Annotated in this window: 49 protein-coding genes and 1 pseudogene (2 of these 50 running past the window's edge); 16 read left to right on the forward strand and 34 right to left on the reverse strand. The window is 64.7% G+C overall.

Going from position 1 to position 57,671, the window contains the following annotated elements; genetic code table 11:
* The 3 genes from WFK36_RS15500 to WFK36_RS15510 form a co-directional block, all read right to left on the reverse strand.
* Positions 1-421, reverse strand: partial view of a Fic family protein gene (locus WFK36_RS15500; RefSeq protein WP_336792747.1) — the 5' portion only. Its footprint begins 233 nt before the window's first position; only the first 421 of its 654 coding nucleotides appear in the window; the start codon lies at positions 419-421; the stop codon falls past the left edge of the window.
* 140 nt (positions 422-561) lie between these two features.
* Entirely contained in the window at positions 562-909 is a 348-nt protein-coding gene (locus tag WFK36_RS15505; RefSeq protein WP_336792749.1) for a hypothetical protein, read from the reverse strand.
* The gene (locus tag WFK36_RS15510; RefSeq protein ID WP_336792750.1) at positions 906-3,359 is read right to left on the reverse strand and encodes an AAA family ATPase; all 2,454 of its coding nucleotides are present in this window, start codon (positions 3,357-3,359) and stop codon (positions 906-908) included. The genes WFK36_RS15505 and WFK36_RS15510 overlap by 4 nt, the downstream gene beginning before the upstream one ends.
* Positions 3,360-5,545: 2,186 nt before the next feature.
* Here WFK36_RS15510 and WFK36_RS15515 point away from each other — a divergent pair.
* The 5 genes from WFK36_RS15515 to WFK36_RS15535 all read left to right on the forward strand — a co-directional run bounded on the left by WFK36_RS15515 (position 5,546) and on the right by WFK36_RS15535 (position 16,131).
* The gene (locus tag WFK36_RS15515; protein ID WP_336792751.1) at positions 5,546-7,456 is read left to right on the forward strand and encodes an HsdM family class I SAM-dependent methyltransferase; all 1,911 of its coding nucleotides are present in this window, start codon (positions 5,546-5,548) and stop codon (positions 7,454-7,456) included.
* Positions 7,457-7,547: 91 nt separating this feature from the next.
* Positions 7,548-9,524, forward strand: a complete 1,977-nt coding sequence (locus WFK36_RS15520; protein ID WP_336792752.1) for a type I restriction-modification system subunit M — start codon at positions 7,548-7,550, stop codon at positions 9,522-9,524.
* Positions 9,521-10,741 carry a restriction endonuclease subunit S gene (locus tag WFK36_RS15525; protein WP_336792754.1) on the forward strand — a complete coding sequence of 407 codons (1,221 nt, stop codon included), beginning with the start codon at positions 9,521-9,523 and terminating at the stop codon, positions 10,739-10,741. Before WFK36_RS15520 ends, WFK36_RS15525 begins: the two co-directional genes overlap by 4 nt.
* A gap of 2 nt (positions 10,742-10,743) precedes the next feature.
* Positions 10,744-13,860 (forward strand): type I restriction endonuclease subunit R, encoded by a 3,117-nt coding sequence (locus WFK36_RS15530; RefSeq protein ID WP_336792756.1) that lies wholly within the window; start codon positions 10,744-10,746, stop codon positions 13,858-13,860.
* A 216-nt stretch (positions 13,861-14,076) separates the two neighbouring features.
* The gene (locus WFK36_RS15535; protein WP_336792758.1) at positions 14,077-16,131 is read left to right on the forward strand and encodes a hypothetical protein; all 2,055 of its coding nucleotides are present in this window, start codon (positions 14,077-14,079) and stop codon (positions 16,129-16,131) included.
* Positions 16,132-16,203: 72 nt separating this feature from the next.
* Here the strand turns inward: WFK36_RS15535 and WFK36_RS15540 are convergent.
* Positions 16,204-17,072: pseudogene (locus WFK36_RS15540) on the reverse strand (ISL3 family transposase); the annotation flags it as partial.
* Positions 17,073-17,364: 292 nt separating this feature from the next.
* On the opposite strand from WFK36_RS15540, the gene WFK36_RS15545 reads away from it, so the two are divergent.
* A complete protein-coding gene (locus WFK36_RS15545) occupies positions 17,365-18,636 on the forward strand; it encodes a hypothetical protein (RefSeq protein WP_336792759.1) in 1,272 nt (423 codons plus the stop codon).
* A gap of 908 nt (positions 18,637-19,544) precedes the next feature.
* On the opposite strand, the gene WFK36_RS15550 is transcribed toward WFK36_RS15545, so the two are convergent.
* Positions 19,545-20,711 (reverse strand): serine/threonine-protein kinase, encoded by a 1,167-nt coding sequence (locus WFK36_RS15550; RefSeq protein ID WP_336792760.1) that lies wholly within the window; start codon positions 20,709-20,711, stop codon positions 19,545-19,547.
* A 218-nt stretch (positions 20,712-20,929) separates the two neighbouring features.
* On the opposite strand from WFK36_RS15550, the gene WFK36_RS15555 reads away from it, so the two are divergent.
* Positions 20,930-21,397 carry a hypothetical protein gene (locus tag WFK36_RS15555; protein WP_336792761.1) on the forward strand — a complete coding sequence of 156 codons (468 nt, stop codon included), beginning with the start codon at positions 20,930-20,932 and terminating at the stop codon, positions 21,395-21,397.
* 190 nt (positions 21,398-21,587) lie between these two features.
* Here the strand turns inward: WFK36_RS15555 and WFK36_RS15560 are convergent, their stop codons facing one another.
* A complete protein-coding gene (locus WFK36_RS15560; RefSeq protein WP_336792762.1) occupies positions 21,588-22,121 on the reverse strand; it encodes a hypothetical protein in 534 nt (177 codons plus the stop codon).
* A 100-nt stretch (positions 22,122-22,221) separates the two neighbouring features.
* Here WFK36_RS15560 and WFK36_RS15565 point away from each other — a divergent pair, with 100 nt between their 5' ends.
* Entirely contained in the window at positions 22,222-22,854 is a 633-nt protein-coding gene (locus WFK36_RS15565) for a hypothetical protein (RefSeq protein WP_336792764.1), read from the forward strand.
* Here WFK36_RS15565 and WFK36_RS15570 read toward each other — a convergent pair.
* Positions 22,811-23,269 carry a carboxymuconolactone decarboxylase family protein gene (locus WFK36_RS15570; RefSeq protein WP_336792765.1) on the reverse strand — a complete coding sequence of 153 codons (459 nt, stop codon included), beginning with the start codon at positions 23,267-23,269 and terminating at the stop codon, positions 22,811-22,813. The genes WFK36_RS15565 and WFK36_RS15570 overlap by 44 nt on opposite strands.
* Before the next feature lie 103 nt (positions 23,270-23,372).
* Between WFK36_RS15570 and WFK36_RS15575 the strand changes: the two genes are divergently transcribed.
* The 4 genes from WFK36_RS15575 (at position 23,373) to WFK36_RS15590 (ending at position 26,342) form a co-directional block, all read left to right on the forward strand.
* Positions 23,373-24,230, forward strand: coding sequence for a sigma-70 family RNA polymerase sigma factor (locus WFK36_RS15575; protein WP_336792767.1), 858 nt, complete (start codon positions 23,373-23,375; stop codon positions 24,228-24,230).
* A 199-nt stretch (positions 24,231-24,429) separates the two neighbouring features.
* Positions 24,430-24,987, forward strand: coding sequence for a biotin transporter BioY (locus tag WFK36_RS15580; protein WP_340410335.1), 558 nt, complete (start codon positions 24,430-24,432; stop codon positions 24,985-24,987).
* Complete coding sequence (locus tag WFK36_RS15585; protein ID WP_336792769.1) at positions 24,980-25,666, forward strand: energy-coupling factor ABC transporter ATP-binding protein; 687 nt, start codon at positions 24,980-24,982, stop codon at positions 25,664-25,666. The genes WFK36_RS15580 and WFK36_RS15585 overlap by 8 nt, the downstream gene beginning before the upstream one ends.
* 79 nt (positions 25,667-25,745) lie before the next feature.
* Complete coding sequence (locus WFK36_RS15590) at positions 25,746-26,342, forward strand: energy-coupling factor transporter transmembrane component T family protein (RefSeq protein WP_336792770.1); 597 nt, start codon at positions 25,746-25,748, stop codon at positions 26,340-26,342.
* Between the two features lie 37 nt (positions 26,343-26,379).
* On the opposite strand, the gene WFK36_RS15595 is transcribed toward WFK36_RS15590, so the two are convergent.
* From WFK36_RS15595 to guaB, 5 genes are all read right to left on the reverse strand, one after another.
* Positions 26,380-26,718, reverse strand: coding sequence for a DUF1801 domain-containing protein (locus WFK36_RS15595; RefSeq protein ID WP_336792771.1), 339 nt, complete (start codon positions 26,716-26,718; stop codon positions 26,380-26,382).
* Between the two features lie 12 nt (positions 26,719-26,730).
* A complete protein-coding gene (locus tag WFK36_RS15600) occupies positions 26,731-28,461 on the reverse strand; it encodes a GMC family oxidoreductase (protein ID WP_336792772.1) in 1,731 nt (576 codons plus the stop codon).
* Positions 28,462-28,511: 50 nt separating this feature from the next.
* Complete coding sequence (locus WFK36_RS15605) at positions 28,512-28,802, reverse strand: DUF4287 domain-containing protein (RefSeq protein ID WP_336792773.1); 291 nt, start codon at positions 28,800-28,802, stop codon at positions 28,512-28,514.
* A 183-nt stretch (positions 28,803-28,985) separates the two neighbouring features.
* Entirely contained in the window at positions 28,986-30,149 is a 1,164-nt protein-coding gene (locus WFK36_RS15610) for a GuaB3 family IMP dehydrogenase-related protein (RefSeq protein WP_008382073.1), read from the reverse strand.
* A gap of 33 nt (positions 30,150-30,182) precedes the next feature.
* The gene (guaB, locus tag WFK36_RS15615) at positions 30,183-31,694 is read right to left on the reverse strand and encodes an IMP dehydrogenase (protein WP_008382074.1); all 1,512 of its coding nucleotides are present in this window, start codon (positions 31,692-31,694) and stop codon (positions 30,183-30,185) included.
* 65 nt (positions 31,695-31,759) lie between these two features.
* Here guaB and WFK36_RS15620 point away from each other — a divergent pair, with 65 nt between their 5' ends.
* On the forward strand, positions 31,760-32,149 hold the full coding sequence (locus WFK36_RS15620) for a DUF5319 domain-containing protein (protein WP_008382075.1): 390 nt from the start codon (positions 31,760-31,762) through the stop codon (positions 32,147-32,149).
* A 138-nt stretch (positions 32,150-32,287) separates the two neighbouring features.
* Here WFK36_RS15620 and WFK36_RS15625 read toward each other — a convergent pair whose 3' ends face one another.
* The 3 genes from WFK36_RS15625 to WFK36_RS15635 form a co-directional block, all read right to left on the reverse strand.
* A complete protein-coding gene (locus tag WFK36_RS15625; RefSeq protein WP_336792775.1) occupies positions 32,288-33,100 on the reverse strand; it encodes an anti-sigma-D factor RsdA in 813 nt (270 codons plus the stop codon).
* Positions 33,097-33,672: a sigma-70 family RNA polymerase sigma factor gene (locus WFK36_RS15630; RefSeq protein WP_336792776.1), complete on the reverse strand. Its 576-nt coding sequence runs from the start codon at positions 33,670-33,672 to the stop codon at positions 33,097-33,099. Before WFK36_RS15630 ends, WFK36_RS15625 begins: the two co-directional genes overlap by 4 nt.
* 121 nt (positions 33,673-33,793) lie before the next feature.
* Positions 33,794-34,732, reverse strand: coding sequence for a hypothetical protein (locus WFK36_RS15635; RefSeq protein ID WP_336792777.1), 939 nt, complete (start codon positions 34,730-34,732; stop codon positions 33,794-33,796).
* Between the two features lie 346 nt (positions 34,733-35,078).
* Here WFK36_RS15635 and WFK36_RS15640 point away from each other — a divergent pair, with 346 nt between their 5' ends.
* Positions 35,079-35,417, forward strand: a complete 339-nt coding sequence (locus tag WFK36_RS15640) for a WhiB family transcriptional regulator (protein ID WP_075051935.1) — start codon at positions 35,079-35,081, stop codon at positions 35,415-35,417.
* 75 nt (positions 35,418-35,492) lie between these two features.
* Here WFK36_RS15640 and groES read toward each other — a convergent pair whose 3' ends face one another.
* The 18 genes from groES to eccCa all read right to left on the reverse strand — a co-directional run bounded on the left by groES (position 35,493) and on the right by eccCa (position 54,705).
* Positions 35,493-35,789 (reverse strand): co-chaperone GroES, encoded by a 297-nt coding sequence (gene groES, locus WFK36_RS15645; protein WP_008379778.1) that lies wholly within the window; start codon positions 35,787-35,789, stop codon positions 35,493-35,495.
* A gap of 159 nt (positions 35,790-35,948) precedes the next feature.
* Positions 35,949-36,977 (reverse strand): tRNA (adenosine(37)-N6)-threonylcarbamoyltransferase complex transferase subunit TsaD, encoded by a 1,029-nt coding sequence (tsaD, locus tag WFK36_RS15650; RefSeq protein WP_336792779.1) that lies wholly within the window; start codon positions 36,975-36,977, stop codon positions 35,949-35,951.
* Positions 36,974-37,471, reverse strand: coding sequence for a ribosomal protein S18-alanine N-acetyltransferase (gene rimI / locus WFK36_RS15655; protein WP_336792781.1), 498 nt, complete (start codon positions 37,469-37,471; stop codon positions 36,974-36,976). Before rimI ends, tsaD begins: the two co-directional genes overlap by 4 nt.
* Complete coding sequence (tsaB, locus tag WFK36_RS15660) at positions 37,464-38,159, reverse strand: tRNA (adenosine(37)-N6)-threonylcarbamoyltransferase complex dimerization subunit type 1 TsaB (RefSeq protein WP_008379774.1); 696 nt, start codon at positions 38,157-38,159, stop codon at positions 37,464-37,466. The genes rimI and tsaB overlap by 8 nt, the downstream gene beginning before the upstream one ends.
* Positions 38,156-38,647: a tRNA (adenosine(37)-N6)-threonylcarbamoyltransferase complex ATPase subunit type 1 TsaE gene (tsaE, locus tag WFK36_RS15665; RefSeq protein WP_336792783.1), complete on the reverse strand. Its 492-nt coding sequence runs from the start codon at positions 38,645-38,647 to the stop codon at positions 38,156-38,158. Before tsaE ends, tsaB begins: the two co-directional genes overlap by 4 nt.
* Positions 38,644-39,837, reverse strand: a complete 1,194-nt coding sequence (locus WFK36_RS15670; RefSeq protein ID WP_336792785.1) for an alpha/beta fold hydrolase — start codon at positions 39,835-39,837, stop codon at positions 38,644-38,646. The genes tsaE and WFK36_RS15670 overlap by 4 nt, the downstream gene beginning before the upstream one ends.
* 1 nt (position 39,838) lies before the next feature.
* Positions 39,839-40,999 carry an alanine racemase gene (gene alr / locus WFK36_RS15675; protein WP_336792786.1) on the reverse strand — a complete coding sequence of 387 codons (1,161 nt, stop codon included), beginning with the start codon at positions 40,997-40,999 and terminating at the stop codon, positions 39,839-39,841.
* Positions 40,996-42,468, reverse strand: a complete 1,473-nt coding sequence (locus WFK36_RS15680) for an NAD(P)H-hydrate dehydratase (protein WP_336792787.1) — start codon at positions 42,466-42,468, stop codon at positions 40,996-40,998. The genes alr and WFK36_RS15680 overlap by 4 nt, the downstream gene beginning before the upstream one ends.
* A gap of 11 nt (positions 42,469-42,479) precedes the next feature.
* Complete coding sequence (gene glmS, locus WFK36_RS15685) at positions 42,480-44,342, reverse strand: glutamine--fructose-6-phosphate transaminase (isomerizing) (RefSeq protein WP_008379764.1); 1,863 nt, start codon at positions 44,340-44,342, stop codon at positions 42,480-42,482.
* Positions 44,343-44,522: 180 nt separating this feature from the next.
* A complete protein-coding gene (locus WFK36_RS15690) occupies positions 44,523-45,422 on the reverse strand; it encodes a poly(ethylene terephthalate) hydrolase family protein (RefSeq protein WP_336792789.1) in 900 nt (299 codons plus the stop codon).
* Between the two features lie 191 nt (positions 45,423-45,613).
* On the reverse strand, positions 45,614-46,162 hold the full coding sequence (locus WFK36_RS15695) for a hypothetical protein (RefSeq protein WP_336792790.1): 549 nt from the start codon (positions 46,160-46,162) through the stop codon (positions 45,614-45,616).
* Positions 46,159-46,440 (reverse strand): hypothetical protein, encoded by a 282-nt coding sequence (locus WFK36_RS15700; RefSeq protein ID WP_336792792.1) that lies wholly within the window; start codon positions 46,438-46,440, stop codon positions 46,159-46,161. The genes WFK36_RS15695 and WFK36_RS15700 overlap by 4 nt, the downstream gene beginning before the upstream one ends.
* A gap of 178 nt (positions 46,441-46,618) precedes the next feature.
* The gene (gene glmM, locus WFK36_RS15705; RefSeq protein WP_336792793.1) at positions 46,619-47,947 is read right to left on the reverse strand and encodes a phosphoglucosamine mutase; all 1,329 of its coding nucleotides are present in this window, start codon (positions 47,945-47,947) and stop codon (positions 46,619-46,621) included.
* 8 nt (positions 47,948-47,955) lie between these two features.
* Positions 47,956-48,474 (reverse strand): 30S ribosomal protein S9, encoded by a 519-nt coding sequence (gene rpsI, locus WFK36_RS15710; protein ID WP_008379756.1) that lies wholly within the window; start codon positions 48,472-48,474, stop codon positions 47,956-47,958.
* Positions 48,471-48,914 carry a 50S ribosomal protein L13 gene (gene rplM / locus WFK36_RS15715; protein ID WP_008379755.1) on the reverse strand — a complete coding sequence of 148 codons (444 nt, stop codon included), beginning with the start codon at positions 48,912-48,914 and terminating at the stop codon, positions 48,471-48,473. Before rplM ends, rpsI begins: the two co-directional genes overlap by 4 nt.
* 147 nt (positions 48,915-49,061) lie before the next feature.
* The gene (locus WFK36_RS15720; RefSeq protein WP_336792794.1) at positions 49,062-49,595 is read right to left on the reverse strand and encodes a YceI family protein; all 534 of its coding nucleotides are present in this window, start codon (positions 49,593-49,595) and stop codon (positions 49,062-49,064) included.
* Between the two features lie 134 nt (positions 49,596-49,729).
* The gene (locus tag WFK36_RS15725) at positions 49,730-50,836 is read right to left on the reverse strand and encodes a type VII secretion-associated protein (RefSeq protein ID WP_336792795.1); all 1,107 of its coding nucleotides are present in this window, start codon (positions 50,834-50,836) and stop codon (positions 49,730-49,732) included.
* A complete protein-coding gene (gene eccCa / locus WFK36_RS15730) occupies positions 50,833-54,705 on the reverse strand; it encodes a type VII secretion protein EccCa (protein WP_336792796.1) in 3,873 nt (1,290 codons plus the stop codon). Before eccCa ends, WFK36_RS15725 begins: the two co-directional genes overlap by 4 nt.
* 112 nt (positions 54,706-54,817) lie before the next feature.
* Here eccCa and eccD point away from each other — a divergent pair, with 112 nt between their 5' ends.
* Together eccD and mycP are read left to right on the forward strand one after the other, a co-directional pair.
* A complete protein-coding gene (gene eccD, locus WFK36_RS15735) occupies positions 54,818-56,272 on the forward strand; it encodes a type VII secretion integral membrane protein EccD (protein WP_336792797.1) in 1,455 nt (484 codons plus the stop codon).
* 1 nt (position 56,273) lies between these two features.
* Positions 56,274-57,533, forward strand: a complete 1,260-nt coding sequence (gene mycP, locus WFK36_RS15740; protein ID WP_336792799.1) for a type VII secretion-associated serine protease mycosin — start codon at positions 56,274-56,276, stop codon at positions 57,531-57,533.
* On the opposite strand, the gene kstD is transcribed toward mycP, so the two are convergent.
* Positions 57,487-57,671, reverse strand: partial view of a 3-oxosteroid 1-dehydrogenase gene (gene kstD / locus WFK36_RS15745; protein ID WP_052005411.1) — the final stretch only. It continues 1,525 nt past the right edge of the window; the window shows 185 of its 1,710 coding nt (coding positions 1,526-1,710); its start codon lies off the right edge, out of view — the gene reads right to left on this strand; the stop codon is at positions 57,487-57,489. The two genes, mycP and kstD, sit on opposite strands and share 47 nt — an antisense overlap.

The following is a 57,671-nucleotide window of genomic DNA, read 5'->3' on the forward strand; positions in this document are numbered from 1 at the left end:
GGACGAACAGGTTCACGGCTTGGTTCCGAACGTCCGAACTTCCAGTGACGCGATCGACGAGAGCCTGCAGATCGGCATCCGACAGTGCGTCGGGCTCATGCCGTCCGTGTACGGTCGCCACTCCAATCCGCTGCTCGCGCGTCCGGAGTCGCCCCGGATGGAGTGCACCACTTCGGGTGATCGTTGCGTTGACGGCCTTCACGAACTCAGCATCGACTGTGGCCCCTCGATGGTCGATGATGAACTGCGCGGCGTCGCGGAGATCTTGCAGGAGCGCGAGATCGGCGCGCGACGCGACTCCTTCGAGACTCCCGTTGGCGAGGAAGTTCTCGGTGTCGAGGCGTCCCGTCGCCAAACCGTCGAACACCTTGCCTGACGAGTACACGACTGCGGCGAGGTCTTTGATAGTGAGCTCAGTCATTACCGTTGACCCTCCCCGTCGTTCGCGATCAGAAGTGAATGCGAGTACGTGCGAACCATACCGCCGACGTCTGACAGATCGCTCAGCCGTAGACCCATAGCAGTAGGTAGGACACGTCTAACACCCATCCGCTCCATACCTCACGCGCACTCCGCCACCGACACGCAGAGCGCCGACACCTCGACAACAGTCGGCGAGAGCTCGTACGCATGCTGGTGACAGCACTCGCTGAGCCGGTTCCAGGCATAGGCGATCGTCGGACCGAAGTCAGTTTCGTCCAGCGACTTCAACACTGCGAGCTTGGACGCCATCTTCGCGTTCGGACAGGCGGCCCCTAGTTCAGCGCACCGAGCGTCGACCAGCCATTCGACAGCTTGGCGCGCAACGAATGCGGCCAAGCGCGCGGCATTGCCGGACTCGGGGATCACTCGCCCCGACAGCAACGCGTCGGCGTACCCGAGCGCAGCTGTGGCCTCGACGCTCCTCATTTCGACCCCAGGAGATCTCGCAGCGTCTTCCGTAGATCACGTACGTCGTCGAGCCCGAGAATTCCGCCCTCGTGAACTCCAACGGTGCAGATGCCCATCACGTTGTTCCGGTGGGGATGACTATGAGGGCTCTGCCATCCACCCAACGACTCCTTCGGGTCGCGACCCAGCGATACTGCGACGCACGCCTTCGTCCCGATGAGCTTGGCCCAGTCTTCCTCGGCTTTCGCGTACGCGATTCCTGCGCGGGTGCACTCGTGGAAGTAGCGCTGTTTCGCTGCACTCTCGACTGCGAGGCGGAACAGGCCCGGCCCGGCCGCGTTCTTGACGTGAGCAGGAACGCCTTCGTCGCGGATCAGCGAGTACGCGTCGGCCGCATACCGGTCAGCGGTGACCTCGGCGCGTTTGACCGAGATCTTGGACCCGGGCTCACGGCTGACTTCCAACAGGGTCGCGTCGACAGACAGCCGCCGGATCGCGGTGGGCAGACGGTCGTCGTGCGAGAACACAACCACCTGTCTCGTCTTCGCGATCTCCTGCAGCACCGCGAGGAACCCATCGATCTTCGCTGGGTCCATCGCCTGAATCGGGTCGTCGAGGAACAGGAATCCGAATGGACTGTCCCCCACCGTCGCCCGAGGGATGAACAGTGCAAGCGCCAGTGCATGCAGCTCGCCTTGGCTCATCACCGAGAGGACACCGGTGTCCTCACCGTCGACGCTGCCGGTCAGTGCGACGCGGCGCTGGGTGCCTGTGCCGAGCAGTTCGATCGCGCCGAGGTCGACGTCGCTCTCCTGTTTGAGCCGTGACCAGATGTCCCGAGCCGAGTCGACGATCGGCTGCATCCGCTGGTCACGGAGCTGCGCACCATGGTCGTTCAGCCATTTCTTGGCGTCGTTCAGGTTGTCGAGTGCATTGTCGTGGACACGAGCCGCCTTCTCGGCGGACAGCCACGTGGCGATCTCTTCCACCAGCGGCGCCCATGCGTCGGTCAGTTCGTCTGCTCGCCGTGCGGCCGCGACAGTCAGTGCCTCGTGCGCAGCAACGACTCGCGGCCATTCCGTCGCCACATGCTCGGCGACAGCACTCTGCTCAGGCAGTTCACGAAGGCGAGCGACGGCCGCACGGTAGGCGTCCACCTCGACGAGTTCCGAACCGTCGAGTGAGACGTCGGGCAATCCGGCTACCAGCTCGGACACGTGTCGGCTAGCTGCCTTCCACCCGTCGATGATGTCGGCGTGCGCTTCGACGGCCCGCGCATTGTCCTCAATCGTCGCCGCTACCCACTGCTGCCACTCGGCAGGCAACGGAGTCTCGCACACCGGGCAGTCCGCGGCTTCTGCCTCCGTCACGTAACGCTGTGCGTCGCGGAGCAGGGTCGTCCGCGTGGACAGCAGTTCGAGGGCCGTTTCCGCTGCGCCGAGCTTTTGTTCCAGCGCTGACCGATAGTCGTTGACCACTCCGTCGACGACAGCCTGATCCACGAGGACCGAATCAGCGCACGCCTTCAGTTCCTGAATCAGCCGCTGCTGCGGCGATTCTGCACCGGCGATCTCCTTCTCCACCACGTCGAGCTTGTACGGCTTGCTCGCCAGCGCCTTGTTGACCGTTCCGGCCCGGGGGTCGTCGGCTGCAGCGAGTGCCTTGCGCAGCGCGAGCCGCAGCGCATTCGCACGCTTGCGTTCATCACCGATCTCCTTGATCACCGAACTGATCCGTGCGGTCGCATCGGTGATCTCATCCAGCCCGAGGATCTTGTTGAGCGCGTCGTACAGTGCCGACTGCCGTTCCTCGAACAGGCCGCCGATCTCGTCGTAGCTGAGGATCGGGCGGTACAGCTCCGCTGGGCGATCCCATCCGAGGGACGTCACCGGCTGATTCTCTCCGCCGGCAATGCGAGCCCAGGTTGTCGCATCATCGAGACCGCCGACTTCATCCCAGCGTGCCGCGATCAGCACCCGCTGTGCATCGCCTTCGCCCTCAGGCTGTTGGACTACCTCTACGCCGATCCGACACGGGCTGCCGTGGTGGAGGTTCCGCCACGCGTCCTGCCACACCTTCGACTTCTTGTTCTCCCACCGATAGCTTCGGCCCGTCACCGCGTACTCGAAAGCCTCCGCAAAGCTCGACTTGCCTGATCCGTTGCGTCCACTGACGACCGTCAAACCAGGACGAGGGTCAAGGACCAACGACGCCTGCGGGCCGACGCCGCGGAACCCTTCGACGGTGATTGCCCGAACGTATGCGAGTGCCGGGTCGGGCCGCTCGGCCCCAGCCTTTGAAGGACGCTCTCGCGACGCCGCTCCGCCGATCTGCGCGCGCAAATCACCATCGCTCGACATCGCGGCGAGAACCGTGAACGCGACCTCATCGGGAGTGCTGGTCTGCTCGATCAGATCCCACACCTCGTCGACGGTCGCAGTGCTCGTCAACTTTGCGTCACTCGACATATTTCGCCCCTCTCCACGGATGACTCATCCACGACAACTGGCGTAACCATGCCATGAGGGTCCGACATCCTGAGGGCCGCTTCCCATCTGTGACGGCGGACGTCAAAGACGTGTCACCCGATCGTCCGACCACGAAAAGGCGTCGTAGCGGGCATCTATGGTTCACGCATGGTCCGCCCGAGGCGATAGCCAAACTCCCTCAATCAGGCGCACGGACTCCGATGCGCGAACCAGCCCAGAAAGGCGGGGACGTTGCCCAACGCTCTTCGACGCGTACGCTGCCCGCGTCCTGCCTCACAACCTCCACGTAGTTCGCCTGCTCAGCGCCGGCATCGGCCAGTCGTGTAGCGATGGAAGAAGCAATCGAGGTCGTCTCAGGACGGTCGATCAAACCCGGCAGAGCGAGTCGGACGGGCCGCTACGTCTGCCCAGAGTGCACGCATCTTGTTCACCCAGTCGATCGCGGCAAGTCGATGTACGTCGCGCACTATCCCGCGGCCCCTCGCACCTGCCCGCTGCTGTCTACCGGGCTCGACCGGCGGCAAATAGAAGCGATGGCCCGCGCGGTTCTACAGATGCAGATTGTGATGGTCGATGGCCTGCCTCAGTTGCTCTATCTGGAATCGAAGAACACGCAACCCCGTTCAGTCAACGCCGACACCGCAGCCGCCAATTCGCGTCGTCGGATGCTCACTGGCTCCCGCCAAAGTCGCGGACACGACGGGATCGACCTGCCTAAGCTTGTCGGGCACCATCGTCTTCAAACAGCACCTCGGCGGCCGGTTCCACGGCAACGATCAACGGACCACTCCGGTGTGCTGGGGCGACAATCTGATCGTCCTCCTCCAGGAGTCAATCGACCCACCGGAATCAGCAAACGGCTGCCGCCAGTGCGCATGCTCAGCAAAGCATGGGTTGCGGTGCAGGTTCACTTGCCAACTGTCGCGACCGCAGAGTTCCGTCGCTGGCTGGCAATCGCAGCGATCCCTATCGAGTCGCAGACCACGCGCGCTCGCCTGATGACGCCATCGTACGGCTATGTGGGCGATGCGACGCGTTTCCCGCGGGGAGTACCGGTTTCGGTTTTGACCGGTGACTCGGCAGCGAACATCACCTCTACGACGGTCCGACCAGTTGAACCAACGATACTAATACGTTCGGACGAATATATGGCGACTCCGCCGCGCCATCAACAGCCCGATCCCTTGCTTGAGTTAACAAACCGAAGCTCGTCGAGACGCCAATAACGCCATTTCAGAGGCCCGATATTCCTCTAGGCCGGGCTACCCAGAGTCGCTCTACGCAGCCAACGCAAAGAATCAGGATTCGATAGTTGTTAACGCGTCCCATGCTGTTACCCGTTGACAACGCGGGTGCGGAGTGGTTGCCTTAGATCAACAGCCACAACGAAGGGACCACCAAATGTCCGAGGACGCCTCCCGTAGCGCGAATCTCCCGAATGCCAGGCGGTCGAGCGCCCGACATCTAACCGTTGCCCCAGTCCGCACTCCGGCACGCTTTGGGGATCAACGCGCCGTTCACTTCATCGACATCGAGAACATGTGTGGGACAGCAAGTTTCAAGATCTTCGAGGCGCAGGCAGCGATGGGCGCTTACCATCGCGCGATCGGAATCGCAGTGGGCGACCATGTGATCATCGGAGCTTCGCACCACAACCTGGTTGCGGCGGGATACGCATGGCCAGGCGCTCGCCTACTGGCTCCCCAGTCAGGCCCGAACGGTGCCGATAGAGCCCTTCGCCATGCGATGCGTACTGAGAGTTTCGGCGAACGGTTCGCTGCGGCATACCTCGGATCAGGCGACGGCGGATTCGCCGAGGACCTTGCCTACCTGGCCAGCTGTGGAATGGCGACTCATGTCATATCGCGAAGTAACCAACTCTCGCGCAGGCTGCGCCTCGCGGCACAGTTCACAACGATCATTCCCACCAAATGAAAGACCATCCAATGGATAGCCCCCAGATCCGAGCCACGGACATCGCCGACATCGCCGGTGTCAGTCGCGCCGCAGTGACACAGTGGCGCAAGCGCTACCACGACTTCCCCGCGCCCATCGAACACTCAACCGCGCGCAGCCCGCTGTTTCTCCGTAAGGAAGTAGAAGAGTGGCTAAAGGCTCACGGAAGGCTGAGCGTACCTGCGAAAGCCAAGAGGGGTGCGCGCCAGGTGGCATCCGACATTCTCGAGCTTCTCCGCAACCGAATCCCCGTAGATCGGTACTTCGACGTTGTCGGGGCCGTCCTCGTCGCAGAGTTTCTCTACCGCGGTCCCGCCGAAGGCCTCTCCGTCGAGGACTCCCCCGTCGCACGCTCGGTCGATCTCCCGCCTCGAACTCTCAGCACCCTCACCCCGGCCCAAGCTCGCGAAGCAATTTCGTTCGCAGCAACGGCGGAACGATTCCGCACAGCGCTGAACCCGCTGATCCCAGGTCATTTCGAGATGGTCGACGACTCCGAGACACTCCCCGAGATCGCCGTCACTATCGCAGCTCTCGCGAGCGACGTCCCTGCAGCAGAACTGATCGCGGTTCTCGATCAGGCTCAGGCATGGGACAGCAGACGTAACCCATGCGACCCGTCGCCATTGAGTCGTCTCATCGCCGATCTGGTCGACTCGATGCTCACTGAGCATGGCTCCGTCGTCCTCGATCCGGCCGTCGGAGCTGGGAACACCCTGATCCAGACTGGCCTCAAGGTACGTGACGACATTCGTCTCGTCGGCGTAGATGTCGATAAACAAGCGCTCGCAAACCTCGAACGCCGAGCGATTCTGTCCCAGCAGCCCGTCGATGTGCGTTTTGGTAACTCACTCGGCGTGGACCCGGCCGACGACGTTCTCGCCGATGCGGTTGTCACAACGCCACCTTGGAGTCTGCGCGACTTCGGCGACGACTTCGACCCGAACGATGCTCGCTGGGTGTTCGGCCGTCCGAGGCCTCGGTCGGACGGAGTATGGCTGCAACACGCCATCGCTCACCTCGAATCGGGCGGTCGGGCGTACGTCGTCACACCTCAAGGCGAACTGTTCCGCAAGTCGTCAGAAGCGCTACGGCACGAGCTCATCAGACAGGGCGCGATCGAGGCCGTCATCTCGTTACCCGAGGGGCTGTTCACGCACTACGCCGCGATCAAGACGGCACTGTGGGTCCTCGCTCGCCCTGGGGAAACACGGAACCCCGATCGAGTCTTCCTTGGCCAGATGACTAGTCACTCGCAAGGAGCCGCTTCCGACCTCAGCGGGACTGACGTCATGTACGCCTACTCTCTCTGGCGACAGGGTGAAGAGGCCGAGAACGACTCCAACTACGTGATTGCGTCTGCTCGCGAACTCCTGGTGCCCGATTCCACCCTTCTCCCCGCAACTTGGCTTAGCCGCCGCGACGCACCCGGGCCTGACAAGCTTGTCGAAGAGATCCAGACCATCGCTGAACGCCTTTCAATCGGCCCTGTGATCGGCACGTTCGCGGCTTCCAGCCCGAGTATGGTTCGCCGCGTACGCCTGTCCGAGTTGCCTGGCGTCACCATCCACCGCGGCAACGTCGGCGCATCGCCTACTCAGGCAGACGCCGAGCATGAACCGACGACCGGAATACCTGTCCTCGACCCTCGAGTCATCATGAACAGTCAGCCGATGGGGCCAACCCCCGAGAGATACATCTCTGTCCAGGAAGCTCCAGGTCTCCTCACGGAAGTCGGTGACATCCTTCTCATGTCGCTCGTGTCAGGACGAAACCCTGCTGCTACGCGCTTCTCCGCTGCAGGTTGGGCGGTCAGCCGCACCTGCTACTTGGTCCGTATCGACCCAGCGGTCTCCGGCGCTCCTGACCCCGATTACCTGGTCGCTTGTATCAACGCCTCGGTCGTCGAGCTACCCACTTTGCGAGGAGCCTCGCAGGTGATGCCGTCACGGATCGACATTCCCGTCCTCCCGGAGCCCGATCAAAAGAACCTAGCCGACTCGCTCCGGGCAGTCGAGGGAGCGCGCCGTGAGGCAGCCGCCACATTGGGTCGACTGGACACGCTGGCCGGTCTGATCGAGAGCGCAATCAGCACCGGTTCCGTGACAGTCACCCGTTGAGTCGAGCCATCGAACCAACGCTCGGGCAACTTGTCCGAACAACCCAGTATCGTCGCATCAGCACATCCGAACACAGAGGAAACAACGCCTAATGGCCACCACGAACGCCAGTCTCATCTGGAACATCGCGAACCTTCTTCGCGGCCCCTACCAGCCAAATCAGTACGGCGACGTAGTTCTTCCGTTCACTATTCTTCGTCGCCTCGACGCAATCTTGGCACCCGACAAGGATGCGGTGGTGAAGGAGTACCAGAAGACAGAGGGTCTCGGGATCGACCCGTTCACCTACCTGCGCTCTCAGTTCCCCCACTTGCCGTTCTTCAACACGTCTGTCTGGGACTTCGGCAAGCTCGCTGCCGACCCCGCCGGCCTCGCGGACAACCTCCAGGACTACCTGGAAGGCTTCTCGGCCAATATTCGCGACGTTTTCGACGGGTACGGCCTCCCGACCCTGATCGCCGAGCTAGACAAGAAGGACCGCCTGTTCCTGATCGTCAAGGAGTTCGCGGGCGTTGACCTGCATCCCAACCGCGTGTCCGGACACGACATGGGCTACATCTTCGAGGAGCTCATCCGCAAGTTCGCTGAGTCGAACAACGCCCAGGCCGGCGACCACTTCACTCCGCGCGAGGTCATCGCGCTGATGGTCGATCTCCTCTACGCAGATAAGGGTCTCGAACTCACCAAGCCCGGTATCGTCCGCTCCATCTACGATCCTGCTGCGGGCACCGGCGGCATGCTGTCCGTCGCCTACGACCACTTGGTTGACATGAACCCCCAGGCCAAGCCCGTACTATTCGGACAAGAGATCAACGCTCGCTCCTACGCCATGTGCAAGTCCGACATGGTCATCAAGGGCCAGGACGTCGACAACATCTACCTCGGCGACACTCTCGTCGACGACAACTTCACCGGCGAGCACTTCGACTTCCTGCTCTCCAACCCGCCCTTCGGTGTCGAGTGGAAGACGCAGCAGAAGGCTGTGACCGACGAACACGACCAGCGAGGATTCGCCGGCCGCTTCGGCCCCGGCCTGCCCCGCGTGTCCGACGGATCGCTGCTGTTCCTGCTGCATCTGATCAAAAAGATGCGTCCAGTCCGCAAATCCGACGACGAGGGCTCGCGTCTCGCGATCGTGTTGAACGGGTCGCCGCTGTTCACCGGCGGGGCCGGCTCGGGTGAGTCGAACATCCGTCGCTGGATCATCGAAAACGATCTCCTCGACGCGATCATCGCCCTGCCGACCGATATGTTCTACAACACCGGAATCTCTACCTACATCTGGATTCTCGACAACAAGAAGACCCCGGAACGCAAGGGGAAGGTCCAGCTGATCAACGCGGTCGACATGTACGGCAAGATGCGGAAGTCGCTCGGCTCCAAGCGCAAGGAACTTCGCGACGAAGACATCGCGACGATCTGCAGGCTCTACGACGAGTTCCGCCACGACACCGGCGACGATGAACCTGCCCTGTCGAAGGTCTTCGGCAACACCGACTTCAGCTACCAAACCATCACCGTCGAGCGACCGCTCCAGCTCACCTTCCACATCCACGCTGAGATGATCGAACAGGTTCTCGCGGTGAAGGCCGTCGCCAAACTGCCCGATGCAGACCAGTCGACGATCCGGGAGGCCTTGACGACTCTCGACGGCCGGACGTGGTCGAACCGCGACAAGTTCGTCACCGACGTGAAGTCCGCACTCAAGGCCTCCGGCATCACGAAGCCCAGCGCGCCGATGGTGAAGGCGATCTGGACGACCGTCGGCCAGCACGACCCCGACGCCGACATCGTCGTGACCCGCGGCAAGACCGAAGCGGATTCATCGCTGCGCGACACCGAGAACGTGCCTCTCTCCGAGGACATCGACGAGTACTTCGACCGCGAGGTCCGCCCGCACGTCCCCGATGCGTGGATCGACCACGACAAGACCAAGATCGGCTACGAGATCCCGTTCACCCGACACTTCTACCGGTACACGCCGCCACGGCCACTGGAGGAGATCCAGACAGACTTACGCAATCTTGTCGGTGAGATCCAGGTATTGCTGACGGAGGTGGGAGCGTGAGGAATGCGCCACTAAAATCGGTTGCAAAGATCATTTCTGGACAGTCTCCAGATTCGGCCGATGTCACTCCACTCAACGATGGACACCCCTTCATTCAAGGAAATGCTGAGTTTGGTCGAGAGTATCCCACACCCCAACTACAAGTGACCTCCCCCCGCAAGAATGCCGAGCAGGGTGACATACTTCTCTCAGTACGAGCTCCCGTAGGGGCGCTAAATATTGCCGACAGGAGACTTGGAATAGGTCGCGGAATTTGTGCCATCCGACCGGTTGATGCAGACACCAGATTTGTGTGGTGGACACTTCACCATCAGAACGACCTTCTTCATTCATTGGCAACTGGGTCAACCTTCGAGTCCATATCTCGCAGTGACGTGGGGTCGATCCCGATCCGCCTGGTCGACCGAGGTGAGATGCGCCGGATCGCAGCTTTCCTCGACCGCGAGACCGCCAAGATCGATGCGCTGATCGCCAAACAGGAGCAGCTCATCGCCACCCTGCGCGAAGACCGCGCCGCCACGATCACCCAGGCCGTCACGAAGGGACTCAACCCGAACGTCGAGATGAAGGACTCTGAGATCGAGTGGCTCGGGATGATTCCCCAGTCTTGGGAGATAGTCACGCTTCGGCGTGTCGGAACTCCAGTCATTGGGCTAACCTATTCTCCAGATGAAGTCGTCGATCCCGGCACCGCCAGTTCATCACTAGTTTTACGGTCTTCTAATATTCAAGATAGGAAGCTATCCCTTGAAGACTGCGTCCACGTGTCCACGCACATTCCCGACAACTTAAGACTCCGATCAGGAGATATACTAATCTGCTCAAGAAACGGAAGCCGTGAACTAATCGGAAAGAACATTTCGATAGACAAGAGAACGTCCGGAGAAACCTTTGGGGCATTCATGACCGTGTTCCGATCAGAACACAACAAGTACCTTTTCTGGGTTTTCAATTCGAATCTCTTCGACTACCAGAAGGCCACATTCTTGAGCTCGACCATCAACCAATTGACGACCTCAAACCTCAAGCGTATGGAAGTACCCCTACCCCCGGTAGAGACACAGGTCAAAATTTGCGACTCACTCGGAGTGCAGGTCAGAAGGATCGATACTCTCATCGACAAATCCGCCCAAATGATCTCGACTCTCCGCGAATACCGGTCTGCACTCATCACCGATGCAGTCACGGGGAAGATCGACGTTCGAGAGGCGGTATAGCCGTGCCCCAACACCACGAGGTGGTCCTCGAAGAGGAGATCTGCGAGCACCTCGCTGCATCAGGTTGGCTCTACTCTCCAGACGACTCCGGCTACGATCGCGAGCTGGCGCTTTACCCCGAGGACGTGTTCGGATGGCTCGCCGAGACCCAGCCGGACGACTGGGCCAAGCGTGTAAAGCCCGATGCGCCCGTCCCCGCGCAGGAGAAGGCAAAGGCCGCGATCCTGCAGAGGCTTGCGAAATCACTGTCGGCCGATCTGAAGGTCGACGGCGGCACTCTTGCCGTCCTTCGTCGTGGATTCAGCGACTTCAACGCCCAGTTCTCGATGTGCCAGTTCAAACCGAGCTCAGGACTGAACGCGACCACGGCCGCCAAGTACGGCGCAGTCCGGCTGCGGGCCATGCGCCAGGTCCACTACTCGACGGTGAATCCCAAGAAGGCCATCGACCTGGTGTTCTTCGTCAATGGGGTCCCCGTCGCGACCGCCGAGTTGAAGACCGACTTCACTCAGTCGGTTCAGCACGCGATCGAACAATACAAGAAGGACCGGCTCCCCAAGGGCGAGCTTCTCTTGGGGTTTGCGACCCGCGCGCTCGTGCACTTCGCCGTGTCGAACAACGAAGTCCACATGACCACCCGCCTCGCCGGTGCCAAGACCCGCTTCCTACCGTTCAACCGGGGCAACAACCACCACGCCGGTAATCCGCCGAATGCGACCGGATCTCCATCGTCTTACCTGTGGGAGAAGATCCTGCAGCGCGACACGATCCTGGATATCCTCGAGCGATTCATGCATCTGGAGGTCACCGAGACACGCGATCCCGACACCGGGAAGAAGTCGCGCCGCGAAACCCTGCTGTTCCCGCGCTACCACCAGTGGGAGGCTGTGACCCGCCTCGTCGACGCGGCTCGCACCGAGGGCCCGGGCCATAAGTACTTGATCCAGCACTCGGCCGGGTCGGGAAAGACGAACTCGATCTCGTGGCTCGCCCAACGGCTGTCGAGCCTCTATGACACGGGCGACCAGAAGGTGTTCTCGTCAGTCATCGTCGTCACGGACCGTACTGTGCTCGACGCGCAGCTGCAGGAGGCGATCCACCAGATCAACCGCACCAGCGGCGTCGTCGCCCACATCGACGGACTGTCGGGGTCGAAGTCGTCCGAGCTCGCCGACGCGCTCGAGTCCGGTACCCACATCATCATCGTCACCATCCAGACGTTCCCCTACGCGCTGGATGCGATCGCCGACCGCTCCAGTCTGCAGGGTAAGAGCTTTGCGATCATCGCTGACGAAGCTCACTCCTCGCAGACAGGTGGTGCGTCGAACAAACTCAAGCAGGTCCTCTCGCGGAGCGAACTAGCCGACGTGAAGGAAGGTGGCCAGGTCGCGGCCGAGGACATTCTCGCCGCCGAGACCAAGGCGCGCGCCGACGCGGGCAACATCTCGTTCTTCGCGTTTACCGCCACGCCCAAGGCCACCACGCTCGAGCTGTTCGGTCGTCCAGGTGATGACGGGTTCCCTCGTCCGTTCCACCTCTACTCGATGCAGCAGGCGATCGACGAGGGCTTCATCCTCGACGTCCTTCGCAACTACACGCCGTACAAGACTGCATTTCGGCTCTCACACAACGGCACCACGTACACGACCAGCGACACGACCGACGGGACCGTCGCCGTCGGCGGCAGCGAAACCGCAGTATCCAACGACTTGGTCGATCGTGCTGCCGCAGTGAAGTCGGTGATGAACTGGGTAAAACTGCACCCGACGAACATCGAGCAGAAGGTGCAGATCATCATCGAGCATTTCCGCTCGAACGTCGCTTGGCGCCTGGACGGCCATGCCAAGGCCATGGTCGTTACGAGTTCTCGTAAGGCTGCCGCTCGTTACAAGCTGGCATTCGACAGGTACGTTCGCGAGCACGGGTACACCGATATCGCGGCGCTGGTCGCGTTCTCCGGCGAAGTCAACGACCCCGAATCGGGATCCGACGAGCCGTTCACTGAAGCCAGCATGAACCCAGGGCTCAAGGGCCGCGACCTGCGTGATGCGTTCGCCACCGATGAGTTCCAGCTGATGCTGGTGGCCAACAAGTTCCAGACCGGGTTCGACCAGCCCAAGCTCGTCGCGATGTACGTGGATAAGAAGCTCGGGGGCGTCCAGGCCGTCCAGACTCTGTCTCGGTTGAACCGGACCTACGCGCCGTTGAAAGACCAGACGTTCGTACTCGACTTCGCGAACGAGCCAGCCGACATCGTCGATGCCTTTTCTCCGTACTATCAGGCGACGACTCTCTCGGACGTCAGCGATCCGAACATCGTGCACGACACGGAACGCAAACTTTCCGTGATGGGGATCTACGAAGCGTCCGAAGTCAACGGGCTCGTCGACGACTACCTCGCGAACAAGGGCAACAACGCCCTCACCAAGTGGATCTCGCCCGCAGCAGACAGATTCGCCGTTCGGATGCGCGAGGGCGTCGATTCGTCCGACACCAGCGCGATCGACGAACTCGAACTCTTCCGCAAGGACGTCGGCACCTACATCCGCCAATACGAGTTCCTGTCACAGCTGTTCGACTACGAAAGCTCCTGGCTCGAGAAGCTCTCCATCTACTTGAAGCTGCTCGCACCCCAGCTCGCCGGCGGCGAGAAGCAGGAGCCAATAGACCTGTCTGCAGTGACGATCGAGTATCTGGGACACCATAAGCAGGCCGAACAGAACACCGCACTCGACAGTGGAGTCCCTCTTGATCCGTCGAACGACCGAGGTACCGGAACCGTCAACGACCCCGACATGGTTGAGTTCAACGAGGTCATCGCCAAAATCAACGACCGGTTCTCCGGCGATCACCCTGCCTCGTCGGTGCGGGCCGTCGTCTCCCACATCGAGAAGCGCCTCCTCGAATCCGAGGTGCTGCAACAGCAGGCTCAGAACAACTCGCTCGAGCAGTTCTCTGCGAGCCCTGATATCGACATGGCGTTCATCAACGCAGTGATCGGTGCAATGTCATCGTCCGACGACCTCTCGAAGCAGATCATCAACAAGCAGGAACTGAAGGAAGACCTGCTGTCTGCCATACTTCCTCGAATCTATCGGCAACTACTGGTTGCTCAATAGACAACATCGCATGCCAGGCATCCTTCGGGCCAACCGAATTCGCCCGAACTATTGAATCCGATCAATGATGATCTAAGCCTGCACCCAATTCAAATGCGAACCACCCCTGAACCCTACGATCGGAAAACTGATCGTAAGGTTCAGCAATAGCAATTTGATGCTCCAGGGACCCACCTGACAGGGCATTCAAAATATTCCCTAAAGGAGGCATCGAAAATGATGCAGACGCCCGGATCCGCACTAGTCGGGTACGCAATTTTGAAAGCAAACTTCAATGCTCAGGCTTCGAGCTATCTGGACAACTTCTTCCCATTTGTACTCGCCGCCATTGCAGAATCCAACGAAACCGAGGTCGAAACTCCCGAAATCTCAGCGCGGGTTCGCGATAGTTTTGGTCTCCATATTCCGACACTAGTCCTCCCTAGAATCCTAAAGAGAACCACCAGGAGAGGATTCACAGAAAGAATCACCGGAAACTCCGTTCGTCTTACATCAGAGGCGATGAAGAAACTACCAGACCTGAGCCAGGAGGTCACCCAGTACCAAGCACGGCAAAGAGAACTCGTCGAGCATTTTGCGACATATATCGAAAACGCATTTCCCAAGCATAGCAAATTGACAACTCGCGATCTAAGTCAGTCGTTGGCGAGATTCTTCGACATCCACGCTGTTCGAATAGTTGGTTCTAGCCTCGGCGATTCGCAACCCAGAATCGATGAGTCCGAATCGGAACTGGACTACATCGTCGCATCCTACTTCAGCCACCTGGGCCGACATGATCAACTTCGGTTCTCGTACGTCATCGAGGCCGCCAAGGGCGCCATGCTCGCTTCAGTTCTTGAGATTGATACCTCAACCATGAATGAACAGCTCCAGAAGGTTACTATTGTTCTAGATTCACCCGTACTTATGGATACTCTTGGATTTCACGGGAAGGAATCGAGAGATGCGATGATAAGCGTATTGAGAATGGCGCGCGAACAAGGTGCACGTCTTTGCATTTTCCGCCACTCGCTATCCGAGTTGGATGGCATTCTGGAGAGTATCGAGTACTCCCTACGCAGCCCAACCTCACGACGAATTCACGCTAGTCGCGGACTAGCACATTTCGTGAGCATCAACGCATCTCCGGCTGATATTGCTTTGCTACGCGCAAACCCAGAGGACCTAGTCTCAGGTATCGGACTGGACATATTAGAATCTCCCGATGGGTATCTCGAGTACGGACTTGATGAGAATCTGCTCGAGGAGAAGATTCAAGAGAAGGTTCGGTACTCACAGGAGAAGGCACTCGTCCATGACGTGCGATCCATCTCCGCTATTCATCGAATGCGACAAGGGGCGAGGCCTAGCACATTTGAACGATGTCGTGCCGTACTCGTTACGCACAACGATGGATTGGCACGAGCCTCGAGAGATGTCGCCAGCAGCAAGGTCCCCCTTGCGATGACGACAGAGGAAGTTGCGAGCACTCTATGGATCCGCCGACCCGGACTCAGCGAAGACGCGCCTCGAGATATCGTTCTGGCAAGCGCCTTTGCCGGGATGCAACCGCCACCCACGCTCTGGCGGAAATATCTTGAGGAGATCAACTTACTGGAGAACAGCGGTGAAATATCGGCCGATAATGCTGTCATTCTTCGTGAAACAAGCATCGGACGAGACGCCTTTATGCACGAGACACTCGGGTCAGATGCGCTATCAAAGAACATATCTCCAAACGACGTTCTTTCCCGAATTCGGGAGGAGATCTCGTCCCCGCTCAATGCCCAGGTAGAAGCCCTGAAACTCGAATCATTCGAGGCGTTGATCGAACGCGACGAAACCAATCGAAAGCGCTCTCTTGAATACTCCCAGCTAGTGGACAAAGAGCGGGAGTACGTCGAAACGATTTCCAGACTCGAAACAGAATCTGCGTCCAATCTTCAGAGTATCGAAGAACTCAAGAAGGATCGTATTCAACGCTGCAAGACAATCGGCGCGAGAGCCCGCAGAAGAGCTCGGATAGCCACCACGTTGGCGCAAATCTTGCTCGCAGGAGTATTTCTCGCCACACTGATACCAATCTGGCATACTGTGACGAGGACTGAGAACGAACTTTTAGCCATGTCGACATGGCTAATAGTTTGCACGTCGATAGCCATTCCACTTGCAGTCTTCTCTGCCCTACTCTACGTTCGCAGAACGAGTCCAACGTGGATCGAAAAGTACTCGAAACGACAGCTCTCTAAGTCAGCTTGCGCCGATCTAAATTCGTCAGAATTCTGCTAGTGCGGAAATCAGCATTGGACGAACTCGTTGGCGGACGGCCGTAAGATCGTTAGACACGACGGCGAGTATCTAGAGCGGGTCGCCGCTGCGGCCTCGGTGCCCACACGTGTCCTGCTGGACCCGGGTACGACACCGGTCGAGCTTCTCTCGGGCCAAACGCACAACATGAAACGGGTCCATCACGATCCGCGCATCGGGGAGCTCCTCGGCAGTGGCGGTCTTATAGCCGGTGAACCCGTCCATCGCCACCACCTTCACCCGATCCCGGAACCGCTGGTCCCGGGCGGCCATCCACGTCTTGAGGACCATCTTGGATCGGCCGGCGATCATGTCGAGCAGACGCGCCGGGCCACTCCCGTCGACGACGGGGTGAGGTCGATCAGGACTGTCGCCCATCCCGAATCACCTTGTCCTCGAATGTGTTTCCACTTGTGCTCATCCACGCCGAGGTGCCGTACACCATCGAGGTGGCCGCCGTCGTAGACCAGAGCGCGGGCTGATTCGACCGCGACGGTGTTGACGGTCTTCCAACTGACACCGAGCTGTGCGGCGACTGCAGCCACGCTCATCTTGTCGATCGCGATGCGTTGCAGGATCCACCGCCCGGTCCGGCGGGTCATCACCGCTCGGGGCGCCGCGAGATGACTGATATCGGCGCGAAAGACGATCGTCGGGCAATCGGCGGTGCCGCAGAGGTGCCGCGGCACCGCCACGTGCAGCAGAACTGGCCGCCCCGCGGCCGGGACATCAGTGAAGACCCGATCAACATGATCACGCAGTTGACCAGCGATGTTGCAGCCGGGACAGTGCCGGGCAGGGGCCAGGATCTGGTAGAAGATGTGAGTCCGGTCGTCGATATCGACGGCCGCTCCGGTGATCGTGACGCCGAGTTCGGTGGTTCGGCAGATCATGTCAGCAGCAGCACAAGTAGGCTCGTTCATGGGTCCTGGTTGTGTGAATCTGGGTGTGTAGGAACTTCCATCTTCACACCCAGGACCCGCCTACATGTTGTGGTCGTCCACGCTCGACCCGAAACTCACCTACGCACTCTCAGATCTGAAGAGCCACAATAGTCCCGACCGCATGAAACACGACTTGTCAGGGACTCTGGCTCCCGACCCTTCCATACGAACGAAGCATCGACGCGGATGCGACTCCTGAACTCTCATATCAAGTGAGACCAGGCCGCCGATGGTCCAGACAATCATAAAGCCACCATGATACTCTCGCCGAGTGCCTGAACTGGATGCCGCAACAGCTAGGAGGGCGAGCGCATACAACGCGGCCGTCAAGGAAACTCGACGCAATCTAATTTCGACCGCAGGACTATCATTCATTCTAGTCCTCACAAGCATCTATGTCGAGTACATAGGATACCGATCCTGGCGCGAGTTGTGGAATGACATAGGCAAAACAACAACGGGGTCCGAGTGCTTGTCAGTTTGCATTGGAATGCTCGCAGTCGTCGCCACAATAACAGTCGCCGACGTGATCAAGAACGCCAATAGGAATTCTCAGAGCAGCCCCCGCGAAAGTCAGCAGGTCTCGCGAATTCCATCAGGATCAGTTATCGTTCGACCACGCAGAACCGTCGATCCACGCAGTGACCGGCTCCGAGACCTGGAGTCTGCAGAAGCCGCGAGCGAGTCCTGGATGTCGTCAATCAGTCACGCAGCTATGATGGCGGGCGCCGTCGCCATATATGCCGCAGCAGCATCATGGATAGTCGCAGTTCAGTCCGGAGCCGGCCAGGTTTCCGCGATAATGTGCACCGCAATCGCGGGCTTGTCACTACTATTGTCGCGCACAACAACAAAGAACACACGCTACACCTATCAGATGGCCTTCGATTCGAAGATCGCGTCCGACAATCTAGTCTCGGTCGACATGCGACTGGAGCGTCTCCCTATCGGAACAGTCTTCTTGTATCGCAGGGAACAATTGAAGCACTTAATCTCGGCGGCGGCCCTGAGTGCCATATTGGCCACTGTTCCAGGTTTGAGCATTGTCGTGTTTATAGCGATCGACGATCAGAGTGCGATATGGAAAGCCGCAGCAAGGCTTGCAGCAATATACTCCATGGCGTTCACCGCGAGCGTGGCCACATTGATGTCGGAAGGTAGCCGCTGGGCGAATTTCAAAGCCGAGCAGCATCGACTTCGCAGATTCCATGTGCCAACCGTAACCTTATTGTTATTCTTGGCATTTCTCAGCATGGCGACAACGTCCCTCGCCATCGAATCCAACGAGGGTTCGATACCGTTCATCATAACAGTGGTTTGGCTATTTGCATCAATGCTCGTTTTGGGTCCAGTAGTAATTCTGGTCGCCAGCTACCACTGCCGCAAGAGATTCAGAATGGACTCCTGGAGTCATTGGATTTCTGAGCCGATCTGGTCAGCTGCTCGGGCCGAACTTCTGAGCGAGCGAGAACAATGCCTCTCGACGATCAACCGTACGAGAGCGGTGGCACAGCCTGATAGGCCACGTGACCCGATGTCGTAGTGAACCGTCCCGGGTAAGTGGCCCGCTTCCTGTTTTGTGAAAGATCCAGACCATACCCAAGCGTTACCCCACCGAGCAGCACGAGCGAGCGGTGAAGATGGTCCTCGACCACCTCGACGAATACCGATCCGCGCACGCAGCGTGTCCAGGCGATCGGGCCCAAGCTCGGCGTCGGCTCCAAGTCGATACCCGTGTGGACCCGACAGACGATGCTCGATGCCGACCATACGCCCGACGTCACGTCCGAGAAGCAGTGAAGCGCCCGGGGTTTCCTTCCGTGGCCAGAGCGGAGCGCTGCCGGTCGAGAGCAGCAGGCCACGTATCTCCGGCGAGCCGAACTTGTATTTCAGAATGCCCTGCATCGGGCGGACGCGCATGCAGTTGTCCCAGTCCGACGCAACGCGACAGCACGTCCACGGCTTTGGCCTCGCTCGGCGTCACCGCTGCGAGCACAAACTGCTGCTCGTCCGGGTCCGTCGACTTCAAGCGTTGAACTCCCCTTCGGACGTCGCGACTCGATGTCGTAGAAGTTCGACAGAAAGCAGCGGCCGCCACGGAACGATTCGATAGATAGCGAAGGTCTATGCGACATTTGGTCGCCTCCTTGAATGTGCTTCACCGGACTTCCGTTACGCACCACGATCCAGGCGGACAGGACCCAGGCACTTATCCGTGCACACCCTGTTTATAGCAAGCGCGACGCTGATCAGTACTGCCAGGAGTATCCGCCCGAAGAGTCTTGGCTGCAGGTGGCAATCGCTTCCGTCCTCGAGATTCGAGCTCGCGCGCCCGGCTCAGAGCATTCGGATCCCTGCTCCACAGCGCCTCGACTCTGGTGCGTCTTGTCTGTCCACGCCCCTTCGAGGGCACTACAGTACAGGGTCCCGTCGGCATTCTCGGTGTTGAACTCAGCCGAAGAGCACGGCATGCCCTCGTACCACAGGTGTCTCTGCCGTCGTTTCCACTGTCACTTCCGGAGTCCAGGTGGGCTCCGGAACCGCCGTCGTTGTCGTGGTCACGCGCGGCACCGTCGTTGTCTGCGTCCGGCTGGCCAACGTTGCCGGGACTGCAACGTCGTCACTGCTTCCTCGAGCCTGGTAGACCGCATACCCTGCACCCGCCACCACGGAGATCGCTAAAAGTGTTGCCACCACGGCCAACACACTCGTTCGACGCTTCTGATCGGCGGTCGGGGCAGGCATGACCGGCACGGACATTGTCCCCGCGTACGCAGACTCCGCTATCCCGCTCAATGCGTTCCGCACTGCACTCACAAGTTCGGCGCACGTCGAGTACCGATCGTTCGGATTCTTGGCGAGTGCACGCGCAAAGACGCTGTCCAACGCCTCCGGCAGATGCGGTGCCACCTCGCTGATCCGCGGCGGTGTCTTGGTGAGGTGGGCCGAAAGCAGCGCTGTGATCGAGGGACCGTCGAACGGAGGAGTCCCGGCAAGCAGATGGAACGCAGTGCAGGCGAGCGAATAGATGTCGGCTCGATTGTCGAGCTCGTGGCCCTCGATCGCTTCGGGCGACACATACTGCATCGTGCCGACCGTCATCCCGGTCGACGTCAGTGCCGTGCCCTCGCCGACTGCTTTGGCAATTCCGAAGTCCGCGAGCTTCACTGACTCGACCTGTCCATCGTCGATGCCGACCAGGATGTTCGCGGGTTTGACGTCGCGATGCGTGACTCGTTCTTTACGCCAGACGTAGTCGAGCGCTGATCCAGCACCGTCGACGAGTTGGAGAACAAGGTTTACGTCGAGCGGACCGTGCTCCTTCACGAGCTCGGCGGCGTCAGTCCCGTCGACGTACTCCATCGCGATCCAGAGTCGTCCCTCGAATTCGCCCCGGTCGTAAGGCGTGACGATGTTCGGGTGACTGAGCTTCGCGAGCATGTCCGCCTCGCGCACGAACCGTGCTTTGAAGTCATCGCTGCGCGTCACTCCCGCATCGAGGAGCTTGAGCGCATCCATACGCGGCAGACGAGGGTGCTCCGCGAGGAACACCTGCCCCATGCCACCAGCGCCGAGCTGGCGTACGATCCGATAACCGGCGATCTCCGTGAAGTCCACCGAAAGAGTCTGACCGGCTTCTCAGCGAGACGGAAGCCAGCGCAGCGAGTACGTCCGATCGAAGGACACCGACGACTGGGTACGCGCGAGTTCTCGGACATCGCCGTCCTCCGGGGCGAGCACCGAGATTCATGCCGAACGATTCGAGCGCGACGGAAATGTCGGTGGTGTCACATAACTTCTGATTCATCGTCGTCAGACGTCCGAAGGAGAAGGCCATGTCGATACCTTTGACCGACCCTGCACATCCGCGTCATGCGCAGTACCGGAACCTCTGCACCCAGATCGTGGCGGTCCGCGCGCGTGGCCTCCCGAACGAGCTCAACGCCGGTAGTCGCCGGCGCCTGGCGGACCTGATCGCCAAGCGTGACGCCTTGTGGGAACCACAGAAACGCAAGCCCAAGAAGAAGTCACCGAGCACTCCGATCGTCGTCGTTCAGCCGGCATCGGACGCGCGTCGCCGACGACGGACTGCTCGCCCGCTCGCTCACCGAATCGAGTTCACGTGCCAGAACTGCCGGAAGAAGTGCTGGACCGTCGGCCAGCCGAAACGGCTCTGCGACAACTGCAGCGACGCGTTCCGCGGCCGCAAACCGGGCCTCACCGCAGCGCGGGCAACTCCGACCCGCCAGTGGATCAGGCTCATCCCGTCGGGGATTCCCGGATCAGGCATCCGACATGGCTGACAGCCGTGCCTGCCGCATATTCTCGGGCCCCGTCAGACCCGGACGTCAGTCACCTTCCGTGACGCGCGGCCACTCCGTCGCTGTTTCGTTCACCAAGGCGGAGCTGGGCTGACGGTAAACTTAACATCCTCGTTTCGACGTCAACGCGACCGTGCTTCCGCAGGGATACCGAGGTGAGGATTCCGGTGCCTCACGACAGCCCCGGCACCTCGACATGAACGTCGGCGCCACATTCATCGCATGTCGCCTCGACAGACTCGGGTTCCTGAAGCACTTCCGCTAGTTCCCGATTTCCGCGAAGAGCCGCGATAGTGCCGAGGACCCACGGCAGGTCAGCTGGGGTGATGAATGGGATCGCTTCGCCGAGCAAGGGGTACACCGCAGCGAGGGACGCGCGGTAGCCGACCTCGAGGTCCGCGGGCACGTCGTCGTCAGACCCTCCCGTGAGGATGATTCCCACGACGCTGAGCAGTTCGCCGCGGTCCGCTGGGGCCCATCGCGCCATGATCTCGACCAGATATGGAAGAGCGGCGTACGCGGAATCCCACGTTGATCCCTCCGACGCCAGGTATGGCCAGAGATCCTGGATGCGCTCGTCATCAGTCGGATCCGCGAGAAGCACCGCGAGTTCGGCCGCAATGTCGATCTCATCTGTCGGTCCGACTCCTGCGCGGTGGGTCAGCGTCGCCCATCGCGGATCGTCCAGGGCCAGTGCGTGTTTCACGATCGCTCCTCGTGGTCAGTCGAACCCGGTGCGATCGAGTACAACCGGGCAATTGTGTCTACCACCGAATCTGTCGTAGGCCGGCGCTACGGTTCCGGTCATGAACACTCCTTCGGGTTCCTCACAGTCGGATGCTGACCGCCCGGCGGAACTCCAATCGTCAGGCACTCGTCAGATTCACGGTTTGAGTATCAGCCAGCTCTGCCTCCTTCACTTGGACACCCTCGACGAGCCGGTGACGGTCGCCGAACGCGCTTTTCTCTTCGGAAACGACCCCGAGGCGTTGGCCGAGGCTGCAGGCCTGAGCGTGGAACAGGACCGAGCATGGAGTGCAGGCGCGTTGGAAGCGCTCAGAACCGACCCCGAGACCGCAGAAGTGAACCTCGGCGAGGCTCGTGCGTGGTCCCGCGACGCGTCGAAGGCCGCCAAGGCCCTCGCGTATGTCCGAGCTCAGCGACTCCCTCGGCACCTGTTCACTTTCGAAGCGGAACTCGACGAGATCCGGCGCCACGAACGAGAGTGGCTCGACGTGCACATCGCGTGCAACGCGAAGTGGAACGAGACAGAGAACTGCCCGACCCACGGCCCGGCGATCGTCGCCGGCAGGGAACGTCAGTTGCAGGCGACTCTTGCACTCCGGAAGGCCGTTCAGTCAGCGATGCGCCTCGCCGAGGAGCATCCCGAGAGGTTCACGGCTTCCACGAACCCCCGACCTGGCGGGTTGCGTGGTTGATGCGGTTGTACATGTTGATGTTGGCGATCGCGACGACGAGCGCGGCGAGCTGAGCTTCGTCGAACTCGTCGGCGGCGCGGTCCCACAGATCGTCGGAGACGGCCGTCGGGTTGTCGGCGAGGCGGGTGAGTTCGTCGGTCATCTCCAACGCGATGCGCTCGGCGTCGGAGAAGTACGGCATGTCGTGCCAGGCGCCGACCGCGAACAGCTTCTCGTCGCTGACGCCGAGCTTGCGGGCGATCCGCCAGTGTCCGTCCATGCATGTCGAGCAGCCGTTGATCTGGCTGGCGCGCATGTTCACCATCTCGCAGAGGTCTTGCGGCAGACCGGTCGCAGCGATCGCCTTTCCGATCTCGTTCATCCCGTTGAACAGGTCGGGCAGCAGCATCACGGGGTTGGTCATCCGAGCGTTCATGGTGGTTCTCCTTGCATCGAGGTCGGCGGTGGCGCCGGGGTGTCACACACGAAGCTCTTGCTCCGTCACACATATGACGGATCAACCGACAAGGATGTGACACATGCAGATCAACGACTTCGAAAACGCCCGTCCGCGCCTGCTCTCAGTGGCGACTCGGATCCTCGGATCTCCCACGGACGCAGAGGAAGCCGTACAGGAAGCGTGGCTTCGAACGGCCGGCCCCGGCGACGAGATCGACAACCCGACGGCATGGCTCACGACCGTCGTCTCCCGGATCTGCCTCGACATGCTGAGGGCACGACGCGACACCGCGCCGATCGACACTGTTGAGCCGGTCGACCTCCAAGCCGGCCCCGGCGACGAGGCGCAACTCGCCGACGCTCTGGGATCCGCTCTGGGCGCTGTCGTCGACACTCTCAACCCGGCCGAGCGTGTCGCGTTCGTTCTGCACGACATCTTCGGCCTGCCGTTCGACGACGTCGCATCAATTCTCGGGAAGTCGCCCGCGGCGACACGGCAGGTCGCCAGTCGCGCCCGCAAGCGAGTCCCTACCCAGCCGCCGACGGCCGAGTCCCGTCGCGCGAAGGCGGTGACCGCCTTCCTCTCGGCCTCGCGCGACGGGGACTTCACCGCCCTCGTTGAGCTCCTCGACCCCGATGCGGTCTTCCGCACCTACACCGACGACAAGCCGCTCGAACTCGTCAGCGGCGCACCGGCCATCGCCGAAGCATTCATGTTCCGGGCGAAGACCGCGATGACGGTCCTCGTCGACGGACGAATCGGCGTCATGGTGCCGCACCCGTCCGGCACGCCCGGATCGCTGTTCCTCGTCATGGACATCACGTTCGCCGCCGACGGCACGATCGCGGCGATCGATTCTGTGCTTCGGGCGAACGAGCTCGCAGTCGTGGAGGTTGCTGTGGTCGCGCGAAAGCGCAGACCAGCCCCACAGACCTAGTTTGGAAGACTAGCTTCAGGGACTTTCGAGGTCTGAACTCATGTCATCAGGCCGAGGACAGCCAGCAATCAAGCGCAGGTACGCCCGCCAATCCTGTACGACGTACAGGCCCGGTAGATGTACTGCGAGGCCACCCGAATACGATAGGCGTGTGACCGACCTCTCCAAGGCTCCCGCCTCCCGCCCGTGGGCACTCTCGATGCCCGACCTCGCGCAGGCCGCCGTGTTCGCTGCGCTGATCGCCGTACTCGGCCTCCCCGGCCAGATCAACCTCGCATCGGGCGTGCCGATCACCCTGCAGTCGCTCGGTGTGATGCTCGCGGGCGCAGTGCTCGGACCGAAGAAGGGCACCCTCGCGGTGTTCATCTTCATGGTTCTCGCCATCGCAGGACTCCCGATCCTGTCGGGCGGACGCACCGGGCTCGTCGCACTGAGCTCACCGACGGCCGGCTACTTCATCGGGTTCCTGCCCGGAGTCCTGGTGATCGGCCTGCTCACGGCGTACCTGATGCCTCGGTACAACGTGTTCGCGGGCATCGTGTTCAACATCGTCGGCGGCGTGCTGGTCGTTTACGCGTTCGGGATCATCGGCCTGCTCCTCAAGACCGACATGTCCCTGCTCGCAGCGATCAAGACCAACGGGCCGTTCCTCGCGGGCGACGCCATCAAAGCAACGATCGCTGCGCTCGTCGCAGCCCCTGTCCACCGTGGACGCCCAGGCCTTATCACTCCCCTGCGCCGCACAAAGAATGCCTGACACGTCGATCGACTTCGACGGCGTCGAGCATTCGTTCGGCGACCGCCCCGTTCTCCGCGGCATCGATCTCACCCTGACACAGCGACGGATCGGCATCGTCGGCGCCAACGGGTCCGGCAAGTCGACGCTGGCCCGCATGATCAACGGGCTGATCCTCCCCGACGGTGGGACGGTGACGGTCAACGGCCGCGACGTCCGAAAGAACAAACGGCAGGTCCGACGCGACGTCGGATTCATCTTCAGCGACCCAGACCGGCAGATCATCATGCCGACCGTCGTCGAAGACATCGAACTGTCCCTGTCGCGGAGCGTCAAAGACAAGGCGGCCCGCCACAGCAGGGCGCTGGAGGTGCTTGCCGACTTCGGGTTGGACGGCCACGCCGACCAGCCTGCCCATCAACTGTCCGGCGGGCAGAAACAACTCCTCGCGCTGGCATCGGTCATGGTGCTCGGGCCGTCGATCCTCGTCGCCGACGAACCGACAACAATGCTCGACCTCCGGAACACGCTCATGCTGCGCGACGTGTTCGCCGGACTCGACGAACAACTGATCGTCCTCTCGCACGACCTCGACATCCTCACCGACTACGACCGCATCCTCGTGATCGACGACGGCCAGGTCGTGGCCGATGACGAACCCGCTGCGGCGCTGTCGTTCTACCGGAAGTCGATGTCGTGATGACAGACGCTTCGACTCGCTGCGCTCGCTCAACGAGCAGCAGGCTGAAGCCGCACGAAACACCGGTCGAGGCCATGTCGTGATCGGCGTCTACGTTCCCGGGCGATCGGTGCTTCATCGCCTACCGGCGGGGCTCAAGTTCCTACTGCTGGCGGCGTCGATCATCGTGATGACGTTTGTGGTCCGAACGCCGGTCGCCGCGGGGATCGCAATCGGGGTCTCGACGGCGATGTTCGTCGTCGCGTGGGTCCCACTCCGTGTGGTGTGGATGCAGGTCCGCGGTGTGGTGTGGATGCTGGCCGCACTGTTCGTGTTCCAGCTGATCATCACCGACTGGCAGCGGGCAGTCGTCGTGTGTTCGATCCTTCTCGCGTCGGCGTCGCTCGCAGCGGTCGTCACGCTGACGACACGCACCGCGGACATCCTCGACGCGCTGATGCGCGCGATGTCACCGCTCGCCCGAGTCGGCGTCCGCGTCGACCTGGTCGCGATGGCCTTCGCATTGACGATCCGGAGCATCCCGCTGATCGCCGAGGTATTCACGCAGGTGGACGAGGCACGTCGTGCCCGAGGCCTCCGCCCCGGCCCCCGCATCCTCTTCGCACCCGTGATTCTCGCGACGCTACAGACGGCAGACGGCTTCGCCGACACCCTCGCTGCCCGCGGGCTGGACTGAGCCAAGCTCGGCCCAGCCCTTCCGCTGACGATCGAGGTCAGGAAGGATTCAGCGAGACAGCGGCGCGAATGAGGTCGACGAAGGCGTCGTCGTTGAGGACGTCGGCTTCGCGGGTGTCGACGGCGCGACGGGTGCCCGCGTCGAGACTGGCGTTGAACACCTTCTCCGGGTCAGGGAGCGACGCACCCTTGGCGAACGTCACCTTCACCTTGTCCTTGTACGTCTCGACAGTGCACACGAGGCCGTCGATCGAGAAGGTGGGGACGCCGCCCGGGTTGGACGGCTTCACCCACTTGATCTCCTCGACGATGTCGGGCTCCGCACGGTTGATCAAGTCGCGGATGTGCTGGACGCGGTCTTCCCGCCAGTCGCTCATAGCGCCCCGACACTAGTCCTTCGAGACGGGCGTGATCGACAGACGCAGCGCGCCGGGTGCACTCGCCGGGACAACCGGGCTCTGCGGTGCGACGGGCGAGAGACGCTCGTACGCGGCACCCTGCTCCGGACGCGTGTCAGCCTCACCCTTGTTGGGCCACAACGAGATCGCGCGCTCGGCCTGCGCCGAGATCGACAGCGACGGGTTCACGCCGAGGTTCGCGGTGATCGCCGCGCCATCGGTGATGTGCAGCGTCGGGTAGTTCCACACGCGGTGGTACGGGTCGATGACGCCGTTGGCGGGGTCATCAGAGATCACGCAGCCGCCGAGGTAGTGCGCGGTCATCGGCATGTTCGCGATGTCGCCCCACGTGCCGCCCGCGATGCCGCCCTTCATCTTGTCGGCCATCCGGCGCGTGGCCTCATTGCCTTCGGGGATCCACGTCGGGTTCGGCTCGCCGATGCCCTGCTTGGTGGTGATGTACTTGAACGGGCCGCGCTTGCGCACGAACGTCGTCAGCGAGTTGTTGTTGTTCTGCATCACCAGTGCGATGACGGTGCGCTCACTCCACTTGCGGACCATCAGCAGACGGACCAGCAGGAATGGGTTCTTCGCGATCTGCTTCAGCAGCTGACCGAAGCGGTTCGCGATGCTGCCGCCGTCGGTGAGCGCGGTCTGCAGGAGCCCCATCGCGTTGCTGCCCTTGCCGTAACGGACCGGCTCGATGTGCGTGTTCGACGTCGGGTGGAACGACGACGTGATCGCCACACCTTCGGAGAAGTTGCTCGCCGGATCGACGGAACGGGCCTGCGCGCCGAGGATCGCCTCGGAGTTGGTGCGGGTCAGAACACCCATCGAGTCCGACACCTTCGGCAGCGTCGAGCCCTTGGCCTTGTGCATGATCTTCTGCGTGTTGAACGTGCCCGCGGCGACGATCACCTGTCCGGCAGTGAACTGACGACGACGCGCACCGAACGGACCCCACGACGACGACCCGTGCGTCGACACGATCCACGACCCGTCCGAGCGCTGCTCCAGACGGTCGACGGTGGTCCGGTCGACGATCGTCGCGCCATTCCGCTCAGCGAGGCCAAGGTAGTTCTTGAGGAGAGTGTTCTTCGCGCCGACCCGGCAACCGGTCATGCACGCACCACACTCGGTGCAGGCGGTGCGCTCGGGCCCTGCGCCGCCGAAGTAGGGATCGGCGACCTTCTCCCCCGGTGCACCCTGACCGCCGGTCTTGGCGCCGAAGAACACACCCACCGGGGTGGACGTGAACGTGTCGGCCGCGCCCATCTCCTCGGCGATCTCCTTCATCACCAAGTCGGAGTTCGTGACCGTCGGGTTGGTGACGACACCCAGCATCCGACGCGCCTGCTCGTAGTGCGGGGTGAGCTCGGCTTCCCAATCGGTGATGTGGTTCCACTGCGGATCAGTGAAGAACGGGGTCGGCGGCTTGTACAGCGTGTTCGCGTAGTTGAGCGAACCACCGCCGACGCCCGCACCGGCCAGAATCATCACGTCCTTGAGGACGTGCACACGCTGAATGCCCATCAGACCGAACTTCGGCGCCCACACGAACTTGTTGAGCCGCCAGCTAGTCTTCGCGAACTGATCATCCTCGAAACGCCGACCGGCTTCGATCACGCCGACCCGGTAGCCCTTCTCGACCAGGCGCAACGCACTCACGCTGCCGCCGAAACCCGAGCCGATGATGAGGACGTCGAAGTCAGTCTGCTGCATAAGCGAACATACTAATGATCATTGTGACATTCGCGATAGTAAGCCGAGCCTTACCCGACGGGGTTGGATGCGGCGCCGTCCAACCACAGGGTGTCGGACGCATCGCTGTGTGTCCCGCCGGTCCCCACGTGCTTGGCGCTGATCGACGGCCCCTTGGTGATCACGTGGACGATCGCCATCCCGTGCCCCCGACCGAGCTGATAGTCGTTCTTCAACCATTCGAGGATCGGGCCGGCCTTGGTTCCGGGGCCGAACCCCTGCTCGGTGGCCTTCTCGACGAGCTGCCGCGGGGTGAGTCCGGTCTTGGTCTCGACTGCGTCGAGGTACGCCTGGAACGACATGGTGGTCTCCTATGGTCTTTGTGAGTTCATAGGTATAGACCACTGACGCCCCCGAAACTGATCGGTATCGGCGAAAGTCGCTTCGACACGGGTCCTCCGCAACGAGCAGAAGACGCTCCGACTCTCCCAGCTCGTTGAGCGAGCGGAGCGAGTCGAAGCGTCTTCGATTGCAGCGTGAAGAAGTCAGGCGCGGACTGAGAGTCCGACCTTCTGGAACTCCTTGAGGTCGGAGTAGCCGGCCTTCGCCATCGAGCGACGGAGTCCGCCGACGAAGTTGAGGAGACCGTCCGGGTCGTCCGACGGGCCGTTGAGGACAACGTCGAGCGAGGAACGCTCCGACTCCTCGGCCACCTGCAGCAGCGCACCGCGTGGGGTCACCGGATGCGCTGCGGCCGACGGCCAGTACCAGCCCTTGCCCGGTGCCGACGACGCGGCAGCGAGCGGAGTGCCGAGCACCGCGGCGTCCGCACCGCAGGCGATGGCTTTCGCGAGGTCGCCCGAAGTGTGGATGTCGCCGTCGGCGATCACGTGGACGTAGCGTCCGCCGGTCTCGTCGAGGTAGTCGCGACGTGCTGCGGCTGCGTCGGCGATGGCCGTCGCCATTGGAACGCCGATGCCGAGCACCTCACCGGTCGTCGTAGCGCCTTCGGCGGAGCCGTAGCCGACGATGACACCGGCGGCCCCGGTCCGCATGAGGTGCAGCGCGGTGCGGTGATCGTGGACGCCGCCCGCGATCACCGGGATGTCGAGGTCGGAGATGAACGTCTTCAGGTTGAGCGGCTCGGCGACGAGTTCGTCGTCGCCCCGGTCGACGAGGACGACGTGCTCGGCCGAGATGATCGTGCCGTGCACCACGAGGATCTCGGCACCGGCGGCGATGACCGTCGGCGCCAGTTCAGCGGCGTGCTGCGGGCTGACGCGGACGGCGGTGGTGACACCGGCGTCGCGGACCCGGCGGACAGCAGCCGAGAGCAGGTCGTTGCTGATCGGCGCCGAATGCAGCTTCTGCAGGTGGCGGACGGCTGCGGCCGGGTCCGGATTGTTCTCGGCGATGTCGACGAGTTCGGCGATCTTCTCCTCGACGTTCTCGTGGCGCGCCCACAGGCCCTCGCCGTCGAGCACGCCAAGAGCTCCGAGTCGGCCCATCTCGATCGCCGCCTCGGGCGAGCCGAGGGCATCGGTCGGATGGTTCAGGATCGGCGCGCCGAACCGGTAGGCGTCGATCTGCCAGGCCGTCGACACGTTCTTCGACGAGCGCGTCCGACGGGACGGGACGATCGAGATGTCTTCCAGTTCGTACGTCCGACGAGCCGTCCGGCCCATGCCGAACTCGACGAGGTCACGCAACGTTGCGCCCTTTCTTGAGGGTGAAACCGCTGATCAGCGGGTGGTGTAGTTCGGCGCTTCGGCCGTGAGGGTGATGTCGTGCGGGTGCGACTCCTTGAGCCCGGCCGCGGTGATCTGCACGAACTGAGCTTCCTGCAGTTCGGCGATCGTGTGCGAACCGGTGTAGCCCATCGCCGCACGGAGTCCGCCGGTCAGCTGGTGGATCACCTGGTTGAGCGGACCGCGGAACGGGACCCGTCCTTCGATGCCCTCGGGCACGAGCTTGTCCTCGGCGAGGACGTCGTCCTGGAAGTAGCGGTCCTTGGAGTACGACTTGCCCTGGCCGCGTCCCTGCATCGCGCCGAGCGAACCCATGCCGCGGTAGCTCTTGAACTGCTTGCCGTTCACGAGGATCAGCTCACCCGGCGACTCCGCCGTTCCGGCGAGAAGCGAACCGAGCATCGCGGTCGACGCACCGGCGGCGAGCGCCTTCGCGACGTCACCCGAGTACTGGAGTCCACCGTCGGCGATCACCGGAACACCGGCGGCCTTCGCGACGGCGCACGCTTCGAGGATCGCGGTGATCTGCGGTGCTCCGACGCCGGCGACCACACGCGTGGTGCAGATCGAGCCCGGTCCGACACCGACCTTGACAGCGTCTGCGCCGGCCTCGATGAGCGCCTGCGCACCGCCGCGGGTGGCGACGTTGCCGCCGATCAGCTGCACACGACCGCCGATCTCCGCCTTGAGCTTGCCGATCATGTCGAGCACACCGCGCGAATGGCCGTGTGCGCTGTCGACGACGAGCACGTCGACGCCGGCGTCGGCAAGAGCCATCGCGCGAGTCCACGCCTCATCGCCCGCACCGACGGCCGCACCGACGAGCAGACGACCGTCCGCGTCCTTGGTGGCGTCGGGATGCTGTTCGGTCTTGACGAAGTCCTTGACCGTGATCAGGCCGGTGAGCTTGCCGTTGCCGTCGACGATCGGAAGCTTCTCGATCTTGTGGCGACGCAACAGCCCGAGTGCAGCCTCGGCGGACACACCTTCCTGCGCGGTGATCAGCGGCGACTTCGTCATGACGTCGGCGACGGCGCGCTGCTGATCCACCTCGAACCGCATGTCGCGATTGGTGATGATGCCGACCAGATCGCCCGACTCGTTCACCACCGGGAGACCCGAGATGCGGTAGCGCGCACACTTGGCGTCCACCTCGGCGAGAGTGTCGGTCGGCAGCGCCGTGACCGGGTTGGTCACCATGCCGGCCTCAGACCGCTTGACGGTCTCGACGGCTCCGGCCTGAGCCTCCACCGACAGGTTGCGGTGCAGCACGCCCATACCGCCTGCGCGGGCCATCGCGATCGCCATCCGCGCCTCGGTGACGGTGTCCATCGCCGAGGAGACCAGCGGCACACGAAGAGTGATCTCGCGGGTCAGCTGCGACGACGTGTCGACCGCATTAGGGACCACCTCAGACGCCGCCGGAAGCAGCAGGACGTCATCGAAAGTCAGACCGAGCATTGCGACTTTGCCGGGATCATCTCCACCAGTGCGAACTTGCGTCATTTCCCCATCGTACCGAGTATCCGACGCAGGCGAGTTTCCGCCCGGCAATCGGCTACGGTGGAGGTGTGCATGACCAATTCCCCGGACTTCCGCCGGACCCCTTCGCCGACGACCCGAGCGACCCAGCAGCGGCGCTCGAGGGACTCGATCCGGGCATCCCGTTGGACGACGGCGAACGTCTCGCCGTCGAAGAGGACCTCGCGGACCTCGACGTGTACGAACGTCTGCTGGCGCCGCGCGGCGTGCTCGGGCTGGTTGTGGTGTGCGAAGACTGCAACGATGACCACTACCACGACTGGGACATGCTCCGCGCCAACCTGAAGCAGCTCCTGGTCGACGGGACCGTCCGACCGCATGAACCCGCCGTCGACCCCCACCCCGAGGATTACGTCACGTGGGACTACTGCCGCGGCTACGCCGACGCGGTGTTCCGGTACAACGAACCGCGTATCTGACCTTTCGACCCTTCGACTCACGTAGCGAATCTTGAGCGGGCGCACTCAAGGAGCAGTGAGTCCAGAACCGAACGAATGAGGCCACCGCGCTCGGAGCGCGGTGGCCTCATCTTCGAACCCCCGGGGTTCTGTGCGGTGTCAGCCGATCGGGATCGGGATCGTGAAGGTGAACGACGGCACGCTCGTTCGGGTCGGCGGCTTCGACGGCTGTGTCGACGACGACGGCTTGCTCGACGACGTCGGCGGCTTCGTCGGGCTCGTCGACGGCGAATCCGGATCGTCGGTGTCGGACGGCTCCCCCGGATTCGTGGTGTCGGACGGCTCATCGGGGCGATCGGACGGGCTCGTCTGCACCGTCACCGTGGGCAGATTCGGGACACTCACCCGGAGGTCGTTGATCTGGTCACGGAGCTTCGACGCCATGTCCTTGTCGTTGACCGGACCGAGATCCGACTCCGCCTTGCTGATCAGCTCGCGAGCCTTGTCTTCGTCACCGGCGCGGAATGCGGCTTCGGCGGCGCGCAGATTGTCTTCGACGTTCACCCTGGCCTGCGTCTGCTCGGCCTGCTCGGAGAACACGACCTGCTTCACGGCCCACAGCGGATCTCCGGGCTCGGCGCCTTCGGACAGCACCATGAGGCCTGCGCCCAGGACTGCCATGATCGCGGCTGCACCGGAGACGATCCGGAGGCGACGCGACAGGGAGCCGCGGCCTTCCCGAACCTTCATGGCGTCGTCGATCTGCGCGAGAGTCGGCTCGGCGGGGATCGGCGCACTCAGCGCGTCCGACCGCCACGCCGTGATCATCACGGCAAGGTCGTATTCGACGTCGTCGGCGACCGGCGTGGGCCGTCCCGCCGCGAGATCGTCAATGAACGTGTCGTCGCGGCCGACCGCTCCGACATCGATGGGGCCGGAATCAGCATCACGCGGTTCTCGCCAGTTGCTCATCGACGCCCACCTCCCTGATTCACTAGTTTCTTGAGTTTCGAGAGCGCACGGTGCTGTGCCACTCGGACGGCGCCCGGGCTGGAGTCGACCATGTCGGCCGTCTCCTCCGCGGACAGTCCGACGACGAGTCGGAGGACCAGGATCTCTCGCTGCTTCTCGGGCAGATGCTCGAGAAGCAGTCGCATCTGGCGGCCTGCGTCCGCTTCGAGTGCGGACTGTTCGGGGCCGTTGGCGAAGTCGACGGTCTCGGGGAGCTCGTCGACTGGATCGGCTTTGATGCGGGAGGCCGATCGCATCGCGTCCGCAACCTTGTGGGAGGCGATGCCGTAGACGAATGCCATGAACGGGCGACCCTGGTCTTGGTACCGGGGCAACGCGGTCATCACAGCCATCAACACCTCCTGAGCCACATCGTCAGCGGAGAACAAGTGCCGTTCACCGGCACCCATCCGTCCCCGGCAGTAGCGCAGAACTGGTTCACGCACACTCTCGAGGACTGAGCTCAGCGCATCGCGATCGCCTTCAGCGGCCGCCTGGACCGCTTGGCCCAACGCATCACCTGTCAGTTTCATCGTCCATCGAGTCTCGAAGTGTTACGGATTGGCAAAGATAGTTCTCCGGCGCAATCGGGTGCGACGAAGGGCCGCGGCGTCGGAGATCCACCGGTCCGCTGTATCGACCAGACACTGGTGTTCATGCACCCGTTGCAAATGACATGCCGAGAAATGACATCGATGTGAGCAGATCCGACGCACGATGCGACGCGCCGACGTCAGCAGGGTCGATGCCCGCGAGCATCGTGGCGGCCGCCCACTGCAGTGGGAGCAGTCGCCTTTCGGCACAACGCTTCTCGACGTCACGAGCCCGAGCGACGGCCACCTCGAGCCGCCCGTTGGCGGAGTCGACGGCAGCGCCTATCAGGTCGGTCTTGATGCGATGGCGCGGTGACGGCGAGCCCGCCGCCAGTTCGTCCGCGCGTGTCGCCCAAACAGACGACGACGCGGCGTCTCCCGAGTACAGGGCGTGTTCCGTCCGAACCCACGCGTGCCGGAGCGCCACCCGTGGAATCGTGACCCAATTCACTGTTGCAGACACGGGAAACGACTCGAGTTCGTCACCCACACGGGTCAGCAGACGATGGGACGCGGCGAACGCACCGATACCGAGATTGTCCGCGGCGAGGCCGATGAGCCCGTCCAGCCACGCCGCCTTCGCCCACAGATCGTCGCCGTCCGCAGAATGTCCACGCCTGAGGCGATAGGCGGACATTGGCGACGTCGTACGCGCGGTGGCGTGCACATTTTGCGAGACGGCAGTCGCACATGCCCGACCATCGTCCACTCGGGCGTCGGAGTGGCGGCCCGACTGCCTGACAAGCGATCCACGTGTGGACGCCGCAAGACTCTGCAGGATCGGCGACCGCGGATCGAGCTCCCCCAGGACCGCCCGCGCATTGGCGGCACGTCCACCCGCACCCAAGGCGACGGCTCGCGCCCAGCGATCGGCGCCCGCAGGCGCATCCGACCCCAGATCGTCGACACCGAACGCCTCACGCACCCATCGCTCACCAGCCAACCGCATCGAACCGCCTTCGAGAAGAGTTATGTGCGCGATGAAGGAATGCCGCGACACCTGATAATTAACTTCATGTAACAACGAGTGACAATATGATGGATGGATTCCATCATCGGTAACCGTTCATTCGTCTGTAATTCACCTTGGCGCCCCCGGACGGACCGGCGCATACGCTTGACCGAGGTTACCGACCGAGCGCCACACCCCTCACAAGCAGGCCCATACGACCAGGTAGAGGCGACGAGATGTCCGATCAGTTGTGACCTGGATTGCATTTTCCATGGGTTCGTGACGACCGCAGTCGAACCACCGTTTGTTCACCGAACGACGTCGATAACGTGTCGAAAAGCCTGCGAATCGGGGTTTGACTCACTTTTCATCAACGCCCTACCGTTGCTGGCAGATGCAGAATGCGTCGCACGAGAATCACGTCAGGGAGAGAAGATTGATCACCACGCTCGACCGCCTGCCTGGACCTAATTCCGATTTCTGGGATTGGCAGATGAACGGCAGCTGCCGCGGACTCGACTCCTCCGTGTTCTTCCATCCCGAAGGCGAACGGGGCCAGGCACGCACCCAGCGCGAACGCCGGGCCAAGCAGGTCTGCGGCGCATGCCCCGTCCTCAACCAGTGCCGATCGCACGCACTCAGCGTCGACGAGCCGTACGGCATCTGGGGCGGCATGACGGAGTCTGAGCGCAATCTTCTCCGCCGCCGTTCTCCGCGCCGCCTCGCGGGCTAGGGCTCGGCCACACACGACGAAGAACGCCCCGACCGGAATCCGGTCGGGGCGTTCTGCTGCGTCGGGAAGGCTGTGTCAGCCGACCACTGCGAGGATGTCGCGTGCAGAGAGGATGAGGTACTCCTCGCCTGCGTACTTGACCTCGGTGCCGCCGTACTTGCTGTAGATGACGACGTCGCCCTCGGCGACGTCGACGGGGACGCGGTTGCCGGCTTCGGTGACCCGACCCGGGCCAACTGCGATGACCTTGCCCTCGGACGGCTTCTCCTTAGCCGAATCCGGGATGACCAGACCGGAAGCGGTGGTCGTCTCGGCCTCAACGGCCTGCACCAGGATCTTGTCCTCTAGCGGCTTGATGTTCACGCTCGCCACGATGTCATTCCTTCTCTTCGTGTTACCGAATAACGTTCGCGGCTCTTTGTATCGGTGCACACGTCCGCGTCGTCGCGGGTGCCGTGGACGGTGCACCAGAGCCATCTAGCACTCTACCCATGGGAGTGCTAAACCATCAAGGTCGGGCGGGAGTTTCGCTCACAGCTTGCTGATCTGAACGCTCATGCCGGGATCGGTGGCCACCGTCAGCGGCGACGCGGGCGCGCCGCCGCCGATGACGTGTGCGCCGAGTGTCGCGACCATGACACCGTTGTCGGTGCACAGACGAGGCTTCGGAACGCGGAGTTCGATGCCCGCGGCCGCAGTCCGTTCGTCGGCCAGTGAGCGGATCCTGGAGTTGGCAGTCGCACCGCCGCCGAGCACCAGCGTCGAGACGTCTCGTTCCCGGCATGCGCGGATCGCCTTCGCGGTGAGCACGTCGGCGACCGCCTCTTGGAACGACGCGGCGACATCCGGAATCGACACCGGACGTCCCGCACGGACCTCACCTTCGACGAACCGGGCCACCGCGGTCTTCAGTCCGCTGAACGAGAAGTCGTACGGGGCGTCGCGCGGGCCGGTGAGACCCCGCGGGAACTTGATCGCCGCCGGGTCACCATCCCGCGCCGCGGCGTCGAGCGCCGGGCCACCGGGGTATCCGAGATCGAGCAGACGCGCGACCTTGTCGAATGCTTCCCCCGCCGCGTCGTCGACAGTGGTGCCCATCTCGATGAGCGGTTGAGCGAGGCTGTCGATGCCGAGGAGGTGGGTGTGTCCACCCGAGACGAGCAGTGCCACCGACGACGGCATCGGGCCGTGTTCGAGCGTGTCGACGGCGACGTGCCCGCCGAGATGATTGACCGCGTAAAGCGGGACGTCCCAGGCCAGTGCATAGGCCTTGGCCGCGGCGACGCCGACGAGCAGCGCACCGGCCAGACCGGGACCGATCGTCACCGCGATCGCATCGGGACGATCGATCCCCGCCGCCTCCCTCGCACGAGTCATCGTCGGGACCATCGCCTGCAGGTGAGCGCGCGACGCGACTTCCGGCACCACGCCGCCGTAACGCGCATGCTCGTCGACGCTGGACGCGACCTCGTCGGCGAGCAGCGTGGCCGTCTCGCCGTCCCACGAGACGACTCCCACGCCCGTCTCGTCGCACGAACTCTCGATGCCCATCACGATCACGGGCGTTCCTCCTGGTCAGACATGCCGCCGGCAGGCCGCACCATGGTGAAGGCGTCGGCCCCGGAGGGCTGATAGTAATTGCGTCGGGTTCCGACGACGCGGAATCCGCTGCGTTCGTACAGGTCGATGGCGGGCCGGTTGTCGGTGCGGACTTCGAGGAAGGTCGGCGCCGACTCCGCGTCGGCCACCGCAAGCATGGTCTCCAGCAGGGCCAATCCGTAGCGGGCTCCACGGTGTACCGGATCGACGGCGATCGTGTGGATCTCGCATTCGCGTCCGCCGACGGGACCGAGCACGCTGATGCCCGCGTATCCGGCGACCGGTGCGCCCTCCGCGGTCCGCACCGCGAAGTACCGGTTGTGCGGCGCGCGCAGCTCGGCGACGAACCCGCTCAGCGGCCACGGCGACTCGTCGGCGAAGATCGAGGCTTCCAGTTCCGCGCACCGCGGAAGGTCGGCCTCGGTCAATGCGTCGATCACAGGCAGGTCACTCACCGCCGGTCACCGGCAACAACGACTTCCGGCGCTGATCCTTCAGTTCCACCGCGTCCGGACGGCGCAGGTAGAGCGGTTCGAGAGGGTGCGCTGCCTTTCGACTCACGTCGCGGGTCGAAAGGGCCGTCACGAGTCCGGCGGCGGTGGGGGCGATGAGCTCGCGCGAGTCGGTGTGATCGATGGTCTGGAGGAAGCGCTGCGGTCCCACGAGGGTGGCGTCGCCGGTCTCGAGGTCCGCGGGCGCGAGGACGCCCGGTCCGTCGATCCGTTCGGCGCCGCGGTACCGGGCCCAGTACACCTCGCGTCGGCGGGCATCGGTGACGACGAGCGTCTCGCCGTCGAGTGCGGCGTCGACGGCGATCCCGTCGAGGGAGCACACACCGTGGACGGGAAGTCCGAGCGCGTCCGCGTACGCCGACGCAGTGGCCATGCCGACCCGAAGTCCGGTGAACGGACCGGGGCCCACTCCGACGACTACCGCGTCGAGGTCGCTTCCCGCAATGCCCGCTTCGTCGAGCACCTCACGGATGAGGGTGGTCAGGATCTCGGCGTGCCGTCGGTTCTCGGTGATCGAGCGTTCAGCGAGCGTCGTGACATGATCGCCCTCAACGCTGACGACACCGGTGACGACCGCTTCGGTCGCCGTGTCGATCGCCAGTACTCTCACCGGATCGCCTGCAGTCGTCATGTGGTGCTCACCCACTCCCACACGGCGTGCCGTGTCTCTGTCTCGTCGTCGCGGCGCAGTCGCACCAGCAGATGTTCGTCTGTCAGACGCTCGGCGACGCCCTCCCCCCATTCGACGACCACCACGCTGTCGGCCAGGTCGGTGTCGAGGTCGAGGGCGTCGAGGTCGTCCAGGGTGGCCGTGCCGTTCGCGTCGGCCAGACGGTAGGCGTCGACATGCACCATCCCGGGCCGCCCGTCCGCACCGGGTGCATGTTGTCGGGCGATGATGAACGTCGGCGACGACACGCGTCCGACAACCCCGAGTCCGGCGCCGATGCCGCGGGTCAGGGCGGTCTTGCCTGCGCCGAGCGGCCCGTCGAGGATCACCAGGTCGCCCGCACGCAGGTCGGCCGCCAGTTCTCTACCCAGAGCTTCGGTGTCGGCGGTGTCGGGCAGATCCCGGCGTCCCCCTCCGCGATGCCCCTCTCCGGGGCGCTGCGCGCTCACGGACGTGACCTGATCTCGTCGCGGCGCGCCGTGCGCCACGGCATCACCGGGCGGCCAAGCGCGACTCTCGAACGGTTCACGAGGTCTTCGATACCGTCGGTCACCAGCTCCGGATACTCCATCGGCAACATGTGCCCGCAGCCCTCGGCGACGATGAGCCGCGAATCCTGCCCGAGCTCGGAGTACATGGCCACCGAGTTCGGCAGCGGCGTGAGACGGTCCATGTCGCCGCACATGACGACAGACGGGACCTGGGCGATCACCGGCAGCGCCGTCACCTCGTCGTGACTCTCGAGGACCTTGAGGAAGTTGACCATCGTCGCGATGTGCGTGTTCTGGATCATCGACTCGACGGCCCGACCCGCGGACGGACTGTGATAGTCCGGACCGAAACTCGCGGCCACCAGCACCGGTTCCACCACGCGGCGGGTGATGCCGCGACCGGCCTGCACCGCACGCGGAATGTAGCGGACAGACAGACCCAGCGCGTCGACGATCGGGTTGTTCAAGCCCTCACCGAGACCGGCCTCGGTGATGCCGCGGGCCGCGGTCGAGACGAGCCCGACACCGGCGATCCGACCGCCGTGACCGAACAGCTTGGGATGACGCCGAGCGAGGGACATGATCGACATGCCGCCCATCGAGTGGCCCACGAGGACAACCGGTCCCGTGGTCGCCATGGTTCGGATGACGGCTGCGAGATCGTCGCCGAGTTGCGCCATCGTGGAGGTCTCCGCCGCCGACAGGTCGCTGGCGCCGTGTCCGCGCTGGTCGTAGAACACCATCTTGATGCGGCGGTCGGCCCACCGCTGCGCGAGTGCGTAGCGCTGGAAGTGCCACGAGGCCATCCGCAGGGTGAATCCGTGGACGAAGATCACGGTGAGTTCCGGCGTGGACGTCCGGCCCCACGGTTGCCCGTCGTCGGTGTCCGGACCGGTCACGAACGACCGGACCGCAAGTGCCACGCCGTCGTCTGCGGTGACCGTCGACGACTCGTCGCGGTAGATCTGCTTGAAGTCGATGCCCTCGTTCGGGTCGACGCCGCCGATCTCTTTGCGTGTCCTGCGTCGCCGGATCACGCCGCCTGCGGCCTCTGCCCCGAGCGAACCGACCTGGGTCAGCCCGGACCGCCACGCGGGAGTCCGCTTGGCGGCCTTGGGTTTCCGCTTGAAGATCTTTCGCTGCGCCATGTCAGCCCTCCTGAGTCTGTCCGGACGGTCCGCCGACATAGCGGCGTTCCGGTCGCGAGCCGATACGCGAGACGATCTCGTAGTCGATGGTGCCGAGTGCGTCGGCCCAGTCGGTGGCGGTGGGAACCCGTTCGCCCGGCGCTGCCGTTGCCGGACCGAAGAGCACCGCGCGGTCGCCTTCGGCGACGCCTCCGCCGTCCGGGCCGAGGTCGACCACGAACTGGTCCATGCAGATCCGACCGACGTTCGGGAACAGTCGATCCCCGATGTGCACCTGGAGGCGACCGGACAGCGAACGGGGCACACCGTCGGCGTAGCCTGCGGGAATCACCCCGAGGACGGTGTCGGTCGGAGCGTGCCACGTGTGGCTGTACGAGACACCCTGGCCCTGCTCTGCGTTCTTGACCAGCGATACCTGTGTTTCGAGGGTCATCGCGGGGACGAGACCGAAATCGCCCATCGACGGGATCGGCGAGTAGCCGTACACCGCGATGCCTGGTCGGACCAGGTCGCGGGCCAGATCCGGTCGGGCCAGCGCGGCAGGCGAGTTCGCCATGTGCACGATCCTCGGCCGTGCTCCCCGCTTGGTGAGGTCCGCCACGGCGGCGTCGAGCCGCTCGGCCTGCACATCGTTGAACGGATTGTCCGGCTCGTCACCGAACACCAGATGGCACATGACGCCGCTCAGTTCCACCGCGCCCTCGGCGACGGCCGCCGCCACCGCGGACGCCGCGGCGTCCCACTCCTCGGCGGCGACACCGCTGCGCGCCAACCCGGTGTCGACCTTCACGGTGACGATCGCCGTCGTCCCGGTGGCACGCGCGGCAGCGACCACTGCGTCGAGTTGCCGCGGCGAGCTGATTCCGATGTCGAGTCGATCAGCGACGGCGCCTGCGAAGTCGGAGTCGGGGCGGTGCAGCCACGCCATCACGTGACCGTCGACGCCGCCCGCACGGAGCTCGCGCGCCTCACGAATGCTTGCGGTTCCGATCGCGGCGGCACCGGCATCGAGCGCGGCTTTCGCGACGGGCACCGCGCCGTGACCGTATCCGTCTGCCTTGACCACTGCGATCACCCCGGCACCCGAACGTTCGCCGAGGACCCCGACGTTGTGCGCGATGGCGTCGAGGTCGACGGTGGCGATCAGATTGGCGGTTGTCATCGAGTCCATTGTCGCAAACGCAGGAGTTCACGCAGAGCCGGACGGATCGCCGCGCCCAGCTCGGACGCTCCGATCGGCGCTCCCCCGCTGGCGTGCGCCGCGGCGCGGGCGTGAACACGTGCTCCGGCGACTCCCGCGACTCGCGGATCGACGCCTGCGGCGAGAAGTGCGCCGATGATGCCTGCGAGTACATCGCCCGACCCGGCGGTCGCCGCCCACGACGAGCCGGCGTCGGTGCCCGCGGTGACTCCGTTCGGATCGGCTACCAGAGTCGCCCGCCCCTTGAGCAGCACAGATGCGTTCAGGTCAGCGGCGAGACGCCGGACCGCCGCGAGCCGATCGGTGGCGACGAGTTCTACGGCCTCGCTACCGACGGCGGTCGCTATTCGGACGAACTCCCCTGCATGCGGGGTGAGGAGAGTGGGCGCCGTCCGTTCTCGAACGACGTCTCGAACGTGTTCGTGCGCGGCCAAGACCGTGAGTGCGTCGGCGTCGACAAGCACCGGCACGTCGTGAGCGAGGACACGTTCCAGCAGTTCTATGCTGTGTGCGTCTGTGCCGTATCCGGGGCCGACCACCCACGCCTGGACACGCCCGGCGGCACCGAGGTCGGTCACGGCGACCGCTTCGGGCGTGCTCGCCAGGACCTGCTCGACAGCCGGCCCCACGTAGCGGGTCATTCCCGAGCTCGCCGCGATGGCGGCGCCGGTGCACAGGACCGCAGCACCCGGATACTTGGCCGACCCGGCGATCACTCCGACGACTCCCTGGCTGTACTTGTCGTCGTCCGGACCGGGAAGCGGCCACAGATCCGCGACCTCTGCGTCGGTCGGACTGGTTACCGCGGGTTCGCTCCATCCGTGCGATGGCGTGATGCCGATGTCGGCCACCACGACCCGGCCGCAGTTCGAGGCGGCGAGGAGATGGGCGATGCGGTGCACGCCGAAGGTGACGGACACGTCGGCGCGCACAGAAGGCGCATGAACGACGCCGGTGTCGGCGTCGACGCCGGACGGCAGATCGACTGCGACGATCGGGACGCGCCGCACTGCCAGTTCGGCGACGAGTGCGCCTGCTTGTTCTCGCAGCGGACCGCGACCTCCGAGCCCGACCACCGCGTCGACCGCGAGGTGAACCCGTTCGGGCAGATGCTCGGCGACTCGGCCCCCCACGCTGAGGAAGTCAACGAGACCTGCCTCGTGGACTCGACTCGACGTACGTACCGCGACCACCCGGACGCCTCGCGCGGCCAGATGACGGCCCGCGAACAGCGCGTCGCCGCCGTTGTCACCCGCGCCGACCAGCAGGACCACAGTTCGCCCGTACACCGCTCCCGTCCGCAGTCGGAGTTCGGTGAGCACCGTCGACGCGACCGCGTGGGCCGCCCGCGCCATCAAGGATCCCCCGGCCCATCCGACCGTCGCCTGCTCGGCCGATCTGATGGCATCAGCCCCGTAGTAGGAGGTCACGGCGGAGGAACCTATTCGACGGTGACCGACTTGGCTAGGTTGCGCGGCTTGTCGACGTCGTACCCGCGCGCCTGCGCGACAGTGGCCGCGAACACCTGCAGCGGGACCGTCGAGACGAGCGGCTGCAGCAGCGTCGGCGTAGCCGGGATCGGAATGAGGTGATCGGCGACGGCGGCGGCTGCGGCGTCGTCCGGTTCCGCGATGACGATCGTCGTCGCACCACGTGCCTGGATCTCGCGGATGTTGCTGACCATCTTGGAATGCAGCAATGCTCGGCCGGTGGGCGACGGCATCACGATGATCACCGGCAGACCGTCCTCGATGAGAGCGATCGGGCCGTGCTTGAGCTCGCCCGCCGCGAAGCCCTCGGCATGGATGTAGGCGAGTTCCTTGAGCTTGAGCGCACCTTCGAGAGCCACCGGGTAGCCGACGTGGCGGCCGAGGAATAGAACGGTGTCGGACGAGGCGAACGAACGCGCCAGGTCGCGGACCGGTTCCATCTGCTCGAGCACCTTCTCGACGGCCGCCGGGATCTGCTCGAGCGCCTCGAATTCGCGGACGACCTCGTCCTGGTACTTGGTGCCGACGGCCTGCGCGAGCGCGAGGCCGACCATGTAGGCGGCGGCGATCTGTGCAAGGAAGCACTTGGTCGATGCGACGCCGATCTCGGGTCCGGCATGCGTGTACAGCACGGCGTCGGATTCACGTGGGATCTGCGCACCGTTGGTGTTGCAGATCGCGAGGACGCGCGCCTTCTGATCCTTCGCGTGACGAACGGCTTCGAGGGTGTCGGCGGTCTCGCCGGACTGGCTGATGGCCACGACCAGTGTCGACCGGTCGAGCACGGGGTCGCGGTAACGGAACTCGCTCGCCAACTCCACTTCGACGGGCAGGCGAGTCCAGTGCTCGATGGCGTACTTCGCGATCATGCCCGCGTGGTAGGCGGTGCCGCACGCGACGACGAACACCTTGTCCACGTCCCGGAGGTCTTGATCGGTCAGTCGCTGCTCGTCGAGCACGATGCGACCGTTCTGCAGGTGTCCGAGGAGAGTGTCCGAGAGCGCTGCGGGCTGCTCTGCGATCTCCTTGAGCATGAAGTAGTCGTAGCCGCCCTTCTCTGCGGCAGCGAGGTCCCAGTCGATGTGGAACGGGGTGCCACCGGTGACGACTCCGTCGAAGTCGGTGACGGTGTAGCTGTCCGCGGTGATCACGACGACTTCGTCCTGGCCGAGCTCAACAGCCTCGCGAGTGTGCTCGATGAACGCGGTGACGTCGGACGCGAGGAACATCTCGCCGTCGCCGACTCCGACCACGAGCGGAGTGGACCGGCGTGCGGCGACGATCGTGTCCGGGTGATCGGAATGGGTGAAGACCAGTGTGAACGCACCTTCGAGACGGCGCAGCGTCGAATAGGCGGCCGCCACGAAGTCGCCCGAGTGCTCACCCGAGTTGTACTCGCGTTCGAGCAGGTGGACGGCGGTCTCGGTGTCGGTGTCGGAGGAGAACTCGACGCCCGAGTCTTCGAGTTCGGCACGCAGCGGCGCGTAGTTCTCGATGATGCCGTTGTGAACGACGGCCAGTCGGCCGTCGTGGCTGACGTGCGGGTGTGCGTTGCGGTCGGTCGGCTGGCCGTGGGTGGCCCAGCGGGTGTGGCCCATGCCGGTGGTGCCGGTGAGTGCGCCGGGTCCCACCTCGGCGATCTGCTTGTCGAGATTCTCGAGGCGACCGGCCTTCTTCTCGACCGTGAGGCCACCCTCACCGTCGAGGATCGCAACACCGGCGGAGTCGTATCCGCGGTACTCCATGCGCCTCAGGGCGTCGACGACGATGTCCAGCGCGGGACGCGAGCCCACGTATCCAACGATTCCGCACATAGTCGTTAAGACTACCGGCCAGGGTGTGTGTCCCGACTCGCCGCTCGGGATTGGCGGATCAGATGCGCGTCCGGCAAGGCGGAGGAGGGAGGGATACCGGCAGGTATCACGACCGACGACAACGCCGCGGGGCGTGCATCTGGCCGCCAAGACCGCGCGATGCGAGTTGGGACACACACCCTACTTACGGGGCGGCTTTGCACCGAGGAGTTGTGAGAGGTGATCGAGTTCGGCGGGCTCGGTGTCGGCGACAGGCGTCGCGATCGCGTCGCCCGTGGTGGCCTCGGGATCGGAGAACGCGGCGTAGCGGTCGTCCCCGGTGAGCGTATGCAGCAGGTATCCGGTCAGTTGGGCACGGACCGGGCGGTGCGTGGCCTTGTCTGCGCCGTTGACGCCGATGAACGACTTCAGACTGCGACGTTCGAGGAGGCCCCGGTTGTCGGCCGCGGGGATTGTGCGGAACACCACATCGCCGCCGAGTGCGTCCGCGACGGCAAGGGCGTTGCTGGTCATCGAGTCGATTTGTCCGCCCGCGGCGAGGACCAAGGATGCCGCGGTGACGGTCGACGCCGTCGGCAGCAGGTCAGATGTGGTCGGCGACGGGAACACCGCGGCCAGGCTGCGCAACCGGACGGGCGGGCGGCCGAGGAGCACGGTGTCCGATGCCGCGCGGATCGCTGCGGCTGCACCAAAACCGTGACCTGCGACGGCGACGCGGTCGGGGTCGACGCTGATGGTTCCGTCACCCAATTGCACACTCTGCAGAACGGTCACCGCGGCCCGGAGGTCGGTGGCGAGCTCCACGTCGGATGCGAACACTCCCGTCTCGCTGTCGGGTGCGGCGACCACGATTCCCCACGATGCGAGATGGAATGCGAGGTCGCGGTAGCGACTGCTGGCGGCGAGCCAGTCGTGCGCAAAAGCGACGGCCGGCAGCTTTCGGCCGGTGCGCGGCGCGAAGATCTGCCCGCTCATACCGACGATGCCCAGGTCGCCGCGGTCCACCTTGTGGGGTCCGCGTCGTGCGAGTTCTGTCATCAGCTTGTCGGGCGGCGGTGCCGCCTTCTTCTTTCCGGCCACGCACTCAGCCTAGTCAGCCCTCCGGACGGCGGGCGCGAGAAGCCTCGGGAGCGGCGCGTCGGGGTCAGCGGGCCTGCACCGCTCAGGTTTCTGCGACGCGACGGTTCGGCTCCGTTCCCGGTACCGATGTTCCGCGGCATCGAACTCGGCGGCCGCTCGGCGCCGTGCCTCCTCGACGAGATGGTCGATGCTCATCGGTCGCCCGCCAGAACCAGTTCCCCGGGTGACGCAGTGAGTCCGGCGATGTCGACGAGTGCGGTCGACGCGGCCCGTCCGGCGGCGTCTGCGTATTCCATGCGGGCGATCAGTTCCGCGCGGAGGTCGTCGGACGACGCCGCTCCCGCCGCCACGATTGCCGGGTCGGACACGATCGTCATCGTCCGGCGGTACCGGATCAGGACGTCATCGATCGTGGTGACCGCATGCGCCAACTCATCCGCGCACACGGTGAGGTCGGTGATGGCGTCCGCCACTCGTCCGGTCGTGGTCTGCGCGGCGGTGTCCGCCGCCCGGCCGCCTCTGCCCAGCCAGTCGTCTCCGAGTGTCCGACTCGCCGCTCGAACGGCTCCGGCGTCCAGCCGTGTCACAACCGCGCGGAGGCGGGCCGCGTCTGCCGCGAGTGCGACGGCGTCGAAGGCCACCACGTCCTGGTGCGGCGCGCGGACTATCGCTTCGTCGAAGGTGATCACGCCGAGCCGGGTTCCCTCGTCCAGGACGGAGACGAAGTCGTCGATCGTCATCGTCGACCCGCTACGACGTCGGCTGCGATCTCGTCGGCGGCCGACAGCTCCACGACCTGACGCCGAAGCCCCGTGGTGAACGCGCCGACATCGGATGCCGCGCAGTCGAGTCGATCGGCGATGTCGGCGATCCTGCCGGCCAGCGGGTTCCCCCGACCGTCTCGCCACCACTCACCGAAGCCTCCCGACCTCAGCTCGGCGACGCAGTCGGCCGCGGCATCGGCCAACGCCACCTGCCGCGCAGCTCGCGACTGCAGAGCATCGACGTCCACTCGCACGTCTGACGAAACGTTTCCCCTCATACTCGTTAGACGCACAGGAGTTGTGCCCGGTTCCACAACACGCCGTGAGTCCCGCGTGACTCGGCGGCACGACTGAAAACGTCCCCCAGAGGCGGCTCCGAGGGCGATTCGCCCTCGGATGGCCTCGTGGGGGACGGTTTCAGTCAGCTGTTGATCAGACGGCGGCGACCACCGCGGCGACGCGTTCCGCGATGCCGCGGGCGTCGTCGGCCGTTCCCGCTTCGACCATCACTCGAACGAGTTGCTCGGTTCCGGAGGGCCGCAACAGGATTCGGCCGGAACCGTCGAGTTCTGCCTCGGCGACGCGAACCGCGTCCTGCACGGTGTCGGCGACGGCGACGGCGTGCTTGTCGCTGACGGGGACGTTGATGAGTTCCTGCGGGAGGACCGTCACGACCGCCGCGAGATCTGCGAGGCGGGTCCCGGTGGACGCGACTCGTCCGGCGAGCATGAGTCCGGTGAGGACACCGTCACCGGTGGTTCCCGCGGCCGGGATCACGATGTGGCCCGACTGCTCACCGCCGAGTGCGTAGCCGCCGGCGCGAAGCTCTTCGAGGACGTAGCGGTCGCCGACGCCGGTCACCTTCACGTCGATGCCCGCTTCACGCATCGCGATGTGGAGGCCCAGGTTGCTCATGACGGTGGCGACCAGCACGTTGTCGGTGAGTTCACCGCGTTCGTGCATGTCGATCGCGAGAATCGCCATGATCATGTCGCCGTCGACGACGGCGCCCGTGGAGTCGACTGCGAGGCAGCGGTCGGCGTCTCCGTCGTGTGCCAGGCCCAGATCGGCTCCGTGTTCGAGGACTGCGGCCTGCAGCACATCCAGATGGGTGGATCCGCAGCCGTCGTTGATGTTGAGACCGTCGGGATCGGAGTGGATCGCGATGACGGTGGCGCCCGCCGCTTCGTAGGCGTGGGGACCGACGGTCGATGCCGCACCGTTGGCGCCGTCGACGACGATCGTCAGTCCGTCGAGCCGTGCGTCGACGGACGCGGCGAGGTGACGCAGGTAGCGCTCCTCTGCGTCGGGGGCGTCACGGAGACGTCCGACGTCGGCGCCGGTGGGTCGCACGGCAGGCGCGTCCATCGCGGCCTCGATGGCGTCTTCGACGTCGTCGGCCAGCTTGTGTCCGCCCGCTCCGAAGAACTTGATGCCGTTGTCGGGCATGGGATTGTGCGACGCGGAGATCATCACGCCGAAGTCGGCGCCGTAGTCCGCGGTCAGGAACGCGACCGCGGGAGTCGGCACCACGCCGACTCGGATCGCGTCTGCTCCGGCGGCGGCGAGGCCTGCACAGAGTGCGGCCTCCAGCAGTTCGCCGGATGCTCGGGGGTCTCGACCGACCACGACTCGGGGCCGAGAGTTCGCATCTGCACCGAGAACAGAAACGGCGGCCGAGGCCAGGCGCAACGCCAGCTCTGGGGTGAGCTGGTCGTTGGCCCGGCCTCGGACGCCGTCGGTGCCGAAAAGGCGTGCCACAGAAGCGATCAGCGCTTGCTGTACTGCGAAGCCTTACGAGCCTTCTTGAGGCCGTACTTCTTACGCTCGACTGCACGCGCGTCGCGAGTGAGGAAGCCGGCCTTCTTCAGCGCCGGACGGTCCTCGGGGCTGACCTCGATGAGGCCGCGGGCGATGGCCAGACGCAGTGCGCCTGCCTGTCCCGACGGGCCGCCGCCGACCAGCTTGGCGTGCACGTCGAATGCCTCGACGCGCTCGGTGATGACCAGCGGAGCCTTGATCAGCTGCTGGTGCACCTTGTTCGGGAAGTAGTCCTCGAGGGTGCGGCCGTTGAGCGTGAACTCGCCGGTGCCTGCGACCAGGCGGACGCGGACGATGGCTTCCTTGCGGCGGCCGACGGTCTGGATCGGGTGATCGAGCACCACGGGACCGCGGGTCGGTGCAGCCTCGGCTGCAACGTCCTCGGTCGATTCGGTGGTGTACGAGCCGTCTTCCAGGACGACCTCTTCGTCAGCGACGACCTCGATGTTCTCGTTCTCGTTGGTCACTGGGACACCTGCTTGATCTCGAAGGGGACGGGCTGCTGAGCCGTGTGCGGGTGGTTCGGGCCTGCGTAGACCTTCAGCTTCGAGGCGATCTGATCGCCGAGCTTGTTCTTGGGGAGCATGCCCTTGACGGCCTTCTCCACGAGGCGGTCGGGGCGGGTCGCGAGGACCTCGCCCACGGTGCGCGACTTCAGACCACCGGGGTGACCCGAGTGGTGGTACAGACGCTTGTCGGTCAGCTTGTTGCCGCTGACGGCGACCTTGTCGGCGTTGATGATGACGACGTAGTCGCCACCGTCGATGTGCGGTGCGTAGGTCGGCTTGTGCTTGCCGCGAAGCAGGTTCGCGGTCTGCACGGCCAGACGGCCGAGCACGACGTCGGAGGCGTCGATGATGTGCCACGTACGTGTCACGTCACCAGCCTTGGGGCTGTAAGTACCCACAGTAGTCCTCATTCGGGTTGCTTCTTTGCTGGTCAGCGGTCCTTGCGAGCAGACTCCCGGCGACCAGTGGGGACCCGGGTGCTCGATGCTCAAGGCACCGAGGATCCAGGGTACGCGGGCGGACCTTCGCAGGTCAAAACGTGTGAGCTAGCGGGGCAGGGCGAGGTCGACGCGAATGGTCACGTCGTCGGCCACCTTGAGGGCGCCCATCATCGCCGAGTACGGCTTCACGCCGAAGTCGGTCTGCCGGACGGTGGTCTCACCCGTCACTCGTCGGTCGGCGCCGTCGCCTGTCGGCGCGACTGTGACGGTGTGCGGCTTCGAGGCGCCGAGAATCGTCAGGGTTCCGGTGAGGCGGTATCCCTCGCCGTCGGCGATGATGTCGGGCGCGTCGAACACGATCTCATCGTGTTTGTCGGCCTTCAGTGCCTTCAGCGCGTTGCCGCGCGCGACGAGCCGCTCCGGCACCGACATCGGAGTGAGGCCGCCTTCGCCCGAGCGGACTTCGAGCGACGGCGTCCGCACCACGACCCGCACGTGAGACGGCTCGGCGCCGTCGACGGTCGCCGACCAGTCGGTGAAGCCGATGATCAAGCGGTGACCGGTGCGGGCGGCCTTGCCCGAAACTCCGGTATGAAGCGTCAGGTCGCCGTTGTCTGGTCCGAAGTGAAGAGTGCTCATGACGTCAGCCTACGGAGATCGCCGACGGCGCTTCGCCGAAGCTTGCCGCCGAATGTTCCCCGAATCGTCGACTTCGGCATGGAAATCGCCCGATCAGGTGCAGATCGGGGAACCTTACGCAGAAGGACCGGACCTCAGCGCAGAGTCCGGACCGCGTCGGCGCAGGGATCGTCGATCCGATCGTCACCGGTTCCGGATTGGCAACCGATGCTGACCTGCGTGTTCCGGTCGACGTGGATGTACCAGGCGATCGGCGGACCGGAGGCGGGAGTCTCCCGGTATGCGATGACCTGCTTGCCGGCGAACGACGCGTCGGCGGTGAACTCGCGGATCACGTCGTCGCCGCGCTGTGCGAGCCGGTTCCGCATGCTGACTGCGACTGACGCCCGCGTCGACCCGGCCCGCAGCGCCGTGACGACGACGATGATCCGGCGGCCGTCGTCGGGATCGGCGAACACGGCTCGCTCCCCCGCGCCGTCGACGGGACGGTTGTCGGGAAGTCCGGTCCGCCGCCAGTCTCCGGGCACGTCGACAGTCGCCGCGCCGACCTGTTCAACACGCATCGTCTGGGCCCGCGCGGGCTGGCCGCGGGTCGCCGCCCAACCCGACCCCATTGCGACAAGGGCGGCCGCGGCCACGACGGCCAGTCTGCGACGGCGACGCGGCATAGGTTCCGGCGGCGGCCGCAGCCCGGCGTCGATCGTTGATCTGGCAGGCCTGCGCACGCCGCCGAACTGCACGACGAGGTCGCGGTCGACACGAACGGTTCCGCCCGCCGGACTCGGCAGCAGCCGGAATGCGGCGTCGACCTGCGTCTCGTCGGCGCCGTCGATCAGCACGACGTCCGCACTCTCGATCAGGTCGTGCCATGCCTGTCCGACGTCGGCCGGCAGGTCCACCAGACCTGTCTCAATCGTCCACTCTCCTGCGCGGCGGCGGACGATGTGAACGGACCAGTGCCCGCCGGTGTCGGGCAGCAGCGTCGTCTCCACGACCGCGCAACGGGTGACCGTCGCATCCGCGTGACTCCGCGCAACGGCCACCGCCCGTGGAACCCCGTCGGCCGCGCCGACGGAGCGGATGAGCGCTGCGGTCCGACGTCGACCCCACGTGGTGGGATGAACCACGGTGACGTCCGCACTGACCGTCACACCGCGTCGGGCGCCGCCGTCGATCCCCTCCAGAAGCTCGGCGACGGCCGGTTCGTTCTCGCCGTATCCGAGGTCGACGATCCTGGTCATGACGGCGCCACCACCTGCACCGTGTCCGCTTGTCTGCTGCGTGAGACGTATTCGCCCCGCCCGACGCCGAACCGCTGCATGCGATGACGGCCGACGATGTACCCCTCGTCGGGGTCTCCCGCCATCATGAAGACGTCGCACGACAGGTCTCGCATCCGGTTGATGAACGGGTCGAACAAAGCCCGTCCGATACCGCCGGACCGACGCGCCAGGATCACTCGGAGACCGATGTCGCGGGCGTGACCGAGCAGGTCGGCGAGCGGTGCGAGCGGATTGCCCGACGCGGTGGCGACGAGGTCGTAATCGTCGATCACCAGGTAGACGTCCGGCCCGCTCCACCAGCTCCGCTCCCGGAGTTGGTCTGTCGTGACGTCGTCACCGGGCAGGCGGCCTGCGAGGTGCGCGGCGAGTTCGGCCATCATCGGCCCGGCGGTCTGCAGGGAACTGGCGTAGCCGCCGAGGTGGTCGTCGTCGACAGCGCTGAGCAGCGAGCGGCGGAAATCGACGAGAACGACTTTGGCCTGCGCAGGACCGGCCGTCGCGACGATGCCGTCGATCAAGACGCGCAGCGTCGCCGTCTTGCCGCATTCGGCGTCGCCGAAGACGAGCAGGTGCGGTTCGCGGGTGAAGTCGACGAGGTACGGCTCGAGGTCCGATTCGGCGAGACCCAGCGCCACCTGACCGGCGGACAGCCCGTCGGGCACGGTGAGATCGTCGGGTGACAGATGTGTCGTGAGGGTGCGTACTGCGGGCGCGGGTTCGCCTCCGGTGACGCCGACGACGCTGGGGAGCGCGATCAGCATGTGGAGGCCGTCTGCGGTGATTCCGCGGCCGGGTTTGCCCGTCGGCACCTTCGCTGCCGCGCGCCGGTCCATCTCGGAGTCGAGCGCGTCGCCGAGTTTCAGCTCGATTCGGGTGCCGATCAGGTCTTTCACGGCAGGCCGGATCTCGGCCCACCGCCCGGCGGTGACGACGACGTGCACACCGTACGAGAGGCCGCGGGCGACGAGGTCGGCGATCTGCTCGTCGAGTTCTTCGAACTCGTTGCGGAGGACGCCGTACCCGTCGACGACCAGGAACACGTCGCCGTACCGGTCATCGGGGTGGTCGCCTGCCGCGCACCGCGCACGGTACGCACTCATCGAGTCGATTCCGGCGTCTGCGAACGTGATCTCCCTGGCGGTCCGTACACCCATCACCTCCGACACCGTCCGGCGGACCGCGTCGCGGCGGTTTCGCGGTGCCACCCCGCCGACATGCGGCAGGTCGGCCAGCGCCGTGAGCCCACCACCGCCGAAGTCGAGGCAGTAGAACGTGGTCTGGCGCGGCGAATGTCCACGGGCGAGCGAGCAGATCAGGGTGCGCAGAGCCGTCGACTTGCCTGACTGCGGCCCGCCCACGATCGCGACGTGCCCTGCTCCGCGTGAGAGGTCGACCCGCAGCGGGTCACGGCGCTGGTCGTACGGTCGGTCGACGACGCCGATCGACGCGGTCAGCATCTCGTGCGGCACCGCCGGAACGTCGTCGACGCTCACCGACGACTCCAACGGCGGGAGCCACACGCGGTGCGGATCGGAACCGTGCCCGGCGATCCGACCGACGAGCGTCTCGAGGACGCTGGGGCCGTCGACGTCCTCGTCAGCGGTCTCGTCGACCGCCGGAAGCTCGACGACGGTGTCGGCACGCAGGACTGTCACCGAGCCGCTGGTGTGCGCTGTCGAATCGACCGCTGCGGCGGGCGGTCGGTACACCCCCGACACGTACGACGTGCGGAATCGGATGGGTGTCGCGGAATCGCACTTGAGGTACGCCGCACCGGGTTCGCTGGGCAGGTGATAGGCGTCGGGCACGCCGAGCACTGTGCGGGATTCGCTGGCGGAGAACGTCTTCAGGCCGATTCGGTACGACAGGTGACTGTCGAGGCCGCGGAGCCGCCCCTCCTCCAGACGCTGGGAGGCGAGCAGCAGGTGGATGTGCAACGACCGCCCGAGTCGACCGATGGCGACGAACAGTTCGACGAAGTCCGGCTTCTGAGCGAGCAACTCGGAGAACTCGTCCACCACAACCACGAGCGCGGGCAGCGGCGGCAGGTCCGCACCGCCGAGCCGGGCCTTCTCGTACTCGGTGACGTTGGCGAAGTTCCCCGCCGCGCGCAGGAGTTCTTGTCTGCGGTGCAACTCACCGGAGAGCGCGTCGGCCATCCGGTCGACGAGTTCGAGTTCAGCCTCGAGATTCGTGATGACGGCGGCGACGTGGTGGGAGTCGAGACCGAGGAACGTCGCGCCTCCTTTGAAATCGACGAGGACGAGGTTGAGCTCGTCAGGCGAGTGCGTTGCGATGAGACCGAGAACCAGCGTCCTGAGCAGTTCCGACTTTCCGCTTCCGGTCGCGCCGACACACAGACCGTGCGGTCCCATTCCGCCGTGGGCGCTCTCCTTCAGGTCGAGGTGGACAGGCTCTCCGGTGGAGGTGTGTCCGATCGGCACACGGAGGCGATCCGAACCGCGGCGACCGATCCACTGCGACGACGGGACGAATGCTCCCGCGTCCACGACGCCGAGCAGTTCGGGCAGACCACGATCGACGACAGACGACGTGAAGTCCAGTTCGGCGAGCGAACCGAACTGCACGGGCCGGTACCTGGCCAGACGGCGCGCGACGGCTTCGGTCATCACCACGTCACAGGAGTCGGCGACGGCGAACTCCTCCCACCCCGCTTCGGTCTGCGCGCTGAGCCGCCCACCGTCGACCCGAAGCACGAGACCCCTGCGCGACGCGATCGAATCGGCCGACGAACCGAGTTCGACGACGGTCACCCCGTCGAGCCCCGCCCCGGATGACAACTCCTCGTCACCGGTGACCGCACCGTCCCCGACGATCACCACCAGGTGCCGGACCGTCGTGTCCGGCTCAGTCCGCGAGAACCTCGCTCGGGCCGCGAGGACGTCGCCCAGATCCTCTTCGAGTTCGACGAGCGATCGGTAGACCATTCGCTTCGCACCGAGGCCGTCTCGCTTGTCCGAGTGGCCGACGTGCGGCAGCCACTTGCACCAGTCCCATTCGGGCGCGACCGGATCGTCGACGACGATCGCGATGCCGAGATGGTCTGGCCCGTGCTGGACGGCCAGTCGACAAGTCATCGATCGGACCAGTGCGTTCACCTCGTCGTGCGGTCCGCTGAGGCTGATTGCCGGGAATCCGCGGAAGGCGATCGCCGTCGGCATGTCCGGCACCGCCGACCGCGCCTGGACGAATCGTCGAAGAGCCACCGCCGACACCGGTTCGACGTCCTCAGCCGGCGCCGACTCCGGCGGTTGCAGGCCGCCGGTGAGCCGGTGAACCCCGAGTCCGACGCGGACGTCGACGAAGTCGGAGTCGGCGGGGCGTCGTTCCCACATCCGGTCCGATCCGATCAACGACGCGACAGCACGCGGGTCCGGGTGATTCCACTCCGCTTCGGCCCGCTGCGCCCGCATCACCGTGTCGGCGCGCGACCGTACCTGCGTGAGGTGCCGCAGGTAGTCCTTGCGGTCCTCGTTGACCTCGGCTGCCCGCGCGGGACCGCCTCGGCCGCCTGACGCCACCATCCCGACCATCGACATCAGCATCATCAACGGGAACATCAGGAACAGCGGGTTCGCGAACGCCGTGCGACCGCCGGTGACGGCCATCATCGAGATCATGCCGATCACAGCGACGACCATCACCGCAGGCAGAAGCCGCAGAAGGAGACTCTGCGGGACGGCGCGAGCGAGTTCGGGCGGCGGTGCGATCTGCAGGTCGCTCACCGGAACCACCGGCCGGGCCGCTCGCGGGCGACGGCGGTGGCCGATCGTCGCCGACCATTCGTCGATGTTCGCAGTTCGCATGATTCCCCCGAATCCCCCACTGCGACGACGTCGGGATGGTTATGTCGACATCGTCCTCACCTCGCGGTGATGGACTCGGTTGTATCAGAACCTCGGGGGAGGGTTACGGAAAATGACCGTTGTGACAGGACTGGTGCGGATTTCAGTCGTCGGGGGCCGCACCCAAGTGGACCTCGCGATTCCGTCGACAATGCCGTTGGCGTCGTTGATGCCCGACGTTCTCATGCTGCTGCGCGTCGACGACGCACCCGCGGAGGCTCCGGGGACGGGCAGCGCGTGTTGGACGTTGACCCGTATCGGCGGCGAGGTGTTGAACCCGTCGGAGTCGTTGCGCGACAACAATGTCCGCGACGGCGAGATCCTCATTCTGACCGACGACCCGCCCGGCGCCGCGCACCCGGTGACCGACGACGTGGTGGCAGGCGTCGCCGCGTTGACCAGCGACGGCCGGTCCCCGTGGACAGTGACCTCGGCCCGCTGGACGGCGTACGGCGTCGCGGTGGCTGCCTCCTGCGCCGCCGCTGTCAGCGGATCGATCGCCGCCCTCCGGGGTGACACGTCCACTCCCCTGTTGATCGCGGGTGTCGCCGCCGCGCTCCTGCTCGTCGCTGCGCTGGTCGGCAACCGGCTCGGATCGGATCCACGGACATCCGCGACGTTCTCAGTCGCGGCGTGCCTGCTCGCCGCGTCCGCGGGCGCCGCCGTCGGGACCACCGGGGGCTCCCGTCTGGCCGCCGCCGGGGTCGCGGCCACCGCGGTCGCCGTGATCGGCTGCCGCGGAACGGGTTCGCTCCTCGGCGCACACACCGCGATCGCAACCGTTGGACTGTCGACGGCGACCGTCGGGGCACTGTCCGCTGTATGGGCGGCGCCTCCCCCGTCGATCGCGGCCGTCGGTGCGGCGATCGGCGTCACCACCGTGATGATCGCGGGGCGTGTCTCGATCGCCGCCGCGCACCTCCCGCTGCCACCGGTGCCGTCCACCCCTCCACCCATCGGCGACCCGGCCGACGAGCGATCCGTCGTCGACGGCGTCGAGGCTCTCGGCCCCGATCGCACCGACCCTCTGGGTGTGATCGCCGACATCGCACTCGGCGATCTGGACTCGTTGGCAGAAAGGTCGGCCGCCGCGTCGTCGTACCTGACGGGCATCATCGCCGGCGCGACGCTCACCACCGTCGGGTGCACGCTGGTCGCGTCGACCGAACCGGGCCGGGTGATGGTCGCGTTCTGCGCGGTGATCACGCTGGTGCTGGTCACACGAGGGCGGGTCCACTCCGACCACACACAATCGGCCACGCTGATCGGCGGCGCGGCGGCATGTGCGATCGGCGTTCCGTTGGTGCACGCACTTCCGGCGGCCGACGCGGCGTCGGCCACCACGGCCATGGTCGCAGCACTCGGGGTCGGAATCGTGGCTCTGATCGCGGGCACGGTGACCGCGACCCGCGAGTTCTCTCCCCTGCAGGTGCGGATAGCCGAGATCGGTCAGTACGCCGTCCTCATGCTCGTGCTGCCGATTCTGTTGTGGGTGCTCGACGCCTACCGCCTCATCCGAGAGCTGTGACATGCGTGCGACGTTGATCGCCGCGGTGTTCGTGCTGGTCTCGACGGCCGCGGCGCCCGGGATCGCTGTCGGAGCTCCGCCTGGCGCAACCGAACAGTTCGCGCGGTGCGCACGCCCGACAGCCGAGCGTTTCACCGGTACGCCGCCGGGGCACGCTCTGCTCGATCTCGAGACCGCCCACCAGTTCAGTCGAGGCGCAGGCGTCACAGTGGCGGTGATCGACACGGGCGTCACCCCGCATTCTCGACTCCCCGGACTGACCGGTGGAGGCGACTACGTGAGCACCGGCGACGGCCTCGACGACTGCGATCTCCACGGCACCCTGGTCGCCGGGATCATCGCTGCTCGATCGTCACCCGCGGACGATTACGTCGGGGTGGCACCGGAGGCGAGGATCATCTCGATCCGGCAGTCCAGCGGCGCATACCGAGCGAAGTCGTCCGACCGGGACGCTGCAGCCGTAGGTGCGGGATACGGACCGCTGGAGACGCTCGCCGCGGCGATCCGGCGCGCCGTCGATCTCGGCTCCGACGTCGTCAACATCTCCGAGACCGCGTGCCTGCCCGCCGCACAGGCCACCGCGGACGACGCTGTCCGCGACGCCCTCGTCGAGGCTGCCGCCCGTGATGTCGTCGTGGTCGCGGCAGCGGGCAATCTCTCCGAGGGAACGCAGTGCCGTCAGCAGAACCCCGACGTCGCCGGACTTCCGGTGGTCACCGTCGCCACGCCTGCGCGACTGTCACCCCTGGTGCTGACCGTCGGCGCGACGCAGGCGTCGGACGGAAGCGCCGCACCGTTCACGCTCCGCGGACCCTGGGTGTCCGTGGCGGCGCCGGGATCCGACGTGGTCGGCCTCGCACCGACCGGGCCGATCACCGCTCTCGCCGGCCCGACGGGCGCGAGCGCCCTGGCCGGTACCAGTTACGCCGCACCCTACGTCTCAGGCACGGCGGCCCTGATCCGGTCGAGGTTCCCCGATCTGACCGCCCCCGAGGTGATCCGACGAATCGTCGCGACCGCTCACGGTGGAGGTGCGGACACCGCGGTCGGACGCGGAGTGATCGACCCGGTGGCCGCACTGACCGCGCAGTCGCCCCCTGCCCGACCGTCGTCGACGTCCCGCCCGATCGCCGCCCCTGCTCCGGCGGTCCACGACGACAGCAGTCTGCGGCGGGTGGCGCTGATCGCCGGGGCGGCCTCGGCGGCCGTCGCCTTCAGCGTGCTGCTGCGTCCAGCGCGGCGACGTGACCGAACACCATAGCGGGGCCGATGGTCGCCCCCGGGCCGGCGTAGGTGTGACCCATGACGGGCGCCGCGACGTTGCCCGCCGCGTACAGACCGTCGATCACCGAGTCGTCGTCGCGCAGCACACGTGCGCGGACGTCGATGCGGACGCCGC

The sequence above is a fragment of the Gordonia malaquae genome, assembly GCF_037148075.1.
Taxonomy (GTDB): domain Bacteria; phylum Actinomycetota; class Actinomycetes; order Mycobacteriales; family Mycobacteriaceae; genus Gordonia; species Gordonia malaquae.

What these genes read in the sequence shown, in the direction of transcription:
- WFK36_RS15505 (WP_336792749.1), bottom strand. Translation starts at nt 909, where the DNA reads ATGAGGAGCGTCGAGGCCACAGCTGCGCTCGGGTACGCCGACGCGTTG.
- WFK36_RS15510 (WP_336792750.1), bottom strand. Translation starts at nt 3,359, where the DNA reads ATGTCGAGTGACGCAAAGTTGACGAGCACTGCGACCGTCGACGAGGTG.
- WFK36_RS15520 (WP_336792752.1), top strand. Translation starts at nt 7,548, where the DNA reads ATGGCCACCACGAACGCCAGTCTCATCTGGAACATCGCGAACCTTCTT.
- WFK36_RS15535 (WP_336792758.1), top strand. Translation starts at nt 14,077, where the DNA reads ATGATGCAGACGCCCGGATCCGCACTAGTCGGGTACGCAATTTTGAAA.
- WFK36_RS15555 (WP_336792761.1), top strand. Translation starts at nt 20,930, where the DNA reads ATGTCGATACCTTTGACCGACCCTGCACATCCGCGTCATGCGCAGTAC.
- WFK36_RS15565 (WP_336792764.1), top strand. Translation starts at nt 22,222, where the DNA reads ATGAACACTCCTTCGGGTTCCTCACAGTCGGATGCTGACCGCCCGGCG.
- WFK36_RS15570 (WP_336792765.1), bottom strand. Translation starts at nt 23,269, where the DNA reads ATGAACGCTCGGATGACCAACCCCGTGATGCTGCTGCCCGACCTGTTC.
- WFK36_RS15575 (WP_336792767.1), top strand. Translation starts at nt 23,373, where the DNA reads ATGCAGATCAACGACTTCGAAAACGCCCGTCCGCGCCTGCTCTCAGTG.
- WFK36_RS15580 (WP_340410335.1), top strand. Translation starts at nt 24,430, where the DNA reads ATGCCCGACCTCGCGCAGGCCGCCGTGTTCGCTGCGCTGATCGCCGTA.
- WFK36_RS15585 (WP_336792769.1), top strand. Translation starts at nt 24,980, where the DNA reads ATGCCTGACACGTCGATCGACTTCGACGGCGTCGAGCATTCGTTCGGC.
- WFK36_RS15595 (WP_336792771.1), bottom strand. Translation starts at nt 26,718, where the DNA reads ATGAGCGACTGGCGGGAAGACCGCGTCCAGCACATCCGCGACTTGATC.
- WFK36_RS15600 (WP_336792772.1), bottom strand. Translation starts at nt 28,461, where the DNA reads ATGCAGCAGACTGACTTCGACGTCCTCATCATCGGCTCGGGTTTCGGC.
- WFK36_RS15605 (WP_336792773.1), bottom strand. Translation starts at nt 28,802, where the DNA reads ATGTCGTTCCAGGCGTACCTCGACGCAGTCGAGACCAAGACCGGACTC.
- guaB (WP_008382074.1), bottom strand. Translation starts at nt 31,694, where the DNA reads ATGACGCAAGTTCGCACTGGTGGAGATGATCCCGGCAAAGTCGCAATG.
- WFK36_RS15625 (WP_336792775.1), bottom strand. Translation starts at nt 33,100, where the DNA reads ATGAGCAACTGGCGAGAACCGCGTGATGCTGATTCCGGCCCCATCGAT.
- WFK36_RS15630 (WP_336792776.1), bottom strand. Translation starts at nt 33,672, where the DNA reads ATGAAACTGACAGGTGATGCGTTGGGCCAAGCGGTCCAGGCGGCCGCT.
- WFK36_RS15640 (WP_075051935.1), top strand. Translation starts at nt 35,079, where the DNA reads ATGCAGAATGCGTCGCACGAGAATCACGTCAGGGAGAGAAGATTGATC.
- tsaB (WP_008379774.1), bottom strand. Translation starts at nt 38,159, where the DNA reads ATGACGACTGCAGGCGATCCGGTGAGAGTACTGGCGATCGACACGGCG.
- WFK36_RS15670 (WP_336792785.1), bottom strand. Translation starts at nt 39,837, where the DNA reads ATGGCGCAGCGAAAGATCTTCAAGCGGAAACCCAAGGCCGCCAAGCGG.
- alr (WP_336792786.1), bottom strand. Translation starts at nt 40,999, where the DNA reads ATGACAACCGCCAATCTGATCGCCACCGTCGACCTCGACGCCATCGCG.
- glmS (WP_008379764.1), bottom strand. Translation starts at nt 44,342, where the DNA reads ATGTGCGGAATCGTTGGATACGTGGGCTCGCGTCCCGCGCTGGACATC.
- WFK36_RS15695 (WP_336792790.1), bottom strand. Translation starts at nt 46,162, where the DNA reads ATGACGATCGACGACTTCGTCTCCGTCCTGGACGAGGGAACCCGGCTC.
- WFK36_RS15720 (WP_336792794.1), bottom strand. Translation starts at nt 49,595, where the DNA reads ATGAGCACTCTTCACTTCGGACCAGACAACGGCGACCTGACGCTTCAT.
- WFK36_RS15725 (WP_336792795.1), bottom strand. Translation starts at nt 50,836, where the DNA reads ATGACCAGGATCGTCGACCTCGGATACGGCGAGAACGAACCGGCCGTC.
- eccCa (WP_336792796.1), bottom strand. Translation starts at nt 54,705, where the DNA reads ATGCGAACTGCGAACATCGACGAATGGTCGGCGACGATCGGCCACCGC.
- eccD (WP_336792797.1), top strand. Translation starts at nt 54,818, where the DNA reads ATGACCGTTGTGACAGGACTGGTGCGGATTTCAGTCGTCGGGGGCCGC.
- mycP (WP_336792799.1), top strand. Translation starts at nt 56,274, where the DNA reads ATGCGTGCGACGTTGATCGCCGCGGTGTTCGTGCTGGTCTCGACGGCC.